Raw genomic sequence first — 55,706 nt, forward strand, 5'->3', positions numbered from 1 at the left:
AGTTCGGCACGAACAGGTCGACCGGCTTCTGGAAGCGGACGGAGAAGAAGACGCCCGGCTCGCACGGCGGCACGACAAAGGTCTTCAGCCGCGGACGGTGCGGCACCGGGAAGGCGGTCGGCGTCGGAGACGCCGAGCCGCTGGGCGTCGCGTCGACCGAGACGTTGATGCCGTTCGCGGTGCTGCTGGCGCTCGGTGACGCCGCCGACGAGGATGACGATGACGCCGTCGCGGTGGGCGACGGGTTGGCGGTGGGCGACGAGGTCACGGTCGTGGTCGGGCTCGGCGTCGGACGCCGTGACTTGTCGGCGATGACGGCCCGGGCGGCTTTGTGGTGGTGGAGCGCCTTCCGCACCTTGGGCCAGGCACTCGCGCCGGGCTCGTGGGTGTCGGGCCACGGATCCTGGCCGGCCGTGGCCTGCATGGGCGGCCCGGCCCCCGGAGACGCGGTCGCGGGGCCGATGGACGAGACGGCCGCGGCAACAATGACGCCCAGGGACCCGGTCGCGACCGAAACCACCACCCTCTTCGCCTTCACGGGTGGTACTGCGGCGTCCATCCGAAGATTGCGCATGGTGCATCATTCCTTTGAAACGCGGCTTCCCCGCCGCGAATACCCGCTCACCGAAACCGCCATTGAGAAGCGAAGATCAATTCACTCTCCGCAGCAGACGGTAGCACGATGCCACAGGGAATCACGGAAGGCGCGACACGTGTTTTCGTCGGCCCCTAATGACAATTCAGTTGCGCTATGGGGGCCCCATCCTGAAATGTACCTAGCTAGCGGCCGCTTGACACGATGCGGCGTCGCCGATCCCGGGAGGTCGAGTGCCGGCAGGGAAGACCGCTGCGATCATCGGCGGGTACCCGCAGTGGTGCTCGGGTACTTCTTGGTGCTCGGCAGCGCCCCGGGGCCCTGATACGAGACAGCGGGCTTGCGCCCCTTGCGCCCCTCACGCCCCTGACGCCCCTTGCGCCCCCCGGGCCCCTCGCGCCCCTTGAGGCCGCCGGCCCCTTTCGCGGCTTCGGCGGTCTTCGGCCAGGCCCTGGTCTCCCAGAACCTCCAGCCCTCACGGATCGTCGGGAACGTCGCGACACCGGAGTTGATCCGCAGCCTGCCGCAGTTGTGGAAGATGCGCCACTGGTCGAATCCGACCCTGAGGCCGAACACCCGGTAACGCATATGCCCGATCATTCCCTTGCTGATGTGGGTGGTGTACTGATGACCGGTTTCCACCGCGTGCTCTTCCTCGACCAATGGCCGCAGATTCTTTCTGATGCGTGCGACGAAGTTCTGAATGTTGAAGTCGGCGATGACCTCTTTCTCAAGCTCGACGTGAAGCCGGACCAGGTGCACTCGCCTGACCCAGACCTGCATGTCGCCGCCCGGACCATCCACGTAGTAGGAGTTCGGCACGAACAGGTCGACCGGCTTCTGGAAGCGGACGGAGAAGAAGACGCCCGGCTCGCACGGCGGCACGACAAAGGTCTTCAGCCGCGGACGGTGCGGCACCGGGAAGGCGGTCGGCGTCGGGGACGCCGACCCGCTGGGCGTCGCGTCGACCGAGACGTTGATCCCGTTCGCGGTATTCGAGGCGGACGGCGACGCCGACGCGCTGGGTGACGCTGTCGCGGTCGGCGACGGACTGGCGGTGGCCGTCGAGGTCGCGGTCACCGACGGACTGGGCGTGGGCGTCGCACGCCTCGACCTGCCGGCGATGACGGCCCGAGGCCCATGGTGACCGCGCAGCGCCCTCCGCGCCTTCGGCCAGGCGCTCGCACCCGGTTCATGGGTGCCGGGCCACGGATCCTGGCCGGCCGCGGCCGCCATGGGCGACTCGCCCTCCGGAGACGCGGCCGCGGGGCCTAGCGACGAGACGGCCGCGGCAACAATGACGCCCAGGGAGCCGGTCGCGACCGTAAACGTTACCCTCTTCGCCATCGAGGATGGGACCGCGGCGTTTATGCGAATATTACGCATGGTGCATCATTCCTTTGAAACGCGGCTTCCCACCGCGAGTACCCGCTGACCGAAACGCCGTTAAGAAGCCTCCGCCCAGCCTTGCAGCGAAGATCAAGTCACTCTTCGTGGCAGACAGTAGCACGGCGTCACGAGAAAACACGGAAGGCGCGTCGCGCCTTTTTTCGGCGCCCATTGATGGCAATTCAGCCGCCTTTCGCCCATCCATCCCGGAAGGCAATTACCTAGCGCTCGCTTGGTATGATGTGGCGTCGCTCGTCTCGGGAGGTCGCGTGCTGGCCGGAAAGATCGCAGTCATCACCGGGGCCGGTCCGGGGCTGGGCCGCACTCTCGCCGCATTGATGAGCGAGGAAGGCGCGCACGTCGTGGTCTCCGCCCGGTCCCGGGCCGCTCTGGAGAAGACGGCGGCGGAGACCGGAGCCCTCGCCGTTCCCGCGGACGTACGCGACGCCGAGCAGGTCAAGGCCCTGGCCCGTACGACGATGGAGCGGTTCGGGCGGATCGACGTGCTGGTCAACGCGGCGTTCCCCGGCACTCACCGAAAGGACGTCCTCGACATGGACCCCGACTACCTCGAGCTCTGGCGCTCGGCGGTGGAGACGGCGACGTACGGGACCCTGCTCGCCTGCCGCTACGTGGCCCCGTACATGATCGAGGGCGGCGGCGGCTCGATCGTCAACGTGACGTCCATGTCGAGCCGGACCGGCTATGCCGGCCGGAGCGACTATGCCGCTGGCAAGGCGGGCGTGCACCTGCTGTCCCACTGCCTCGCCGACGAACTCGGCCCGCTGGGCGTCCGGGTCAACTGCGTCGCGCCGGGCTGGATCGCCAGCGACACGCTCACGGCGTGGATGGAGACGCGCGCGCGGGCCGAGGGCACGACGTTCCAGGCGATATACGACCACGACGTGAGCCGGATGGCGCTCCGGCGGATCGCCACCGAGGAGGACGTCGCCCGTGCCGTGATGTTCCTGGCGAGCGATCACTCCAGGGCCATCACGGGGGCGACCATCGACGTGAACGGCGGCCAGCAGTTCACCTGACGCCCCGACGAAACCCACATCGTCGGGGCCGCGTCTTACGATGGTGATCGTGCCGGGGTCGTACACGTGGTCGCGCCCGTCCGAGGGCGACATGGTGGAGTTGCACGATCTCGTCTCCGGGCGGACCACGGTGCTGCGCCGCCCGCCCCCCGACCTGCTGGTGATGGACGACATCATCCGCATCGAGGCCCTCGCCTTCCGGGAGGGCACGGGCCCCCAGGCGGAGCTGTTCGGCGCCCTGGACGCCGACCCCCTTCGAGTCCTGGCCGGAATGAACTGGCTGATCGCCTTCTGGTCGGTGCTGTGGGACCTGCGCGAGGGAGAGCCTGCCGGCGACCTGGTCCGTACGCTCGACTACGACGGTCCGTGGCGCAAGGGCGCCAGCCCCGAGCAGGAGCAGGTGTGGCGGTCGATGAGCCAGCGGGTGCGCACCGGGGTGTTCGCCGCGCTGACCGGCAACCCGGAGTCGCATCGGGTGTACACCGCGGAGGTCCGCAGGCTCGCCCCGGACGTCTTCCTGCACGTCACGTTGACGATCATGGATGCGCTGAGCCGTGACCTGACCAGGCAGGGGCTCGAGCTCACCGGAATGGCGGCCGGGCTGGAGGCGAACACCGATCCCGGTCGTTCTGGGAACGGCCCCTCCTTCAGCCCGCCGCGCTGAGTGCCCGGCGCGCTCAGCGCGTCGGCATGATGAAGACGGCGGTGGCCTCCGCCGTGCTCCGCCCGTCCGGCCCGATGATGCGGCTCTCGACGAACGTCTTGCGGCCGTCCACCCGGACGGCCTTCGCCTCGGCGGACAGGGGCACGCCGAGCGGCGTGGGCCGCCGGTAGCGCAGGTCCAGCCCCGCCGTCATGCCGGGAGTGCCGTTGGCCGACGCGGCGCAACCCGACAGGTGGTCGAGGACCATCGCCGACACGCCACCGTGCACGAATCCCGGAGGGCCCTCGTACAGCACGCCGAGGGTGAACTCGCTGCGCGCGGTGCCGTCAGCGGAGACTCTGATCTCGATCGGCGGGGCGAGCGTGTTGAGCGCGCCGGTGACCGGGCTGCCCAGCTGGCGGACGACGCCACCGTCACCCACCTCCGCGGCCGGCGGGATGCCTCGGCCGGCCTCGGCGAGCCGCCGGTTCAGCACCTCCAGCTCACGCGTGACGACGGCGACCTCGGCCTCGTCGGCGCGGGTCAGGAGGAGCAACTCCGACAGCTCCCGTACCCGGGCCGCCAGCGCGGCGAGCCCGGCGACCCGCCCCTCGTCGATCTCCTGTTGCCCGCGTTCCTCGAACACCCGCTGCATGGCCGCCCAAGCCCCGGTCATCCGGCCTCCCCACCTCGATACCGAACTGGATTCTAGACGGCCGAGATCGAATCCGTCCCGGCCACCACTCGACCAAGCAACTGCTTGGTGTTAGCTTCCCGTCCATGGCTGGAGATCTGATGGCGCGTGCGGCGGTGGTCCGGGAGTTCGGCACACCGATGGAGATCACCGAGATCCGGGTTCAACCTCCCCAGAGCGGTGAGGTCATGGTCAAGATCACCGCATCGGGGGTGTGCGGCTCGGACATCAAGGCCCTCGACGGCCACAGCCCGGTGGCGCGGAAGCCGCCGCTGGTCCTCGGTCACGAGAGCGCCGGCGTGGTCGCCGAGGTGGGCCCCGGCGTCACGAGCGTACGGCCGGGCGACCATGTGATCATCGCGATGAACGGCCCGTGCGGGCGCTGCCGCAACTGTTCACGCAGCCAGGCGCACCTGTGCTCCGGTCCCGCCCGGCTCAACGCGATCATGGGCCTGATGGGCGACGGCACCACCCGCCTCACGGTCGACGGCGTGCCCGCCCGCCCGATGATCGGCATCGGGTCGTTCGCGGAGTACGCCGTGGTCGGAGAGGCCGCCTGCGTCAAGGTGAGCGCCAAGGCGCCGCTCGACCTGCTCGCGCTGACCGCGTGCGCCGTCGTCACCGGCGTCGGCGCCGTAATCAACACCGCGCAGGTCGAGGCCGGGGCGAGCGTCCTGGTCGTGGGCTGCGGCGGCGTCGGCCTCAACGTCGTCCAGGGCGCGGTCCTGGCGGGCGCCACGACGATCATCGCGGCCGACATCGTCCCCGCCAAGCTCAAGCTGGCCGAGGAGTTCGGCGCGACGCACGCGATCCTCGCCGCCGACCTGCCCGCCCAGGTCGGCGAGATCATCCGGGGCGGCACCGACTACGCCTTCGACGTCACCGGCAACGTGGACGTGCTGGCCAGGACGTTCGCCGCGACGCAGCCGGGCGGCACGACCGTGATGGTCGGCAGCCCACCCGCCGACAGGCCGCTGTCCGTCGCCCCGCAGACGCTGTTCGCCTCGCGGCGCCTGATGGGCACCCAGGGCGGCGACGCCGTGCCCCGCCGCGACCTGCCGATGCTGGTCGACCTGCACCGCCGGGGCCGCCTCAACCTGGAGGGCCTCGTCAGCGAGAGAGTGCCCCTGGACAAGATCAACGACGCGGTCGACCACGTACGCGGCGGCTCCGTCGCCCGCTCCGTCATCGTCTTCGACTGATCAGCCGGCCTGAAGGCGGCGCCCGAGCATCTCCCCGTTGCGCACGTCCTGGCCCCGCTCGATGTAGACGGTGACATGCCGGAGACCGGCGAGCGGCGCCAGATCGATGCCGGGCGCGAGGCCCTTGATGTAGAGCTGCCGAAGCTTGCGCGACCCCTGGAGCGGAGTCAGGTCGGTGACACGGGTGCAGTTGCGCAGCCAGATGGTCTGCAACTCGTGCAACCGGCCGAGCGGGCTCAGATCGTCGATGCCGGTGTCCTCGAGATCCAGGTAGTCCAGGCCCGGAAGCTCGGCCAGCGGAGTGAAGTCGGTGACGCCGGTACAGCCCCAGAGACCGAGGGACGTGAGGCTCAGTCCGGTCAGAGGGCGCAGGTCCTTCACCCAGGATGAGTCGTTGAGATGAAGCTCCCGGAGCTGCGGTGCCCGCCCCACCAGGTCGTCCAGCCCGCATCGGAGGGAGGACTCGGTCAGCCGGAGATAGCGGAGGCCGTGCAGCGGGGGCAGGGAGTCGACCTCGGTCAACGCCGTACAGTCGACGAGACCGAGCTTCTCCAGCGACGTCTGCGCCCCGAGAGGTGAGAAGTCCGCGACATCCTCCAGATGACCCACATGCAGGGTGTGCAACTGGGGGAGATCTTCGACGAAGGCCAGGTTCGGCACGGCGGGTGCCCAGAGATGGAGAGTCGTCAGTTTCGGCAGCCGGGACAGCGGCGTGAAATCGTGGACGACGTCCGGCGTCGAGAGGTGCAGATACTCCAGGCCCTCGGCGTGTGCGGCAAGAGGGCGCAGGTCACCGGACTGCAGTCGGGTGATCTTGAGCTGGTTCAGCGGCCGCTCGACCCGGTACAGAAACGACAGGTCGGCCAGGTCGTCCTCGAACAAGGTGAGCGAGGTCAGGTGCCGGAGGTGCCGGACGTGATGCCCCAGCCGTGACGTCGGCAGGAACAGGCCGCCCTCGGCAAGGGGCGTATGAGCCAGTACGCGGCGTGCGTAGTCCTCCGGGTCGAAGTACTCCCACCCTCGGACGAGTTCCTCCTGCACCGGCTCCCGGGGATCGGTGCCGTAACCGGCGAGCAGCTCCAGCGCGGCCGGCCCGTTCACCAGCCACGCGGTGCGGACGACGGCGCGCGCGGCGGCGGGCGTCAGCCCGTCCAGGCTGCGGGGAAGGCGGTCGAGGATCGTCTCGCCGACGTTCGACAGCGATCGTGCCGACGCGAGGTCGCGGGGCGGGACGAGGTCGTCCAGGCACGCGTCGATGTCGCCGCGAAGCTCGACCGGGATCGCCGGGAGGGTCTCCAGGCAGCCGGCGACGAGCAGCTTGAGGCGGCGGGCGTTGCGCGGCTCGGCCTGGCTCCGGCGGAGCAGGGCGGTCAGGAGTTCCGAACGCTGCGGCGCGTTGGCGTGGCCGGCCGCCATGATGATCGTCTCTCGCCACTGGTCCTTGTGGGCCTGGACGATCAACGGCTCGAGGTCGCCGTCGTCGGCGAACTGCTTGGCCGTCAGGTACTCCTGCACGGTGCGGTGCACGAAGTCGATGCGCCCAGGGACCGGCTCGCGCAGGACGCCGCTGCGCTCCAGCAGGTGGTCCAGCACCGCGGCCGCGTCAGAAGGCGCGCTCGGCATCGCCGCCAGTCGGTCCCCGATCCAGCGGACCACCGCGTCCTTGGGCAGCTCCGTACGTCCGGTGATCGACAGCCGCCAGGCCAGGTCCTGCAGGATGAGCATCTTCTGGGCGCGTTCGAGGACGATGTCATCGTCGACCGGGATCTGCCGCTCGACGTCCCGGCGTTCGAGCAGCAGGTCGAGCGCTGCCGCGTACAGTCCCATCCGGTCGCGCGGCAGCTGCTTCTCCCGGTCGAGGTTGAGCGCGCACAGCATGGCGGCCAGCAGCGGGCTGCCCGCCAGCGCCCGCAGGTGCGGTGCCGACTCCATGCGCGCGAGCAGCGCCGCCTCGAAGCCCGGGAGCTGTTCAGGAGCGCAGGGCAGGTCACCCGCGTCGCGTACGGCCTCGTGCCAGTGCCGGATCAGCTCCTTGACGTCCGCGGGGGTCATGCGCTCCAGCAGGGCGGTGGCGAAGCCCTCCCCTGCCAGCCAGTCCGCACTCGCCGCCGCGGGCCGGGAGGTCACGACGACCCGGAGTCCCGGGTACGCGGCGAGCAGCCCGCCGAGCCACGACCGTACGGCCCGCCGGCGCGCACCGGGCAGTTCGTCCACGCCGTCGACCATGAGCAGCGCCCGGCCGCCGGCGAGCACCCGGTGCACCCAGCCGGCCGGCATCAGCCCGGCGATCGGGTCGGCGACGCCTTCGAGGAAGCGTTCGGGCGATGGCAGGTTCCCGTCGGTGTGGCTGCGCAGCTTGATCAGGAAGGGCACGCAGCCGTTCCAGTCGGCGAGGTCCCCGGTGAAGGTGCCCCGGGCGGCGGAGATCGCCAGCCAGCGCAGCAGCGTGCTCTTGCCCGAGCCCGCCTCCCCGCGGATCAGCGTCAGCGGCGCCCGCCCGAGCGCGGTCTCCACGCGCAGCGTCGCCTCCCCCGCCTGCGGCTCGTCCTTGCGCCACGCCTCGATGGCCGGCACGTCACGGGTCGCCGAGGACCACCGGCCGCGGTCGGCCGGGTCCTCGTCGGTGGACACGCTGAGGCTGATGTAGGCGACGCTCAGCGTCGTACGGGGCCGGTAGCGCTCGACCCGTACCCCGAACAGCTCAAGCACGTCCAGGGTCGTGCTGACGTGCTCGAGGTACCGCCGGCGGAAGGCCTCGTCGGTGGCCGTTCCGTCCGGCGCGTCGAGGGTGCGGACCGGGAGGCGCGCGAGCAGGAGCGACACCTGGTCGGCGACGGCGGACAGCCGCGCCAGCGTCTCGGTGGACGCTCTGGGCCCGAACTGCGGCAGCTGCTGGACGATCCGCACGAAACAGTCGCAGCACTCGTCCAGCACCACCTCGTACAGCCGCGCCCCGGCCTCCCCGAGCTGCCCCTGGATCGCGCGGCGCGGCAGCCCGGCCCGTACGTGCGCGGCGAGACGGGTGGCGTCCAGGTCGGTCGCGAGCAGCGCCCGGTCGGACAGGTCGGCGTCCGCGAGGGTCTGGACGACCTCGGCGAGCGCGGCGGCCCTGTCGTTCTCGCCCAGCCCGCCGTACTCGTGCCCGCACAGGGTCAGCAGCCGATCGGCGACCTGGTCGGCGATGTCGGCGATCTGGCGCTCGAACCGGCGGCGCGCGATCCGGTCCGGGAACCTCGCCTGGATCAGGTCGACCAGGTCCCGGCGTCGGTCGCGTTCGGCGGACCACCCGGTCAGCCACGCCTGCGCGAGGTGGCGGCCCAGCGCCTGTCCGACGGCGACGGCCGCAGCTTCCACTGCCATGCGCAGCCTCCCAAGACAGCCCGATGGGCATTATGACGGAGTACTCCGCGTTAGACGCCGTTGCGCCGTTCAAGGCTCCCGCCCGACGGGCCCGGCTCGCGGTGCTGAGTGGGCCGCCACGTACGTCTCGGCGTAGGTGTCGAGGACGGGGAGGACCTCGTCGCGCGGGGCCGAGGGCACGCGGAGGACGATCTCCTCGATGCCCAGGGAGGCGTAGTAGTCGAGCTTGGCGGGCGTGGGCTCGGTGCCGAAGGGGATGACCGGGACCGGGTCCCGGCCGGCGCGGGCGCATGCCTCCCGCAGAGCGGGCAGCGCCTGGCGGATGCCCGCGCCGCCGATGGGCAGCCAGCCGTCGCCGTACTCCGCGATGTGCCGGAACAGGGTAGGGCCCGCGGCGCCGCCGAGCAGGACGGGGATCCGCCGCGCCGGCTTGGGCCACGCCCAGGAAGGCGTGAAGCGGACGTGCTCCCCCTCGTACGACGCCTGTTCCCGTGTCCACAGGGCGCGCATGGCGAGGACATGCTCGCGTGCCCGGTCGCGGCGGCTCTCCCAGCGCACCCCGTGGTCGGCGGCCTCCTCGCGGTTCCAGCCGAAGCCGACGCCCAGGGCGACGCGTCCGCCGCTGACGAGATCGAGGGTCGCGACGGCCTTGGCGGTGACGATCGGCTCGCGCTCGGCGATCAGGCAGACGCCGGTGCCCAGGACGATCCGCGACGTGACCGAGGCGGCGGCGGCCAGGGCGATGAGCGGATCGAGCGTCCGGGAGTACTCCTCGGGCAGCACCGGGTCGCCGGTCGGCGGCGGGGTCGCGCGGCTCACCGGGATGTGCGTGTGCTCCGGCAGGTAGAGCGAGGCGAATCCGCGCCGCTCGGCCTCCACGGCGAGGTCGGGAACCGGCATCGTCCGGTCGGTGGCGAACATGGTGACACCCAGCCTCATCGACCCTCCGAAGATTATTCGACCAAGCGATTGCTCGGTCATTCTACGTTGTTGTAGCGTGCGCTTGTTCGGTCCTGGAACTGGCCCCCGCGGCGAGCGGAGCGAACGGCCGGGGTACGCGGTCGTTCGCGAGAGGGCGAGTGCCGATTGAGCACGACGGAGAGGGATGCCATGCCGTTCACGGACCTCGCGGACCCGGATCGGCCGGGTGGCGACGTTCGGCTGTTCTACACCGACGACGGAGCCGGCGACCTGCCGCTCCTCCTCGTGCACGGTTGGGGTTCGGACTCCCAGGAATGGACCTGGCACCTGCCGGACCTCGCGACCCGGCACCGTGTGATCGCGGCCGACATGCGCGGCCACGGGCACTCCTCGGTGCCCCCGAGCGGGTTCCACCCGCGCGACATGGCCGGTGACCTGGTGCGGCTGCTGGACCACCTCGAAATTCCCCAGGTGATCGCGGTCGGCCACTCGATGGGCGGCCAGATCGTCAGCATCCTGGCGGTCGAGCATCCCGACCGCGTGAAGGCGCTGGTCTGCGTGGATCCGGGCTACGGCCATTCCCGCGAGGTGGCCGAGGCCGCTCCCGGGCGGGTACGGGCGCTGCGGGCGGACGTCGGCGCCGCGCTGCGGATCGACGCGTGGTGTTACACGCCGGCCACACCGCCCATGATCAAGACCTGGCACGCCCGGCGACTGCTCGCCATGCCGCCGCACGTGCTGACCGAGGCGTTCGCGGGGCTGTTCACCGACGATGACCAGATCGGCACCCGGCCGGCCTCGGACGACTACCTCGCGCGCCGAGAATGCCCGGTTCTGTCGTTCTGGTTCGACCCCGCCCAGGCCGCATGGGAGGAGGCGCTGTTCAAGCATCCCGCGTCGATGACCGTGACCTGGCCCGGCTCGGGCCACCGCCTCCATGAGGAACGCCCCAGGGAATTCCTGCTCGTCATGAACCGATGGATTAAAGGGGTAACGCAGTGAAGTTCGCCATTTTCCTCAACCCGCAGATTCCGGGGTCGGGCTACAGCGCCGAGGAGAACGCCAGGGCGAAGCGGCCCATCGGGCGGGACACCGAGTCGTACCAGAAACTGCTGCACGAGGTCCGGGAGATCGCGGTCCACGCGGACCGGATCGGCTTCGACGCCCTGATGATGACCGAACACCACTTCCACTCGGAGGGGATGGAGTTCTCGGTCAACCCGCTGATGTTCCTGACCGACCTGGCGGCGCGCACCGAGCGCATCCTGCTGGCGCCCCTCGGCCTCGTCCTGCCGGCGTGGGACCCGATTCGCGCCGCCGAGGACGTCGCGCTGCTCGACCAGTTCTCCAAGGGACGGCTGCGCCTCGGCGTGGCCCGCGGCTACCAGAACCGCTGGATGAACGTGCTCGGCCAGCGCTGGCACGCCGCCGCCGCACGGTCCGACGGCTCGGCCTCCGACAACCGCAACTTCGACGTCTTCGGCGAGATCCTGAAGATCATGAAGATGGCCTGGACGCAGGACACGCTGAAGTACAGGAGCGACGTCCTCGACTACCAGGTGCCGTTCCCGTACGAGGGCATCGAGGGCTGGCCGGCCACCGAGTGGACGCGGACGTTCGGCGCGCCGGGCGAGATCGACGACGAGGACGTGATCCGCTCCGTGGCCGTGTGCCCGCGGCCGTACCAGAACCCCTACCCGGAGCTGTGGCAGCCGTTCACGATCAGTGACCGGTCCGTCATCCGCGCCGCGCAGGAAAGCATCCTGCCCTGGCTGTTCACGCCGAACCCCGACGACCACGCCGCCAAGGCACGGCTCTTCCAGGAGGAGTCGGCCAAGTGCGGCCGGGACTACAAGCTCGGCGAGCACACCGGCATCCTCAAGATCGTCGGTATGGCGGACACGCGCGAGGACGCCATCGAGACGTACGGAAGGAACATGCCCAAGGACTTCGCCGCCTTCTTCGGGCCGTTCGGCTACCTCGAGGTCATGCGCAAGAAGGAGGACGACAAGCATGTCCCCATCAGCCCGGAGAAGGGCGATTTCAAGCGCATGAACGACGTCGAGATGGCGCTGCTCGGCGGCCCGGACGACGTCAAGCGCGGCATCCAGCGGATGCTCGACCGGATGCCCGACCTGGAGTGGTTCGGCCTGTACATGCAGGGGCAACAGGGCGTGCTGCCGCTCGACACCGTCAAGCGGAACCTCGAACTGTTCGCCACCAAGGTCATCCCCGAGTTCGCGGACTGATCGGCGATGGAGTTCTGGCTGGCCGGGTTCTGCGACACCGGCGAGTACATCGGGCTGGCGCAGGCCGCCGAGCGCCTGGGATACGACACGCTGACCGTCTCCGACCATCTGTTCCACGCCGACTACGAGTCCCGATACCCCTACTCCGAGACGGGCGAGCCCCCGTACGACGCGACGACCCACTGGCCGGACGCCTGGGTGACCATCGGCGCGATGTCGGCGGTCACCTCCCGGCTGAACTTCGCCACCAACGTCTACGTCGCCCCGGCCCGTGACCTGTTCACCGTGGCGAAGGCCGTCTCGACGGCGGCCGTGCTGTCGGGGAACCGCGTGCGCTTCGGGGTGGGCGTCGGCTGGTGCGCCGATGAGTTCCGGCAGACCGGCCAGGACTTCCACACGCGCGGCCGCCGGCTCGACGAGATGCTTCGGGCCCTGCGGACGCTCTGGCGTGGCGGGCGCGTCGAGCACCACGGGGACTGGTACGACTTCGGCCCCCTCAGCATCACGCCGGTCCCGTCGGAGCCGATCCCGGTGTACGTCGGCGGCGACAGCGACGCCGCGCTGCGCCGGGCCGCCCGCTTCGCCGACGGGTGGATCGGCAACCGGATCTATTCCGAGGACCGGCTGTCCGAGCTGCTGGAACGCCTGTCCCGCCACCTCGCCGACCACGGCCGCAAACTCGACGACCTGCGGGTGATCGCGCCGATCGGCGCGATGCCGAGTCCGTCGCTGTACCGGAAGTGGCGTGAGCGGGGCGTCGACGGGACCTTGGCCGCGCCCTGGTGGCTCGCGACGGAGGAGGAGAAACGGCGCTGCTCCGGCCTGAGCCTGAAGATCGCCACCCTGGAGCGCTTCGCCGAAGAAGTGATCGCAAAGATGTGATCACTCATTCGCGTCCGGTAACGATCGGATTCGGTACGCCACGCCGCTTCATTCGGACTTGCGGAAATCAGGTGAATACTAGGGCGATTCACGGGTTACCCCGACGAATTAACTTTCAAACAAGAAATAAAAAGCTTCCAAAGGAGTCCACCTATTCGCTAATCTCAGACTCCGAACCTGCCTCGGCCACGGAAGGCGCCACCGGAGGAGGTATCTGCGATGGCGATCGATCGATGGGCCGGCACTGACGGGGTGCCCGAGACGATCGACGCACACCCTCCGAAGAAACCGCATCCGCCACCGGACACCCCGGGAGCGGAAGGTTCTCCGTCTCGCGCCGACAGTCGTAAGGCCGCCTCGGTAGCCAACGAATCCGCCGCCGGCGGTCCCGGCGGCGAAGACGCGGTGGAGGGAAGCGTCCTCGACGGGCTGAGAAAAGCCGTTACTCGACTCGACCGGCGTGCTGAACAGGCGGAGACGCCGCACATCGTCGAGCGGCCTGATGCGCCGACCACGGTGGTGCAGGACAAGAAGGAGACGGCGGTCCGATATGGCACTCCGCTGGACCGTCCCGACGGCACCCGCACTCCCCTCTTCAACGGCGAACCGACCCGAGAGCAGACGAAGCAGGGCCGCCTGAACGACTGCGGCATCATCTCCACCCTCGGCGCGGTCGCCGGATGCGACCCCAAGGCGATCAAGGAGTGCGTACGTGAGACGGACGACGGTAACTACGAGGTCCGCCTCCACGACACCGAATACTCGAAGACCAGGATGCGATATCAGCCGACCGGACGGCGCACCACCTTACTCGTGACCCCCGATCTCCCGGTCTTAGCCGCCGCTCCTCGGAAGCCGGCATTCGCCGACTCACAAGAGACCGGCACGGCGTGGGCTCCGGTCCTGGAGAAGGCCATCGCCGGACTCGACCAGACATGGGATCGGGAGCGCCGTGAAAAGTGGGCCGAGCGCTGCGCGGCACAGGGGAAGAGCGGCGACCCTCCAGGAGGCTACCTTCGGCTCGACCAGGGAAGTTTCCCCATCGATCGCGCCGAACTCCTCACCCAGCTAACCGGCCGCCCCGCCAAAAACCACGACTTCCCCTCCGGATATGACATCAACGCGCGGGGGCCGGATAAACAGCTCTTGGCCGACTTACGCCAACAACTCGCCGACGGAAAGCCAGTGCTCGTCGGCACCCGTACGGCGGGCGAGAATGAACCGCCTCTCGCCAAGGACCTCAAGGATGCACATGCGTACGAAATGGTGAGCATCGACGACCAGGACAGAGTGCATCTGCGCAACCCATGGAATGAATTCCACCCCGAGCCGCTGACCATCGGCGAATTCATGGCCAACATCCGCCCGCGATACACCACACTGGAGTAGTCATGCCAGCCGGCAGGATCTTTCTCTCGAACGGCATCCAGGCGAATGAGGACATCGGCAGCTTCGCCGTGATCCATGTGGACGCGCGCGCGGATCACCCGCTTACGGTCCGGCTCGGTGTCGTCACCGATGAGGAACATCGATACACGCTGTCTCCCGGGGACAGCTTCCCAGTACGGGATCAGACCTGGCGACTCGAGCCCGTGGAGAACGCCGGTAGCCGCGATTGGATCGTCACCTTGACGCGAGTCGCGTGACCGATGCCCCGCCGCATAACCGTCCGTTGCCGCCTCCGGTCGCGCACCGGTTGAGAGGACGACCGACCGGATCAGCGTCGGTGCCGGTGAGCATGACGGCCTGTCCGGCGGGACGGTGGCGGCGTAGCCGGTCGCGAGCTTCCGGGTCGGTGGCCGTCCAGGGGGTGATGCGAATCGATCACCGACTTGCCCCGGCACGCTACCCTCCTCCTAAGCGGCTTAGTTTTTATGACGGAGGTACACGGTGGCGACGGCGAAGAAGGACGCGCGCGGCGGGGCGGCGGAGCGGCGGAGCGCACGGGAACGGCTGGCGGCCGAGCGTGCGGCTGCGGAGCGCAGACAGAGACGCCGTCGCATCCTGACATGGACGGCGTCCGGAGTCGTCGCCGCCCTGGTCGCCGGAGGCGTATGGGCCGCGACGTCCGGTGGAGGATCCGGCAAGGCGAAGACGACGGCGTCCGGCGCGACCGGGGCCCGCGATGCCTCAGCCGCCGCCACGGGCCTCCCGCCGTGGCCGCGTCCGGACGACACGGCCGACCGCGCCCGTACCGAGGGGCTCGCCGTGGCCCCCATGGAGGGCACCGCGCAGCACTTCCACACCCACCTGGACATTCTGGTCGATGGCAAGGCCGTGCCCGTCCCGGCGAACCTGGGCATTGCGGCGTCCGGCAACGCGATGTCCGAGCTGCACACCCACGACACCACCGGCGTGCTACACATCGAGGCGCCCACCACCGGCAAGCACTACACGCTGAGGGAACTGTTCACCGAGTGGAACGTCCGGCTGGGCGCCACCGGGCTCGGGGGCCTCAAGCCGGACGGCTCCCGTACGTTGACCGCCTACGTCGACGGCAAGAAGCAGGCCGGAGACCCGGCCACCATCGAGCTGACACCCCACCGGGAGATCGCGCTGGTGTACGGACCGGCGAACGCCGCCGTCCAGGCGCCCTCCCGCTACGACTTCCCGGACGGCGAGTAGCGACCACATGTACTATCCGGCTTAGGTGATCGAGCGAGGAGTGAGGGGGCGGATGCCGCGGTTCGGGGAGCTCGAAGCGTCGATCATGGAGGTGGTGTGGTCGGCGGACAAGGCCATCACGGTCCGGGACATCCGTGACCGCCTCGGCCGCGAGCCGGCCCCGGCCTACAACACCGTGCTCACGGTGACGGAGATCCTCCACCGGAAGGGCTGGCTGGCCCGGGAGAAGCACGGCCGGGCGTTCCGCTACTGGCCGGCGGGCAGCCGGGACGACTACACCGCCCAGCTGGTGACCGAGGCCCTCGACTCCGCGCAGGACCGCGCCGCCGCCCTCGTACGCTTCATGGAGAAGATGGAGCCCGGAGAGATGGCCGAGATCCGCCGCGCGCTCGAGACGGCCAGGGACGCCGAACGGCGGCCCCGATGATCGTCACGCTGTTCCTCCTCGGACACGCCCTGCTGCTGGCGACCGCCGGGACGGCCGCGCTGCGGCGGGCCGGGTGGCCGACGCGCGCGCCCCGCCTGGCCATCGCCGCGTGGCTCGCGCTGTCCGCCTCGATCGTCGGCTCGGTGATCCTCGCCGGGCTGACGGCGACCACGGCGGCCACCCGGGCCGGCTCCGTCCCGGGACGGTGCTACGGGCCGATGCGATGGCCGTGCGCCCCCGACACCTTCTCCGGCGCGGCGGCCCTGGCCGCGACCGGCGCCGTCGCCGCACTCGCCGTGGCGGCGCGCGTCGTAGGGTGCCTGTGCGCCGCGTACCGCACCGCCGCCCGCGAACGACGTCTGCTCCTGGACGCGCTGGCGCTGGTCGGCCGGACCGACGCCCGGCTGGGCGTGACCGTCGTCGACCACGCCGCACCGGCCGCCTACTGCGTGCCCGGCCGTCACGGCCGGATCGTCGTGACCAGCGGAGCGCTCGCGGCACTCGACGACGCACGGTTGGCGGCGGTGCTCGCGCACGAGCGCGCCCACATGCGCCAGCTCCATCACCTCGCTCTGACCTCCGCCCGGGGCCTCGCCCGGGCGTTCGGCCCTCTGCCCGCCTTCACCACCGCCCAGGACCAGATCGCCTTCCTGGCCGAGCTGGCCGCCGACGACGCCGCGGCGAAGCGGTCGGGCCGGCTCACCGTCGCCGAGGCCCTGCTCGCCCTGGCCGAGGCCGCCCCGGCCGATGCCATGGCCGCCGGCGGGACGGCGACGGGCGCCCGCGCGCGCCGTCTCATCACCGGCAGCCGGCCGCTCGGTCGCACCCGGATCCTGCTGGGCCTCACCGCCGCGGCCGCCGTCCTCACCGCGCCACCGGCGGCCGCCGAACCGGCGCTGTCGGCCACCGTCGTGGCATGTTGCGGCTCATCTCATACCACCGCGACGCAGCCCGGTCACGTCCTCCGGGGTGCGCGCACCCGGCGGCCTGATTACTCCGCCGCCGACGAGCCGGCGACGCCGCTGCCTCGGAAGCCGGACCTGCGATCGACCACGTCGCGGTATCGGCCCGCCACAAATGGGTTGATTATCCCAACCTCACCAAAACGCCAATTTCGACTTTCAAAATAAAGGTCTTCAAAAGACCGCTCTAATTGGCTAATCTCGATTCCGAACCTGGCTCGGTGTCGGCACCCGCGAGGTTCGCGAGAATGAGTCGCAGCTCAGCAAGGACCTTGAGGGCGCCCACTCCTACGAGGTGGTGGAAATCGACGATCAGGACAGGCCCCATCTGCGAAATCCCTGGAACGCCGCCCCTCCTGAGCCTCTGACCATCGGAGAATTCATGGCCAATATCCACCCCCGATACACAACACCGAGGTCTTCTCGGCAACATGATGATTGCGGGGTGTGACGGGGTGCGGGCGCCCGCTCGCGGCCTAGTTCTGCGGTGCCAGGGTGCGTAGGACGCAGAACTCGTTGCCCTCGGGGTCGGCCATGACCACCCAGTTTCGGTCTGCGCCTTGGCCCACATCCGTCTTGGTGGCGCCGAGGCCGAGCAATCTGGTCACCTCGTCCTCGGTGCTGCCGTCGATCGGGCTGACGTCGAGGTGGAGCCGGTTCTTCACGGTCTTGCCCTCGGGCACCCGGATGAACACCAGGGTGGGCGGCATCTGGCGGGCCCGGACCTCCTCGACGGTCGGCTCCCAGGAGCCGATCTCGACCTTGCCCTCGCTCCGGTCGATCACCTTGAAGTCCAGGACCGCGCACCAGAAGGCCGCGAGCCTCTCCGGATCGTGGCAGTCAACGGCCAACTCGGTGAACCTACTTGTCATGACTCTCCCAGATAGTGCGGACGGGGCTCAGAGTATTGGCTCAGGCCGCCCGTCCGACAGGTCCGGGATCTTCCTGACTACTGGCGAACGCACCGCAGGACAGAAGGATGCTGCGGCTGGCAGGTGACCGACCCGTAGAGGAGATCTATCCCCATAGCGGAGACATCAACCGGGCCTGACCCAACATCAGGTATGCGTGAAGCCCCTGGTAGGAACAGGTCTGCGAAGAACGGGTTCCAGGCACCGAGAGGCTTCACGCGTTGGCCAGGATCACCTACACCGGCGTGCTCGGTGTCGGCGGGGCAACCGCCGAGACCCTCGCGAAGCTGCTGGCCGAACATCGTGAACGGCTCGGCACCCGCAAGGCCACCCGTGCTCTCGGCCCCTTCAAGCAGGGTGGTGGCAGCCGCCGATCGGCGCGGCGGTTCCGCTGACCTTGATTCCGCTGTCCTCGCCCGGAGTCACGTCGACGAGCAGGCGGCTGGGACGGCCCATGTCCTCCCCCTGGTGGATCGTGACGCGGGCCGGAGGAGTGACGAGCCCCGACGACCGCAGGTACGCGCCGAAGGCCGCGGCGGCCGCGCCGGTGGCGGGGTCCTCGTAGACGCCGCCCGGCGGGAACGGGTCGCGCGCGTGGAAGACGCCGTCGCTCTCCCGCCACACGAGGTGCACGGTCGTCCAGCCCCGGCGGGCCATGAGATCGCCGAGCGCCTCCTGGTCGTAGTCGAGATCGGCAAGCCGCGCGCGTGAGGCGGCGGCGAGGACGAGATGGTCGTTGCCCGCGTTGGCGATGCGCGGCGGGAGAGCCGGGTCGAGTTCGGCGGCGTCCCAGCGGAGGGCCGTCAGCGCCGCGGTGAGGTCGGCGTCGTCCACCTCGCGTACGGCCGGAGCGACGCTCGTGAGGGTGGCGAAGACCCTGCCGTCCTCCAGGCGCGTCTCGACGGACACCTCTCCGGCGGACGTGACGAGCAGGAGGTCTCCGGTCCCCTCCCGCTCGGCGAGCGCGACGGCCGTGGCGATCGTCGCGTGGCCGCAGAACGCCACCTCGGCCAGCGGGCTGAAGTACCGGATCCGGTAGCGGCGCTCGCCGCCCCCCTCCTCCTGGATCAGGAACGCCGTCTCCGAGAAGCCCACCTCGGCGGCGATCTCCTGCATCCGCGTCTCGTCCATCCCCCGCGCGTCGAGCACGACACCGGCGGGGTTGCCGCCCGCGCCGTTCACGTCGAAGGCGGTGTAACGAAGGACGGCCGCCCGGGCCTCCTGCGTCTGGGTCTGCGATGCGCTGTTCGTCATGCCCATGATTCTGGGGGCCGGGATACCATCGCGTCCAACGATGAATATCGATGATGGAGATCGAGATATCCGATGGACACGCGCCTGCTCCGCAGCTTCCTCGCGGTCGTACGCGCGGGCGGGATCACGGCGGCCGCCGCGGAGCTGGGATTCGTCCAGTCGACGATCACCACGCACGTTCAGGCGCTGGAACGCCTGACCGGCACCCCGCTACTCGACCGCCACCCCGGTGGCGTCTCCCCCACGCACGCGGGCGCGCTGCTCACCGAGCGCGCCCAGCAGATCCTCGACCTCGAGGACCGTATGCTCGCCGAGCTGGCCACCGACGCCGCCCGGCCCGCCGGTCCCGTACGGCTCTGCGCGCCGGAGTCCGTGTGCGCCTACCAGCTGGCCCCGCTCCTGCCCGCACTCCGGGAGCGGTTTCCCGAGGTCCGCCTCTCGCTGTTCCCCGCCGACACCCGCACCGCCCTGACCGCGATCGCCGACCGCCGCGCCGACCTCGCCCTGTGCCTGGAGCCGTCGGTGCACACGCCCCAGGCCGACCTGATCGAGCTGGGGGTTCAGGAGCTGTCCCTGATCGCGCCGCCCACGACCGGCCTCCCCCGGGACCGCCCCATTACGCCGGAGGAGCTCGCGGCCACGGGCGTCCTGCTGCTGGAGGAGGGCTGCGCGTACAGCGACGAGCTCGCCGCCCTGATCGCCGCCGGCGGATCCCCCGTGGCCCAGCCCCGGTTCGGCGGGGTGGAGACGGTGAAGCGATGCGTGGCGGCCGGTCTCGGCCTGGCCCTGCTGCCGACCGCCACCGTCGCCGATGAGCTCGCCGACGGCAGGCTCGTACGTCTCCGGCCCCCGGGCCTCGCCCGGCAGCGGCTCTGGCTGCTCCGCCCCAGGTCGCGGTGGGCGTCCCCCGCCGTCCAGGCCGTCCACACCCTCCTGACCGAGACCGTGCCGATCAGGTCCGCACCCTGATCACCGCTCCGGTCAGCTCCTCCGGATCGGCCGCCTCGACGAGACGCCACTGGCCGCGTTCGGGGAGCATCGCCCACCAGCGCCGCGTGTAGGGGCCGAACCACAGCACGGTGTCGGGGAACCGGCGCCGCAGGATCACGGTCAGCTGCATCTCCGAGAGCGCCCCGGGCGGCCACGGGTCGATCAGCGTGGGCGGTGCGCTCATTTCGTCGCCTCCGGGGCGACTCCGTCGAGGCGCAGAACGGCGGCGATCCGATCGGCGGCCGTGTCGACGTCGGTGACGGGGCCGAGCGGTTCGTACTCCGACGGCGCGTCGCGGGTGGGTCCGGACCAGACCCACCACCACAGCAGCCGCCCGTCCTCGTCCGGCCGGCACATGACGGCCTGCCGGAGCCCCGGGCTCATCGCCGCTCCGACCGGGTCGTCCCCGTCGGCCGCGCGGTTGACCGCCCACACCATGTGCGAGCCGACGGTCTCGGCGGCGAGGCCACGCCCGGCCAGAGCGGCGGCGAGTCCTCTGACGAGCGGCCCGATCATTTCGCCTTGTGGCGGAATTTCCATTTTTGCGCGACCTCATTTCTCGGATTTCTTTGGGATTCCGATTACAGAGTCGCGCGCACCGATTACGCTCAGCCACCAACGACAACCAACCGCAAATCACCTCCGCTCCAGCGATTTCCACCGGAGCACGAGGTTGAGAACCGAGGAGGGATTCCCATGGCCCGGCCACAGCGCGACCTCAGCCCAGACTCGCTTATCGGTCATTTCGGCCTGGAAATCCGTACGTTCCGCAACGACGCCGGACTCTCCCAAACCCAGCTGGCCGACGCCCTCGGCTGCACCGGCCAATGGGTCGGCGCGGTGGAACTCGCCGACAAGGGCCCCTCCGAGGCGTTCGCCCTCGACCTGGACACCTACTTCCAGACCAACGGCTCCTTCCACCGCCTCTGGAAAACGATCAAACGCGCCAGCCAAAGGTCGGCCACACCTGCATGGTTCAAACCATGGATCCCAATCGAGCAAAAAGCGAAGATTCTCAAGACGTGGCAGCCCCTAGTGGTCCCCGGCCTTCTCCAGACGCCCGCTTACGCACGGGCGATCCTTCAAAGCAAGCCCGGAATCACCCAGAGCGAGTTGGAGAAGCAGGTCACGGCCCGTATAGAGCGGCAACAGCTCCTAGTCGCCGAAAACCCGCCGCTGCTGTGGGCGATCTTGGACGAGAGCGTGCTCTGGCGGTCGGTGGGAAGCGAGGAGATCATGCGTCATCAACTCGCTGCTCTCATCGAGGCCACGGCCGTCAACCACGTCACGGTCCAGGTCGTACCCAAGGAGAGGACGGGAACGGCTGGCTTGTCCGGCCCATTCGTGATCGCAACGATGGACGGCGGACCCGACATCGTGTACCTAGACGATGCCGCCGAAGGGCGCGTCGCAAGTAATTCATCCGAGGCCACGGAAGTCCTCAACTGGTACGATTCGGTCCGTGCGGATGCACTTCCCGCCCAAGCGAGCGTCGATCTCGTATCGAAGGTGAGGCAAGACCGATGGATGCGGCTGTGACCATCACCGAGTGGCGTAAATCCCGCTACAGCTCTCCGAACGGCGGCGACTGCGTCGAGATCGCTGTCGCCAGCAGCTCTGAGGTAGGCCGTTGGAACGCTGGACAGGCATGACTTTCCCAGAGTGGCGGAAGGCCAGCCGCAGTTCTTCCAACGGCGGCAACTGCGTCGAGGTCGCCGTCGCCGGCAACTCTGAGGTGGACAGCTGGAAGGCCGGACAGGCATGACTCTCTCGGAGTGGCGCAAGGCCAGCCACAGTTCCTCCAACGGCGGCGCATGTGTCGAGGTCGCGGTCGTAACCGCCCGTGTGGCTTGAGGACGAAGAAGATGGCAACAGCCCCAAGCGTTGGCAGGTGGCGCAAGTCCAGCCTCAGCTCACCCAACGGCGGCAACTGCGTTGAGGTCGCCGTCTCTACCAGCCACAAGACCGACCGGTAGGCAGGTATGACTCTCCCGGAGTGGCGAAAGGCAAGCCGTAGCTCTTCCAACGGTGGTGACTGCGTCGAGGTCGCCGTCGTGACGGTTCGTACGGTTTGAGGCTCTTTGCTGGACGTGTGGCGGGCCGGACGCGTCGGCTCGACCGAGCACCCGGCACGCCTTCGCTGGAACCTGTCGCTTTCTGCGGCTCGGCGGGACCGGGGGCGGACAGAAGTCTCGGCAAACGTCGTCCCAGGCACCCGCCTTGCCCCGCGCTGTCCCCTTCGCGGGCCGGGGCGCGCGGCGTTCGCCGAGCGTTCTGCACACCACCCCGCGACGTCGGCCGTCAGCGCGCGGCGAAGAAATCGCGCAACGCCTCGGCAACGACGAGGGGGGCGCCGTCGTCCTCCGGGCCCGAGTGCCCGAGTCCCGGCAAGGTGATGCTCTGCGCATCCGGGAGCACGGTGGCGAGCTTCTTCAGCGCGACGCCGAGGTAGGCCGGGCTCTTCACCCCTCCGAGCAGGAGGACCCGCGCCCGCAGGGCCGCGTACTCCTCGGCGGTGTCGGCCATCTCCGCGATGATCCGCATGTCGAAGCGCAAGGTGGGGATGAGCGCCGCGGCCGGTACGGCATCCTCGGGAACCTCACGCCGCACGCGCGAGCCGACCGTCAGCAGCGGCGCCAGCACGAATCGCGGGAACCGGCCGAACAGTGGTTCGGTCTGAAGGCCCTTCAACGCCGTGACCAGCGCGGAGGCGGTCCGGCCGGTGGCGATCTCGTGGTCGAAGCGCGGCAGCCAGTCCACCGGTGCCGAGCCGTCGACGGACAGCGGAGGCTCGTACAGGGCGACCCTGTCGAGCGCGGGGGTGGCGAGGGCCGCGCGCAGGGCCACGAGCGCGCCCGAGCTCAGGCCGAAGATCCGGGACGCTCCGCTCGCCGTGACGAGCGCCTGGACGTCCTCGACCTCCCGCATCACACGGAAATCTTCGCCATGGCCCCCGCTGAGCCCGCGTCCACGCCGGTCGGGCGTGTAGACCGTGAACTTCCGCCGGTGGGGGCACCTCTATGGCGCGCGCCGGGTCTGCGCAGACGATCGCGCACTCCTCGGTCCCGCTTCGGACGGCGCTGAAAACGTTGACCAGACCGAGCCGGGTGGGCAGTTGGTCGCCGAGCCACGGGGCCAGTTCGTCGGCATCGAGCACGGCCAACAGGCTGAGCGGGGTTCCTGCCGTGGCCTGCGGCCATGGCGTTCCCGGTTCTAGAAGCGCTGGTCCCCCTGCCCGACATCGGCCGGTCGGCGGCCTATCGGAGTCGGCGGGCTTCAATGCGAAACCCGGCTGGGCCAAAGCAGACATCTGTGGACCGAGGCGCTCACCCAAGAACTCGATGCACAGTTGGCGAATTTCAGCCATGGCGCTTCTTCGGTCCATGGACCGATCTCAGCAGACGATCCCGACGATTTCTCGATTCTTCACTGAGTGCGCGGGATGATGCCCGCTGTGACCACGTGGTCACGGGCCCCGCCCGCGATTCACCGGGCGATCCGGATCGATACGCTGCGCCAGATGAGCGGTGTCGCGTCCGTGGTGACCCTCGTCGAACTGCTGCGGGACAACCCGGAGTCCTGCCGGTGGACGGGCGGGCTGAGCCCGGAGGACCTCGACCGGGCAGAGCGGGAGCTCGGGACGGCGTTCCCTCCCGCCTACCGCCGCTTCCTCGCCGAACTCGGCTCCTGCGACGTGGACGGTACGGAGTTCCTCGGCGTCTACCGGACGCCCGCCATCGGCGACACCCTCCTGGGCACGGTCAGCGAGACACTCCAGGCGCGGACGGACCCGCGCTTCCCGCCGGACCTGCTGGTGATCCAGCACGACGGGATGGGCGGGCTCGTCTCCCTCGACGTCTCGCGCAGGGACGACGCGGGTGAATCGCCGGTCGTCGTCTGGGATCCGGGGTCCGCCGACCGCGGCGGTCCCGAACGGCTCGCCGACGACTTCGGCGCCTACGCCCTGCGACAGTGCCGCCGAGCACTCACCAGGGGCGGTTGACATCACGAACGCCACGCCCCCGTTCGCGCTGCATGCCAAGACGCTGCCGGACGGCCGCAGGGCGACGGCGAGTACCTGGCGATCGACACGACCAGGCTGCCCGCGGCCACCAGCAGCGCCACGGTCACCATCAGGGTGACCGCACCGAACGGCGGCTGACGCGGCGGCGCGGTCAGCCTTCCAGGAACGCCTTCAGCGCGCGAGCGAGGAGGTACGGGTCGTCGGCGCCGCAAAGCTCGCGGGCGGAGTGCATCGACAGCATGGGCACGCCGATGTCGACGGTCATGATGCCGTGGCGGGCGGCGGTGATCGGGCCGATCGTCGTGCCGCACGCCACCGCGTTGTTGGAGACGTACTCCTGGCAGGGGACGCCCGCCCGCTCGCAAGCGACGGTGAAGACGCCGCGCCCGACCGCGTCGGTGGCGTACCGCTGGTTGGCGTTGACCTTGAGAATCGGCCCCCGGTTCGGCATCGGGTGGTGCGTGGGGTCGTGCTTCTCGGGGTAGTTCGGGTGGACGGCGTGGCCGGTGTCGGCGGAGACGCAGATCGTGCCGGCGAAGGCCCGAGCTCGCTGGTCGTACGAGCCGCCGCGCGCGAAGACGGACCGTTCGAGGACGGTGCCGAGGATCGGGCTCTCCGCCCCCGTCTCGGCCTGGCTGCCGTTCTCCTCGTGGTCGAAGGCGGCGAGGACGGGGATGTAGGGCAGGTCGGGTGAGCCGGCGGCCACGGCGGCCAGCGCGGCGGTGCCCGCGTGCGTCGACAGCTGGTTGTCGAGCCGCGCGGCGGCCAGGAACTCCCGGTCCCGGCCGAGGTACGCGGGCGGCTGGACGTCGTGGACCATGAGGTCCCAGCCGACGATCTCAGACGCCTCGACCCCCGCCTCCTCGGCGATGAACCGGATCAGCGCGCCCTCGTCGACTCCACCGAGGGACCAGATGGGCTGCAGGTGCCGCTGCCGGTTGAGGAGAAGGCCGTTGTCGTTGACGCCCCGGTCGAGGTGGGGGGCGAGCTGTGGCACCCTCAGCAGCGGCCGGTCGACGGCGACCAGGCGCGTGCCGCCGTCACGGAACGCGATGCGGCCGGAGAGCCCGAGGTCACGGTCGAGCCAGCTGTTCAGCAGCGGGCCGCCATAGACCTCCACGGAGATTTGCCGCCAGCCGTACGCGCCCGAGTCGGGCCGCGGCTTGATCCGGAGGTTGGGCGAGTCGGTGTGCGCGCCGACGATCCGGAACGGCGTCTCCGGGAGCGCGCTCTCCGGGACGTACCAGGCGACGATCGTCCCGCCGCGTACGACGTATCGCCCTCCCGCCTCACCGGTCCAGGGATCCGTCTCTGCGAGCCGCCGGAATCCGGCCTTCTCCAGGCGCTCGGCGGCACTCTGCACCGCGTGGTACGGGGACGGGCTGGCGGCGACGAAGTCGGCGAGGTCGTCGGTGTGGCCGCGGTCGAAGTGGGTCTGCGCGCTCATGGGTCAAGGATAAGGAGGGCACCCCCGGCCGTCGGGCGGTCCGGCCACGTCCGGCCGTCTACGGGCGAGGCCGCCGCTCCCCCGGCAGGGGTCCGGCGCGCGAGGTGGGGCCAGCACCACCATCGGTCGGGTGGTCACCTCCCCGGGGGACCGGGTGCTCACCGGCTGGGGCGCGGATCCCCGAATTCCTACCGTCATCAGCGAGGACACGAACCCGCCGGACGGTGAAGGGGAAACGCCGATGAAGGACAACATGGCCGCGCGATTGGGCGGCTGGAGCGCCCGCCATAGAAAGACCGCGATATTCGGGTGGCTGCTGTTCGTGGTCGCGGCGGTGCTCATCGGCGGCATGGTGGGCCAGAAGCAGCTGACCAACGGCGAGGAGGGCACCGGGGACTCCGGGCGCGCGGTCCGCATTCTCGAGGACGCGGGCATCAAGAGCCCGGCCACGGAGATGGTGCTCGTGCACAGCGCGGCTCCGGACGGTTTCCGCGCGGCGATCCCGGACGTGACCCGCGCGATCCGGGACAGCGGGCGGGCGGCCACGGTACGCGCGCCGCTGGTCTCCCGTGATCACCGGGACGCGCTGGTGCAGTTCGACATGGCCGGTGATCCGAAGACGGCGGCAGACCGGGTGGAACCGGTGCAGGCCGCGGTGGCGCGGGCGGGGACCCGCCATCCCGAGGTCCGGGTGGAGGAGTTCGGGGACGCCTCCGGCGAGCGCTGGTTCAACAACACGATGGGCAAGGACTTCTCCCGCGCGGAGCTGACCGCCCTGCCACTGGCGCTCGGCATCCTGCTGGTCGCCTTCGGGGCGCTGCTCGCGGCCGTTCTGCCGGTGGGCGTCGCGCTGACCGCGTTCCTGGCGGCGAACGGGCTGCTCGCGGTCGTCAGCCACGCCATCCACATGGACGGTTCGGCGAGCTCGGTGATGCTGCTGATGGGTCTCGCCGTGGGCGTCGACTACTGCCTGTTCTACCTGCGCAGGGAGCGCGAGGAACGCGCCGCCGGGCGCGACCGGGAGACCGCGCTGCGCATCGCCGCCGCGACGTCCGGCCGGTCGGTGCTGGTGTCCGGGCTGACGGTCATGGTGGCGATGGCCGGAATGTTCCTGTCCGGGATGCTGCTGTTCGAGGGCTTCGCGGTCGCGACGATCCTCGTGGTGCTGATCGCGGTGATCGGATCGGTCACGGTCCTGCCCGCCCTGCTGTCGCTGCTCGGCGACAAGGTGGAGTTCGGCCGCATCCCGTTCCTGCGCCGGAGGCGGTCGACCGGCCGGTTCTGGAACGCCGTGCTGCGCCCCGTGCTGGCCCGTCCGGGCATCTCCGCGGTGCTGGCCACCGGGTTCCTGCTGGCGCTGGCCGCCCCGGCGCTCGGCATGCACACCGAGAAGCTCCGGATGGAGCAGCAGCTGCCGAAGAACGTCGCCCTGATCAAGACGTACCACCACATCAACGCGGCGTTCCCCGGCGGCCCCGACCCCGCTCTCGTCGTCGTCAAGGCGTCCGACGTCCAGGCACCCCGCGTACGGCAGGCGATCCGGTCGCTGCAGGACGCCGCCAAGCGGGACGGGGAGTTCGGGCAGCCGATCCGCGCGCAGGTCCACGCGGCGGCCGGCGTCGCCACCATCAGCGTGCCCCTGACCGGCAACGGCTCCGACGCGACGTCACGGCACGCGCTGGCGACCCTGCGGCAGCGCCTGGTGCCCTCGGCGTTCGGCGGGGTCGCCGAGGCGCACGTCGCCGGCACCCTGGCCCTCTCCAACGACTGGAACGCCCAGCTGCGGCGCAGCATCGTGCCGGTCTTCGTCTTCGTGCTGAGCATCACCTTCGTGCTGATGCTGATCTCGTTCCGCTCCGTGCCCATCGCCGCCACCGCGATCGTGCTGAACCTGCTGTCGGTCGGCGCGGCGTACGGGGTGATGGTGGCGGTGTTCCAGCATGGCTGGGGCGCCGGCCTCGTCGGCACCCAGGGCGTCGGGGCCATCGAGGCCTGGCTGCCGCTGTTCGTCTTCGTGGTGCTGTTCGGGCTGTCGATGGACTACCACGTCTTCGTCGTCTCCCGCATCCGCGAGGCCCATGACCAGGGCACGCCGACGACGGCGGCGGTGGCGCAGGGCATCCGCGCCACCGCGGGCGCCGTGACCAGCGCGGCCGTCATCATGGTCGCGGTGTTCGCCGTCTTCGGGACGCTGTCGATGCAGGACTTCAAGCAGATGGGCGTGGGCCTGTCCATCGCCGTGCTGCTGGACGCCACGATCGTACGGGCGGTGCTGCTCCCGGCGGTGATGACGCTGCTCGGCGAGAGGAACTGGTACCTCCCGCGTCTGCTGTCCTGGCTGCCCGGACCGTCCCACGGCGAGGCACCGGCCCCCGCCGCGCCCGCCGCGTCACAGCCGCCGTACGTCTCCACCAGGGCCTGAGCCCGGCCGGCCCCGGCGGAGCCTCGACGAGGGACCGGATCACATCGATCCGGTCCCTCGTCGACGGGCTGTGCCGGCTCCCCTGGCGCCTACGTGGAGCGGCTCAGTCAAGGAGGAGGTGCCGTGTCGCGGCTCAGGGATCCTGGCTACGAGTGGTGGCCGCCTCGGGGCTTGCGCAGGACGAACCGGTCGAGCTCCTGGTAGTCGGCGGAGCCCAGGTCGGCGCCGTAGTGCGTCACGGTGATCTGGGTGTTCCCGCCCGGGGCGTGCGGCTCGAAGTCGAACGCGGCGAACCCGTACGGGCGTTGCAGGTCGCGGTACGCCGACCATGGCGCCGGCTCGGTGGCGGTCTTGGAAACGCGCTGGGTGGTCGGGTCGCCGGAACCCACGTCGTAGATGACCACTCCGTCGTGCGGGGAGTCGAACGCCGACCACGGCGTCGCGGACGAGTGTCCTCCGCCACCGATGATCATGTGGACGGCACCCTTGGTCGTGTCGATGACGGACGCGTCGGTCGCCTGTGGCGCCGGGGTGAGCAGGGAGCTGCCGGGCAGCACGCCCTTGACCGGGAACGTCCGCTCGAAATGGTGCTCGTGGCCGGCGACGACGAGGTCGACGCCGTACTTGTCGAACAGCGGCAGGAACTCGCGGCGAATGCCGAGGTCCGCGCCGTTGAAATGCGCCGACGACATCGCGACCTGGTGCATGCAGACGATGATCCAGTCGATGGCGGGGTCCTCGCTCGCCGCGCGGAGCGTCCGCTCCAGCCATGCCTTCTGCGCACCGTGGCTGTACCCCCGGATGTAGGGGTCGTAGCCCTTGTCCTTGTAGCCGGGGACGTTGTCCCGGCGGTACGCGCTGAACGCGCCGTCCTGCAGGCACACGTCGTCATTGTTGATGGAGACGACCCGGATCGGCCCGACCGTGAAGGCGTACCAGTTCCCGGCGTACTCCCGCGACCCGTTGCCCGGCAGCGCAAAGCGGGTTCGGTAGGACAGGTAGCCGTCCGGGCCGTTGCCGACCTCGTTCTCGTGATTGCCCGCGCACGGCATCCAGGGCCGGTTCCGCGCCGACCGCTGGTTGTTGTTGAAGAACGACTGCCACGTCTGCACGGGGGCGTCGCTGACGTTGGCGTAGCACAGGTCGCCGTTGAGCAGGTGGAACAGGGGGTCCAGCCGCTCGACCGCGTCGACGATGTACCCGGCGTTCGGCGTCGCCGGCCCAAGCCCCTTCCCGACCTTGGCGGGGATGGCCTGGTCGCCGAAGCTGGTGAACCGGAAGCCCTTGGAACGGCCGTGGGGCGCGGTCCGGAACGACCCGCCGAGCGGCGCGGCGCCTCGGTGCGCGACGTGGTACTCGTAGCGGGTGTCGGCGGCGAGCCGGGGCAGCGCGGCGTGGTAGGTGAAGACGGTCTCGCCGGTGAGCGCCTCGGTGTAGACGCGTTCCTCCGCGTGGATCTCCGACCCGAGCCCGTGGCCCGGCCGGCCGAGCCGTACGGCCGGCCGGCGGACGCGCTGCGGCGCCGCCCACGACACCGCCACCTCGTGGGCCGCGTCGGCTCCGAACTGCAGGTGCAGCTGCTCCGGCGCCGGGGACCCGGCCTCATCGGGGGTCGTCACCAGCGCCGCCGCGCTCCCCGGCCGGGCCAGCATGGGCGCTGCGACGGCCAGCCCACCCAGGCCGCGCAGGACGTTACGCCTGGCGATCTCGTTGCGCGGCTCGTTCTGGGACTCGGCCATCAGGGCTCCTCATCGCTCGATACCGGAGAGCACGATGATCGGCCCTGATGATCGGCGAGTAAACCGATCGCCTCCGGAGGATGAATTCCTACCCGAGCGCGAGGGCGGCCAAGGCGGCGTTGACGATGGAGCCCGGGAGCAGGTCGTGCATTTCGTACAGCTCGCCGATCGAGCCGGATTGGCCGAACTGGTCGACGCCGAGTGGCACGCACGGCACGCCGAACGCCGACCCGAGCCACGCGAGCGCGTGCGACGCGGCGTCGTGCACGGTGACGATCGGTGCCCGAACCGGGAACGCCGCGCGGAGCACGCCCGCCTCGGACGGGGTCGCCGCCGTCCGGACGCCCTGCCGGAGGGTCCGCTGCCACGCGGAGTACAGCCGGTCCGGGGAGGTCAGGTCCACGACGTGCGCGGCGATGCCCTCCTCTTCCAGCTCGCGGGCCGCGGCCAGCGCCTCGGGCAGGACGGCGCCGGAGGCCGCGAGCTGCACGGCCGGCCCGTCGACCTCCGACCGGTGCAGCAGGTACGCCCCGGCGAGCACCTGGCGGCGCAGGACCGCGTCGCCGAGCCGGTCCCGCGCCTCCTCGAACGGCGTCTGGTCCAGGGGCCGGGTGGTCAGGCGGAAGTAGTAGGCGCCGTCCTCGGCCGGGACCGCGGTGGTGGTCTCCGCCGGGCCGGCGGCGATCCGGCCGAGCGCGTCGCACAGCAGCCAGTCGAGGGCGGTGGCGTAGGCGGGTTCGAGGTAGGTGACGTTCGGGAGTTCCAGGCCGATCGAGGCGGTGATCGTCGACTGGTGCGCCCCGCCCTCGGGCGCGAGCGTCACCCCGGACGGCGTGCCCGCGACGACGAACCGCGCCCCGGAGTAGACGCTGTAGATGAAGGCGTCCAGCCCCCGGCAGACGAACGGGTCATAGACCGTGCCGACCGGCAGCAACGGCTGCCCGTGCAGGTCGCCGGCGAGCCCGAGCTGGCCGAGGAGCAGGAAGAGGTTCATCTCCGAGATGCCCAGCTCGATGTGCTGGCCCGTCGGCCCCTCGGTCCACTTGAGCAACGGGTCGACGCTCCACGCCCGCTGCTCGGCCGGCGCGAACACGCCCTTGCGGTTGATGAAACCGGCGAGGTTGGTCGAGGTGGCCACGTCCGGCGCGGTCGTGACGAGGTACGGCGCGACGTCCTCGGCACGGGACAGGTCGACCAGGATCTTGCCGAACGCGTCTTGCGTCGAGACGGGACGGGACGTGCGCACCCCGGTCGCCGCCGGAACCGTGACGCCCAGCGCGCCGGGGGCGGGCGTCCGGCGCAGCGCCTCGCGCCGCTGGTTGCACAGGATGCCCTCGGGGGTCGCCGGGTCGAACCGCGCCCAGTCGTCGGTCAGCCCCAGAGACGCGCGGAACGCCTCGATCTGCTCGCCGGTGAGCAGCGCGGAGTGGTTGCGCGGGTTCCCGGCGATCGGCAGGCCGTAGCCCTTCACCGTGTACGCGAACACCACGCTGGGCCGGTCGGTCACCGCGTCGCACTGGGCGTACGCCTCGAGCATGGCGACCAGGTCGTGGCCGCCCAGGTCCTGCACCAGCGTGGCGAGCTCGTCGTCGGGCAGGCCGGCGACGGCGTCGGCGACCTCGGCGGGCGCCCCGTCCAGGAACGTCTCGCGCAGTTTCGCGCCGGTCAGTCCGAACAGCGCCTGGTAGTGCTCGTTCGGCATCGCGTCGATCCAGCGGCGGACGGCGGCGGGCGCGGCGCGCAGCCGCCGGCCGTACTTGACCTCGACGACGTGCCAGCCCGCCGCCTCGAACTGGCCGCGCCACTGCGCGATCCGCATTCCCGGCACGACGCGGTCCAGGGACTGACGGTTGAAATCGACGACCCACATGACGTTGCCGAGGCCTTGGGTGGCCGGGTCGGCGATGGCCTCCCAGACGTTGCCCTCGTCGAGTTCGGCGTCGCCGAGCAGCGCGACGAACCGCGCCTTCGGGGCCGAGGCGCCGCGCCAGTGGGCGTCGACGTAGCGGCGGACGGCGGCGGCGAACAGCGGCGCGGCCGCGCCCAGGCCCACGGAGCCGGTGGAGAAGTCGACGTCGTCGGGGTCCTTCGTACGGCTCGGGTACGACTGCAGGCCGCCGCGGGCGCGCAGGGTCGTGAGGTAGGACCGGTCGAGGTCCCCCAGGAGGTACTTGACGGCGTGGAAGACCGGGGAGGCGTGCGGCTTGACGCTCACCCGGTCCTCGGCGTTCAGGTGCGCGAACCACAGCGCGGTCATCGCGGTGACGAGCGAGGCGCTCGACGCCTGGTGCCCGCCGACCTTCACTCCGTCGCCGGTGTCGCGCTCCCGGTTGGCCGCGTCGACGATGCGCACGGCCAGCCAGAGCACCCGGCGCTGGATCTCCTCCAGCACGGTCAGGTCGACGCCGGCCAGCTCCGCACCCGCGACCTCATTGTCACGAACATCCTGCATGTCAGCCCCTTAGCGGAACAGTGCGCTGTATCCGTTCAGCGCGGGTTGCCCTCCCAGATGAGCGTAGAGGACGTTGGATCCGGCCTCGATCTCGCGGTTCGCCACCAGATCGACCAGCCCGGCCATGGACTTGCCCTCGTACACGGGGTCGGTGATCATCCCCTCGAGGCGTGCGGCCAGCCGCATCGCCTCCAGGGTCTGCTCATCCGGGATGCCGTACGTGCCGGCGTGGTAGCGGTCGTCGAGGACGATCTCGTCGTCGGCGACCTCCGTCCCGATCAGCGCGGCCGTGCCCCGGGCGATCCGCGCGATCTGGTCCCACGTCTCCTTCGGCTTGGCCGAGCCGTCGATGCCGATGATCCGGCGTCCCTTCCCCGCGAAACCGGCGACCATCCCGGCCTGCGTGCTGCCGGTGACCGAGCAGACGACGATGGTGTCGAAGCGGACGCCGAGCTCGCGCTCCTGCTCCTCGACCTCACGTGCCCAGCGGGCGAAGCCGAGCCCGCCGAGACGGTGGTCCGACGCGCCCGCCGGGATGGCGTACGGCCTGCCGCCCCGGGCGCGGACGTCCTCCAGGGCCTTCTCCCAGCTCTCCTTGAACTCGATGCCGAACCCGGCCTCGACCAGGCGGACGTCGGCCCCCAGCAGCCGGGACAGCAGGATGTTGCCGACCCGGTCGTAGACGGCGTCGGGCCACTCGACCCAGCTCTCCTGCACCAGCACGCACTTCAGGCCGAGCCGGGCGGCGACGGCGGCGACCTGCCGGGTGTGGTTGGACTGCACGCCCCCGATCGACACCAGCGTGTCGCAGCCCTGCGCGAGCGCGTCGGCGGCGAGGTACTCCAGCTTGCGCGTCTTGTTGCCGCCGTAGGCGAGGCCGGAGTTGCAGTCCTCGCGCTTGGCCCACAGGTTCACGGCGCCGCCGAGGTGCTCGGTGAGCCGGGGCATGAGGTGCACGGGCGAGGGCCCGAACAGCAGTGACTCGCGGGGGAAGTCGTCCAGTGTCGTCACGGGGTCTCCTTGTCGAGTAGGTCGCCGAGCGTGGCCCAGATCTCGGTGGTGGCGGCCACGGCGGCCTCGGTGTCGCCCGCGGCGCAGGCGTTGATCAGGCGGTCGTGCAGGGCGATGGAGCGCCGGCCCGGAAGGGAGCCGAACCGCAGCCGCTCCAGCCGCCGGATCAGCGGCAGGTGGCGTTCGATCGTCGTGGCCACGGCGCGGTTGCCCGCCGCGGCCACGGGAACGTCGTGCAGCTCGTCGTCGGCGGCCAGCGCCGCCGGAACGTCGCCGGCGTCGAGGGCGGCGGCGAACCGCGCGTTGGCCGCGCGCATCGTCTCGATGTGCCGCTCCGTCAGCACCGGCACCGCCGCGCGCACCGCGAGCTCGTGCATGGCCCGGACGACCACGTAGGCGTCCCGGACGTCGCGGACGACGAGCGGGGTGACGCGGGTGTAGGCGTGCGGCTTGGTCTCGACGAGCCCCTCGTCGGCGAGGCGGGCGAGCGCCTCACGGACCGGCGTGCGCGACAGACCGACCCGCTCGGCCAGCTCTCCGTCACGGATGATCTCTCCGGGCGCGAGGTCGCCATCGATGATGGCGTCGCGCAGTATCCGGTACGCCTGGTCGCGCAGCAGTGACCGGTCGAGACGAGGAAGCCGTTCAGAGGGCATGCAATATATTAGATATTGCACTGTTCATCATGTCAACACCCTGTGTGACATCTGCATCATCGCCGCCCATCGCCCGTTCATAGGATTTCCTCGATCACCGGAGCGTGTGCGCGTCTCAGCGGCGGGGGCCGGCATGCGCGTACGTCGTGCTCGCATGCCGCCACACGCCCGGTACGGTTGGCCCGTGCTGCCGAACGTCACCGCCACGCGCTACGTGACACCCCTCCGGGAGGGCGGGTCCCTGCCCGCCATCGTCGAGGCCGACGACCTGGGCACGTACGTCGTGAAGTTCCACGGCGCCGGGCAGGGGCGCAAGGCGCTGATCGCCGAGATCATCGCCGGTGAGCTCGGCCGAAGGCTCGGCCTCCGGGTGCCCGACCTGGTGACCGTGGACGTCGACCCGGCGATCGCCCGCCACGAGCCCGACCCCGACATCCAGGACCTGCTCAAGGCCAGCCCCGGCCGCAACCTCGGCGTCGACTACCTACCCGGCTCCCTCGGCTTCGATCCGCTGGCCTGGACGCCCCAGGCCGACTTCGCCGCGTCCGTCCTGTGGTTCGACGCGCTGATCGGCAACGTCGACCGCAGCTGGCGCAACCCGAACCTCCTGGTCTGGCACGGCGACGTCTGGCTGATCGACCACGGCGCGAGCCTGTACTTCCACCACGCCTGGGCCTCGGCGGACAAGCTGATCTCCCGGCCGTACGACGCGAGCGACCACGTGCTGGCGACGTTCGTCGACGACGCCGGGCTGGCCTGCGCCGGCCGCGACCTCGGCCCGAAGATCACCGAGGATCTGCTGCGCGAGGTCGTGGCGCTCATCCCCGAGGAGTGGCTGGCCGACGAGCCCGGCTTCGACTCCCCCGCCGGCGTCGCGGCCGCGTACGTCACGCACCTGAGCACCCGGGTGGCCACTCCCGACGTCTGGCTGCCCGAGGTCGGAGAGGCCCGGCCGGCGGTCCCCCGGACCGAGCGCCCATCGACTCGACCGAAATGGGCCCGATGAACATCTTCGAGTACGCCGTCCTGCGGGTCATCCCTCGAGTCGAACGCGGCGAGACCATCAACGTCGGGGTGATCCTCTACTGCCAGACCGAGGACTTCCTCGGCTGCCGGACCCACCTCGACGACGTGCGGCTCCGCGCGCTGGCTCCGGATCTCGACGTCGACGGCGTACGAGCGGCGCTCAAGGCGGTCGACGACGTCTGCTGCGGCGGACCGCGGGCGGGTCAGGCAGCGGGCGAGTCCCTGGGCGCGCGGTTCCGCTGGCTGACCGCGCCGCGCAGCACCGTCGTCCAGCCCGGCCCGGTCCACTCGGGCCTCACCGCCGACGCCGCCGCCGACCTCGACCGCCTGCTCGACGTCCTCGTCCGCTGACTCCCACCCGGCCATTCGTCCGCAACTGGGCGATCCGATGGAAGACAACCCTCGCGCGCGGGCCTGCGGCGGTCAGCGGGACGCGGGGAAGCCCAGGTCCGGACCGGCCACCGTCTCAGCCGGGTCCGGCCAGAGGGTCGTGATGACCTTGCCGCGCGTGTAGAAGTGCACGGCTTCGCTGCCGTACATGCGGTGGTCGCCGAAGGCCGAGTCCTTCCAGCCGCCGAAGGAGTGGTAGCCCGCCGGCACCGGCATCGGCACGTTCACTCCGACCATGCCGGTCTCGACCTCCAGCTGGAACCGGCGGACCGCGCCGCCATCGCGGGTGAAGATCGCGCTGGCGTTGCCGTACGGGGAGCCGTTGATGATTTCCATGGCCTCCTCGTAGGTCTCCGCGCGGAGCACGCACAGGACGGGACCGAAGATCTCGTTCCGGTAGGCGTCCGAGTCCGTGCTGACCTTGTCGAGGAGCGACATACCCATCCAGAACCCGTTCTCCAGGCCCTCGACGGTGAAGCCCCTGCCGTCGAGCACCACGTCGGCTCCCTGGGCGGCCGCGCCCGCGACGTAGTCCGCGACCTCGTCGCGGTGCGCCTTGGTGACGAGCGGCCCCATCTCGGACGTCGGGTCGTTGCCCGGGCCGATCTTGATCTTCGCGGCGCGCTCGGCGATCCGGGACACCAGCGCGTCGCCCGCCGAGCCGACCGCGACCACCACGGAGACTGCCATGCAGCGCTGGCCCGCGGAGCCGTAGGCGGCGGACACGGCGGCGTCGGCCGTCGCGTCGAGGTCGGCGTCGGGCAGGACCAGCATGTGGTTCTTCGCGCCACCGAGGGCCTGGACGCGCTTGCCGCCGGCGGACGCCCTGCTGTAGACGTGGCGGGCGACCGGCGTGGAGCCCACGAACGACACGGCCGCCACGTCCGGGTGGTCGAGCAGCGCGTCCACCGCGACCTCGTCGCCGTGCAGGATGTTGAGCACACCGGCGGGCACGCCGGCCTCGGCCGCGAGCTCCGCGAGGAGCATGGATGCGGACGGGGCCTTGCTGCTCGGCTTGTGGACGAAGGTGTTCCCGCAGGCGATCGCCATGGGGAACATCCACATGCTGATCATCGCGGGGAAGTTGAACGGTGAGATGCCGACGATCACACCGAGCGGCTGGCGGATCGACGCCACGTCGATGCGGCTCGACACCTCCGTGGACGTGTCGCCCTTGAGCGCCGTGCCGAGCCCGCAGGCCAGTTCGACGATCTCCAGGCCCCGGGCCACCTCGGCCAGCGCGTCTGAGTGGATCTTGCCCTGCTCAGCCGTGATCAGCGCGGCGATGTCGTCGCGGCGCGCGTCCAGCAGGGCGCGGTAGCGGAAGAGGATCGCGATCCGCTGAGTGAGCGGGGACGTGCGCCAGGTGGCGTAAGCCTCCTTCGCCGCGGCGACCGCGGCGTCGACCTCGTCGGCACCGGCCATCGCCACTTGCGTGGTGACCTCTCCGGTCGCGGGGTCGGTCACGGGACTCCAGGTGCCGGACGCGCCTGAAGCGTCTCCGAAGGGCTTGCCACCGATCCAGTGGGTGACGGTCTTCATCGGCGGAACTCCTTCAAAGATGACGGCGGCGGCTGCGAGGTTCCTGTGTCGTACACCTCGTCCGCGCGGGTTGGACTGTTGGCACCGAAGCTACCCATCTGGTCTCCACATACAGGCGCTTGGGAGCCTCGCGACCCGAAGTGCCTCCCTCAGGTCCCATACCGTCGTGGCGTGGGTCACATACATGCCGAGCGCCGCCGCGGTCGACTGGGTGGATTCGCCTCCCAGCAGGGAGTAAGCCGGTCGTGGTCTCGGTTCTGGTCGAAGGCGCACAATGGGCGTACGGAAATCCGACGAACGGGGGTCCGGCGCTGGCCGACCGGCTCCCTGATCCGTCGCGGAACACTCGACGACCAGCGCTCAACGGGTCGCCAGTGTCTGCACCGCGCCCGGCCGGGAGGCATCCGATGAACCACAGGCGCCCTGGAAGGGGCCCGCTCACCGTGACAGTGTTCGTCTTCCCGGGGGTGCGGCTGCTCGATGTGACCGGTCCCATCGAGGTGTTCGCTTCGGCGAACGAGTTCGGCGGACGCTATCGGGTGCAGACCGTGTCCGAGGACGGGGCGGAGGTGATCACCTCCGCCGGGACCCGCCTCAGCGCTGACCTGCGTGTCGATGATGTACGTGAGCCGTGCGACGTTTTGGTGGTCCCGGGCGGTCCGGAATGGGAAACGCTGATCAAGGACGACGCGTTCTTGGATGTCGTCCGGCGACTCCATGAGAAGGCCCGCTGCACGGCATCGGTGTGCACGGGAGCGTTTCTGCTGGCAGCGGCCGGACTATTGGATGGGCGTCGCGCCGCGACGCACTGGCGGCACTCACAGCAACTGGCCCTGCGTTTCCCGTCCGTACGGGTCGAACCGGACGCCATCTTCGTGCGGGACGGGCAAATGATGACCTCGGCAGGTGTCAGCGCCGGCATCGACCTGTCCTTGGCGCTCGTCGAAGATCACTACGGTGCAGAGGTTGCTCGAGCGGTTGCCAAAGACATGGTCGTCTTCATGCAACGACCGGGGGGCCAGTCCCAATTCAGCGTCCGCTCCCAGGTCCCGCACTCCCCCCGGGAGACGCTCCGCCGGGTGCTGGACGAGGTCGCTGAGAACCCCGGGGCCAACCACACAGTGTCGGCCATGGCACGCAGGGCAGGCATCAGCGTCCGTCACGTGACCCGGCTCTTCTACGAAGAGGTGAGAACCACTCCGGCCCGGTATGTGGAGCAGGTCCGGTTGGAAGCCGCCCGGGTGCTGCTGGAGACGGGTGATGACTCCATGGCGGTGGTAGCGCGGCGTACAGGGTTCGGCTCACCTGAGTCGATGCGCAGAGCATTTGTGCGGCACCTGGCTGTGACGCCGGGTGCGTACCGGGCCAGTTTCCGCACGACCGGCGTGGGCACGAAGGATTCGGTGTCCGAAGCCGTCTCGCCGTAGTCGAGGCGCAACGGGCTGCCCGCTTCACCGGCGAATGCACCTCGGGCGACGCGCAGAGCAGACCCGTCAGCGACAGGGAGCTGTCCAGCCCTCCTCGTGCGCCAGCGTCAGATCGAAGGCGTCGTGGTCGCTGTCGTCGAGGGTGAAGGGGGCGGTTTGGGCAAGGTACCCCGCAGCGACGACGGTGTAGTGGTCGCGTTCGAGATCGGTGAAGGCGTAGGAGCCGTCCTCGGCGGTGAGTGTCTTGCCGACGACGTTGCCCGCCGGGTCGAGGAGGGTGACACGGGCCTGGGAGATCGGGCGGCCGTCAGTGGTGGTGCGGACGGTGCCCTTGAGCACGGTCGGCCCGTCGAGCCGCGCCTCCGGCTCGCCGGTCTGCCGGTCCGCGTGCCCGCCGGTGGGCCGGCGCCGCATGTGCCTGGCGGCATGGTGCAGGGAGTGGCTGGACACCACCACCCAGGCGATGACGAGCAGCTCGTAGAACACCACGGCCAACCAGGCGAACGCGTCCGAGCCGGTCCGCGCCGCAAGGGCGCCGGTGGCCGTCACGCAGGCGCCGATCGGGAAGATGAAAGACCACCAGGTGGGCGCGAAAGGCAGCCCGGCCCGGATCGTCCGTACGGTCAGCCCCGTGGCCAGCACCACCCACAGCATGGCGAAGCCCCACACCACGATCCCGCCCAGCAGCGCGAACACCGCGGCGCCCCGCGCGTAGGGCGCAGCCAGCGCGCTCGGCGCCGCCGTGGCCAGCGCGCCGAGCGCCGTCACCGACTGGCCCAACGCCCCCGCCCCGATCCACACCGTAGGCACCACCGTTCCAGTGGGGGCCTCATGGTGCACCAGGCGGCCGTAAATCATGGCCAGCACCAGCAGCGTCGCGACCAGGCCGAGCCCGAGCATCGCGTAGCAGCCCAGCATCAGGGCGAGCCGCACCTGCCCCGCCCGCGCATGAGGGACAAGCAGCGCGCCCGTCGCGGCCGAGACCATCGGCGGCACCACCGGCAGCAGCCAGCCCCCGAACGCCGCGTCCGGCGCGAAGCGGTGCCGGGTGACCATCAGATAAGGCACCGTGCAGGCCGCGACAAGACCGAGCACGGTACCGAGCGACCACAGCACCCAGTCCACGTCCAGCGCCGCCTGGGGCCCGATCAGCCGGCGGCCGAGCAGCAGCGCCCCGGAGCCCACCGTGAGCAGCGCTATCGGCGGCGCGCCGAAGAACTGGACCATCACCGGATCACCGGCGTGCAACCGCAGCGCCCGCTGCCGGAGGTAACCGACAGCCAGCACGAGTAGCAGGAGCGCGGCGGCCAGCCAGACCACCAGGGCGGCAGTCCGCAGCCCGTGGAGCCGTGGCAGGGTGACCGCCGCATTGGCGACGATGGCAGTGCCCATCACGGCCGCGAACCAACTGGGGCCGAGGACCGTACGCCTCTTTCTGTTTGCCGTAGGTGCGAAAGGGCCGGCGCACGGGGGACGATTCATTCCCCGAACCCTATGTTCGGGTTGAGGAGCACTGTCGATCATGTCCTGATGTAAGCGCTGCATGGCGCACATCGAGCGACCGCCATAGCGGGGCAACCCCAAAGAGCCGAACCAGCCGGGTCGCTAGGACGGTGCGGCAGGTCTTCGTTGTCAGAAGGGCACCTCTTCCTCTTCCCCGGGGACTGTCGGCTGCGGATCGCGGGTGAGAAAGGTCGTGATCCCCCGTTGGAAGTCGTCGAAGGCGACGGGAGGCCCCCCGGCCTGTGCCTTCGCCGCGGCCCACGCCGGCGTGAGCACGGCTCCGACCGCGTGCTTGGCGGCCCGGACGGCCGCGCTGGGATGGCGGGTGATGTGCAACACCAGCCTGCGGGTGGCCGTGGCCAGCTCCTCGTCCGGCACACAGCGGGTGGCGAGCCCGAGACTCACCGCCTCGGCGGCGGAGACGAGACGGCCCGTGTACAGCAGTTCCCGCGCGACGCCGGGCCCGGCGAGCACGGCCAGCCGCGCGGCGAAGGCGGGGCTGACGAGGATGCCGAGCCGTGCGATCGGCATCCCGATCCGCGCGCTCTCCGCCATGACCTGCAGGTCACAGGCCAGGGCCAGCTGGCAGCCCGCTCCGGCGGCGACGCCCTCGACCTGCGCGATGACCGGCACCGGCAGGTCCTCGATCGCGGTGAAGGCGGCCTCCATCGCGGCGAAGCTGTCCGCGACCCCGGTGACGTCCGCCTCGACCCATTCCCGCATGTCCGAACCGGAGCTGAACATGCCGCCCTGGCCACGGACGACCACGGCGCGCAGCTCGTCGTCGCGGGCGAGGTCGCGGAACGTCCGTTCGAGTTCGCGCCAGTCCGCGCTGGACAGCGCGTTGCCGCGGCGCCCGTCGCCGACGGCGACTTCGGCCACCTCCACGTCACGGTGCAATCTGACCTTCATCGGATGTCGCCCTCCTCCCGCATCGCGGCGATCTCCTCGGCGGTGAGACCGAGTTCGGCGAGCACCTCGTCGGTGTGCTCGCCGAGGCCGGGCGGCGCGGACCGTACGGCCGGCGGCTGCGCCGACAGCTTGATCGGCGAGCCGAGCATGCGCAGCCGTCCCGCCTGCGGGTGCTCGGTCTCGACCACCATCTCCCGGGCGAGCACCTGCGGATGCGCGAGCGCCTCCGGCACGGTGTTGATCGGTCCGGCCGGCACGCCCGCCTCGGTGAGGACGTCCGCCCACTCGGCGCTGGTCCGGGCGGCCAGTGTCTCCTCGAGGAGGGCCAGCAGTTCCTCCCGGTTGCCCACCCGGTCCTTGTTGGTGGCGAAGCGCGGGTCCTCGGCGAGATGGCCGAGGCCGACGGCCGCCGTGAAGCGCCGCCACAGGCCGTCGTTGCCCACGGCGACCATGAGGTGGCCGTCGGCGGTGGGCAACGCCTGGTACGGCACGATCGACGGGTGGGCGGAGCCGTACCGGCGCGGTGTCTCTCCGGTGGCGAAGTAGCCCCCCGCCACGTAGGTCAGCCAGGCGATCTGGCCGTCGAGCAGCGAGATGTCGACGTGCTGCCCGCGGCCGGTCTGCCGGCGCGCGTTGAGCGCGGCGAGGACTCCGATGACCGCCCACATCCCGGCCCCGAGGTCGGCCCCGGAGGTGCCCATCCGCACCGGCGGGCCGTCGGCCTCTCCGGTCACGCTCATGATCCCGCTCATCGCCTGGGCGACGGCGTCGTACCCGGCCCGTTCGGCGTACGGGCCGGTGTGGCCGTATCCACTGATCGACCCGTACACCAGACCGGGATTGCGGGCCGACAGCTCCTCGTAGCCGAGGCCGAGGCGGGCGGCGGTGCCCGGCCGGAAGTTCTCCAGGACCACGTCGGCGCGGTCGGCGAGCCGCTGAACGACGTCACGGCCCTTCTCGGACTTCAGGTCGACGCTGATGGAGCGCTTGTTGCGGTTGACGGACAGGAAGTACGCCGCGTCATCCCCCTGGAACGGCGGCCCCCACTGCCGGGTGTCGTCGCCCTTCCGGGTGTCCTCGACCTTGATCACGTCCGCGCCGAGGTCCGCCATGATCATGCTGGCGAACGGCCCGGACAGGATCCGGGACAGGTCGAGTACCCGCACACCGGCGAGCGCGCCGTCGGACATCGCTCCTCCAATTGGTTGGACCACTGGACCTTAAGGCCAATGGTAGAGTGTCGTAAACCACCTCCAAGGGCGTCAAGAGGGCGAAGTGTCCGAATCTCTCCGTCCCCTGGCCCGGCCCCGCCTGTACGAACAGGTCGCCGCCAGGCTCCGCGAGCACGTCGTCGATCAGGGCCTGCGGGCCGGCGACCGTCTTCCCCCCGAACGGGAACTCGCCGACCGGCTGGAGGTCAGCCGCACCTCCGTACGGCAGGCGATCGTCGCCCTCGAGGTCCAGGGGCTCATCGAGGTCCGGCACGGCGGCGGCAACTACCTCCTCCGCGACCGCCTCGAAGCCGAGCCGCTGGAGAGCCTCCTCTCCCGCAAGCGGCGGCTGCCGGAGATCCTGGAGGCGCGCGACGCGGCCGAGACCAAGCTGGCCTCCCTCGCCGCCGAGCGCCGGACCGCCGCGGACCTCGCCGCCATCGACACGGCCCTGGACGCCATGCGGTCCGCGATCGAACGCGGCGAACTCTGCGTCGACGAGGACGAGCGGTTCCACGGCGCGGTGATCGCGGCCGCGCGCAGCCCACTGCTCGCCGACTTCATGGGCCACCTGTCCCGGGAGATCACCGAGAGCCGCCGCGAGTCCCTGCGCCAGCCCGGCAGACCGGCCAACTCACTGCTCCAGCACGAGAAGGTCGCCGAGGCCATCCGCGCCGGCGACCCCGCCGCCGCGGCCGAAGCCATGCACTCCCACGTCCAGAGCGTCGGCGACGTCAAGCTCCTGAACTGGGCCCCCGACGCCTGATCGGAACCACCGGGCGGAAGCGATACTGAGGCCAACCCCCGGGGAGATCACCCGTGAAGTTCGATGACGTCGTCGGGCTGCTGACCATCACGACGGTGTCAGTGTGCGCCGTCGCCGCCATCGGGACGCGGTGGAAGAAGCGTGTGCCGCTCGGCCTGGGAGTGCGCCACGGTGCGGTCTCCGAGCTGACGACCGGTCTGGTGATCGGCACGTCGGTGATGACGCTTCTGTCATCGGCGCTGCTGGCCGCCGGACGGGGCCGAGTCGAGCACATCGGGATCGACGTGGAACGGCTCGGGCTCGGGTTCCTCGTGCTGGCCGTCGCGGCGCTCGGCGAGGAGGTGGTCTACCGCTCGCTGCTGCTGACCGGCCTGATCGTGCTCGTCCGCCGTCCCGTCGTCGCCCTGGCGTTGTCGGCAGCGCTGTTCGGGCTCGTCCATCTCACCGGCAGCCCCGACGCCACCGCGATCTCCCTCCTCAGCAACGCGATGGGCGGCGTGATGTACGGCGTGGCCTTCCTGCGCACCGGCCGGATCTGGATGCCCGTCGGTGTCCATTTCGCATGGAACTTCGTTCAGGGAACCTTGTTCGGCTTTCCCATCAGCGACGAGACCGCCTACAGCGGCGCGATCCTGCACCTCCGAATCGACCAGCACGACCGCTGGCTCGGAGGAGGCGCCTACGGACCAGAGGGCAGCATCCTTAGCTTGCTCGCACGCGGCGCCATCATCGTCCTCATCCTCCTGGCGACCCGAGACCGCAACCCCGGAATCGGCCGTGTGGAAGACCGCGAGGTGAAAACGGAGAGATGACTGGAGCCGGTGCTTACGCATCATCCGGCGAGGTTGTGTCCCGAGCGACGATCGCAAGGGAGAAGTCGGCGACCTCGACGCAGTCTCCGCCCTCATGCGTACTGGCGGTACTCTTGCGCCACTGGATGGCCAGCAGGTCAGACGCGTTCATAGCTCTCCATCACTTCTTTGATCAGGGCTCGCGACCGGACCACGTCAAGGGTGTGGCCTTGAATGAGATCCCAGGTTACGACCTTGAGCGCGACCCTGTCGTGTCCCTCCACGAGCTTGCCCTCCCCGGATGACTCGGTGTACACGACATCGGGCTTGTCGTCGAATCCGAGAATGGTGAAGCCGCCCGCAAGTCCGGCGTAATACCCCACGCCATCGGGGACGACCTGGATCTTGACCTTGCTGTCCGCGTCACTGAGCTCGAGAAGGTGCGCGAGTTGTTCCCGCATGATCTCGCAGCTACCGACGGTCCGGCGGATCACTCCTTCATCAAGGATGAAGAAGACGTGCGGAGGATTTGCCTGGAAGAGGAGCTCCTTTCGCTTCATGCGTGCCGCGATCGCACTGTCGGCTAGGTCCGGGCTCAAGGTATAGCCCATGACCGCACGCGAGTATGCCTCGGTCTGGAACAGGCCCGTGATCAGCAGAGGCTCGAACTTCTGGATCTTCGAAGCCTGCTTTTCGAGCTCCACGTACTTCTCGAAGCCCGGCATAATCGTGGTGAGATGGCGCGTGTCGTTAACCAGCTTCCAGAGCTTGTAGAACTGCTCACCGGCCACGAAAAAGGTATCGAGGTCTTGAGCGAACGCCTTCGATGGCATGTTCTTCGCCACCTCGATCTGGCCGACGTATTGGGGCGAGCATCCGAGCTTCTCGGCCAGTTCGTTCTTGCTCAGCTCGGCGGTGGAACGCCGCGTCTCTAGCGCGATGCCGAACGCGCGGATTGCTGGGGCTTCGTGTGGGTCACGCTGTGCTGCCATCGGGGGATCTCCGGAGGTAGGTGGCGAAATCAGTCGGTGTGCCTGCCGATCAAGCTTGCATGGTTCGCGTCAGGTTCCGCTGCGGTAGCCGGTGGTTCATGGCGCAACGTAACGCGCCTTGTGAGTGTTGTCACCGAAATCGCAACGACAAATCAACGGGGGTCAGTCGTGAAACCGCACACATCGGCACATATTCGCGGGTACGCGAAGTGGTTGGCCCAGGAATGTCAGGCGGCAGGGCTCGCCGCTGAGCAGTACGGCGCCGACATACTCGTTCGGGGAACGAGCGACCACCTCAACGAGAGCATCACCTGCAAACCGGACGCGCAGGGGCATGTCCGCTGGCACTGGTCCTGGGGCGTGCCGATCGGTCACTTGGACGACTCCTCTCGGCTGCTCGACGTCGACGACGTCGAGGAGCTGGTTCGGTCGATCAAGAGCGTCGTCGCGATTCCGCCTCGGTGAATGGAGTGACGATGACGACACCCGAAGATCGGCTCATGCGCTCGCTTTCCACGCTTCGCGCACTAATCGACTCATTGACGACGGCGCGCTCCCCTTCGGCGGCCAACGAGCTGCTTCAGCTTGATTTCCTCGTCCGGAAGTATCCGGCCGCGGCGTGGAAGAGCCTGCAGCTCCAGCAGCGGGCTCGTACCGACCTGCCGGCGCCTCCGGGGTGGTCACCGACGCCGGACGTCGACGGGCTTCCGCTCTGGCAGTGGGCCGGCGGCCAGGTCTGCGTGGCGACCGGTGACGTCGACCAGCTCCGGTTCCTCGGCGTGGCCCTGGCACGCTTCGATCAGATGACCGCCGAAGAACTCCACGCCTACCTGCGAGGCTGACCTGGGCGCTCCCGGCGCGATAGGACGCGCCGCGCCGCATACCGACGACGTTCCTCGTCAGGGGGTCGGCGGAGGAAGCGGTGCGATCTCCCGTGCGAAGTAGTCGAGCAACGGCTCGGCAGCGGCGTACAGGTCGGCGACTTCCCTGCCGGCCTCCGCGATTACCTCCGGATCGTCGAGTCGACGAGCGCCGTAGGCCGTTCCGTCCGCGTCGTACAGGACTTCGAACAGTACGCGGTCACCGAGGATCACGATCTCCGGCAACAAACGATCGGCCTCCAGGTGCCGCACTCTGGGCGCATCGATAACCCGCAAATCCTCACCCGCCCCAGCGAGGAGCCGGAAGTACTGCATCTCCCACTGAAGGTACGGTGTGACCGGGCGCTCAACCACCCGCAACCGGCGCGATTCCACCCCGAGACTGTCGTCTTCCGCTACCTTCGCCCTCACAGCGTCGCGTTCACGCTCATTAAGTTCAAGGGTGCGGTCCCAGTCGCCAGCCGCGAAAGCTTCCCAGCTCGGAACCCCGGGCTCCCGGAAAGTTTGGCGCCGCTCCAGCTTCCAGAAGGTGATCTGTTTATACGCCTCGTCATAGGCATCTGAATAGGCGGCTAGATCCAGTTCGAGGCCAGGAAGGTCGACTATACGATCAAGCATCAGGCATTTCCGGTTTAGCCGAAACGGCCATATTCCGCGGAATCACGACTAGGCGTTCGTTGACTCCGACGGATACGTCGCTTGGCAAGCGATCGGCGAATGCCTCAGTCATGTCCGTTCCGACGATAGCGATATCGCCGCTGCTCAGCTCCCATATGTCCGGACAGGTCTTGCCCTGGCTGGTGTTGCCCAACTCTGCCGCAGATTTCCCTAGTCGCCGCACGAACGTGGCGCGAGAGTCCGCCGTCCACCGTTGAGTCATCGCCGCCCCTCACCTCCGCTGCCCGCAGGATCCCACCGGATGCCCAGTCTGCAAGGCAAGCGGTTCGCCGAAATCCAAGTTGTATGCGCCGAAATTGATCTAGATGCGGGTGCTGCCACGGCCAAGGAGACGTTTAGCCAGCGTAGGGCCACGTGAGTGCTGTCCGTACGCAAGTCCGGCAATTAGCTAAACCGGAATCGATTCAGAAGGAGAGTCGTCGCCCCCGTCTACCGCAACGACACGGTCAAGGTCATCATCGCCTTGGTGAAGCCGCCCGCAAGGCCGGCGTAATAGCCCACAGCACCCGGGGTGTCCATTCTCGGGGTTGACCCGTCATCAGGCTGCTGGGGGTATCACAGTCCGGCGATGTCGATGTCGTGGCCCCGTACGGTGCCTCGATGGCGGCCTTCCAGTGCGAACTGTCCGGCATGAAGTCCGAGTGGATCGCGCAGGTCTATGCCCATCGCATGACCACCGCCTGACGTACCCGTACGGCCAGCGGACACCCGGTGCGGACAGCACGCGCATGGCCCGCACCGGACCGCCGCCCTTACTCCATTCGAACGGAGCGCCATCCTGTGGACACCGCTCTCAACGCCGACCTGCTCTCCGACCTCTGCCAGGCCGCCGGACTGCCCCTCCCGCAGAGGGAGCAGATACGGGTCTGGTCGATGTCCGGCGTGGAACGCCTTACCTTCCCCAACGGCACCACCACCGTCTTCAAATACGCCACCGAGCCGTTCACCCGCGAGGATCAGGCCCTCAGGCTCGCCACCAGGCATGGTCTTCCTGTGCCTGAAGTGATCGCGTCCACGGTCACGGGTGGCTGGCTCGGCATGCTGCTGGAAGACCTCGGCCCCACGTTTCGCGACGCGGACGACCGAGATGGCGTCGCCGCCGCCGTCGTCCTGCACCGCGCCGACAGCGCCGCCGAGCTGCCGATACTGGACGAGGAGGCCTTGCGCGCCCTGCCCAACCGAGCTCTGAGGCATCTCCACGGACTCCAGGAAGCCGGACGCTGGCAGAACACGACCGCCATCGGAGAGGCATTGACCCGGATCGCCGACGCCGCCGAGCAACGCGCCGGGGGCACCCGCATCGCCCCGTACGGCTGGGTGCACTCCGAGTTCCATCCCACCAGCATCCACATCGGCGAGCGAGGCCGGCACCTGCTGGACTTCGCCCGCGCGTTCACCGGGCCGGGACTGCTGGACCTGGCCAGCTGGTACGGCACCGTGGACGAGCCCGAACCGGCCCGCGTGCGAACGCTCATCGAGTCGTACGTCGACGCGGGCGGCCACCCCGACGCGCTGGCCGAGCGTGGCGGCCTGCAAGCCGAAGCATGGGCACTCGGCTGGCATCGGATCTGGGCGGTCGAATGGTTCATGGAACAGGCCATCTGCTGGATCAACGACCCCGACACCGACCCCGCTTACGTGAAGGTCGTGCACCGGCACCTGGACGACGCGGAGCGCCTGCTGGAGGCATAGATGCGTCGACGCACGCCATCGCAGCTGTTTGTACTCGGCTCTTTCGAAGTTACTCTGTGCGTCTTGATCAGCGGCACTGGGATTCGGGTGGGCTGGTGGACAGGGTTCTCATCGCGGGCATTTCGGGAGCCGGCAAGACGACGCTCGCGCGGTGGCTGTCCGAACAGCACGGCCTGCCCCGCTACGAGCTGGACGCGCTGCACCATGGACCGGGCTGGGTCAAACGCCCGGCGTTCGAGTCGGACGTGAAGGAGTTCAGCGCGCGGGATCGCTGGGTGACGGAGGACCAGTACCACCGGGCGCTCGGCGACCTGCTGTGGGAACGCGCCGATACGGTCGTCTGGCTCGACCTGCCCCGGCGCACGGTGATGTGGCGGGTCGTGCGGCGTTCCATCGTCCGCTCCGTCACGCGACGGCCGTTGTGGAACGGCAACCGGGAGAGCTTCCGCGACTGGCTCGACGCCGACCACCCCATCCGGTGGGCGTGGTCGCAGTACGACCGCAGAAGGAGAGAGACCGCGGAACGCGCCGCCCGCCACCCCGCCGTCACCGTTGTCCACCTGCGCACGGCCCGCCAGGCCCGCCGCTGGCTCAGCGAGGCAGGCCAACGCGGCTGATCAATCGCTGAAAGGGCCGCGTGAGATGAATCAGCCGAAGACATCCTCGAGGGACGTCGCTCGCACGGCTCGGTCCACCCAGAATTCGAGATAGCCCAGCTCCGCGCACGTCTCAATGCGCTCACGAACGTCTTTCGGGACGTCGATCTCGTGGGCGGCCAGAACCGCCAGAAGAGCACGAGTCCATCCCTTCCGCAGGCCCTCCATTGCACCCTCCGTCCATCCCTCTGCCCACCCTGTCGCCTTACCGTGCCCGAAATGTGCACGCGCAAAAGGGCTGTAGACGGGCCACTTGCCAGGCACGATTTCCTCCATGATGCGTCGGACCGCCGAGGCGGTCATATGTAAAGCAGCCTCATGACTGCAGCGCGAATGCCGAGAGCACCGGTTGTCCGTCAACGGCGGTGATCGGCAGCGACGAGCACCGCTCGTCGCTGAAAGTGCGGCTCAGCCGAACAGCTCGTCGACGCTCTGGACGACCCCGGCCTTCTTGAGCCACACGTCGAGCTCTTGAAGGTCCGTGCACGCATTGATGCGAGCACGAGCGCTCGCCGGAACCTCGATGCCCCGCGCTTCCAGAACCGTCAGAACGGCGTGAACTTCTCCTTCTGCCTTGCCGCGGCCAAAGTGTTGCTTTGCGAAGGGGCTGTAGACGGGCCAGGACGTAGAAGACACGAGCTCCTCCAGGATGCGTCGGACCGCCGCTGCGGCCATGTTGTAAGCGTACTCAAGGTACTGCGGAGCGTTATCGGGCTCTATCACTTCGAGCGCGTTGACGAACGCCTTCAGCACTGACTCCTGCCGACCGTGCATCATCACGCCCATCGCGGCAAGCTCGGGGTGGGCCGCGGCCTCGGCAGGGTCGGTGATGATCGGCACGTCGTTCGGGCCGAGCACCACGGCCCGGAAGACGTAACCGGGCAGTTCGGTCGCGATCGGCTCTGCGTAGTACGCCGCCGCGTCCGGGTCGGGGCACACGCAGAGCACGGTCACCGGCCGACGCAGCATCAGCCACAGCTGCGCGGCGTACCGGGGGAGCTGGCGTCGCTTTGACTCGGTCTTTTCCTGCTGGACTTCCATGATGATCCCGTGCAGCGTCGCCTGCGGAGGACCCACCGTGATCACTGTGTCCGGCTGGAAGTCCTTCGACGGCCGGTCGTTGAAGTCGTTCGACTCCACTTGCACCGACGCGGCCTCGGGGACATCGACGCCCTTCAGCTCGCGAAGAACCTCGACGGCGAACTCGGGGTGCCTGCGGAACATCTCGTTGATCGTGTCATGTCGGGGGGACGGCATGTCACGTAAAGCTACAGCACCATCGCTCTAAGTAAAGGTGATTTTCGAACTTCGGTTCGAGCGAGTTCCAAAGACGACGCCGCGCAGGGGTCAGAACATGACGGACATGAAGGTGTCGACGTCGCGGAAGCCGACGCGGCGGTAGGCGGCGCGGGCCGGGGTGTTGAAGTCGTTGACGTACAGCGTCACCGCTGGTGCGATGCTCCGCAGCGCCTCGGCGACGACGGCGGCCATGCCGTGCACGGCGTACCGCCGCCCGCGCAGGTCGGGGTGGACCCACACGCCCTGCACCTGGCAGGCGTACGGGGTGACGGCGCCGATCTCGGCCTTGAAGACCACGCGGTCGTTCTCGATGCGGGCGAAGGCTCGCCGGGTGCGGATGAGCTCGGCCACGCGGGCGCGGTACAGCACTCCCCCGTCGCCCGCCTGCGGCGAGACTCCGACCTCCTCGGTGAACATCGCGACGCAGGCCGGATAGAGGATGTCGAAGTCGTTCATGGTGACGCGGCGGACGGCCGGGTCGGGTTCGATGGTGGGCGGCGACACCGTCGACATCACCGGCTGCGCGGCGCGGATGGCCCGCGGCGACCCCCAGAAGGGGCGCAGGGCGTTCCACATCTCGGTGACCGCGGGCACCGGGCCGACGATCGAGGAGCAGCGGCGCCCCTGGGAGCGGGCCCGGTCGGCGAAGTGCCGCGCCGCCTCGCGGTCGGCCGCGACCGGGACGAGGTTCGCGCCGGAGTAGCAGAGGGAGGTCAGGCGGCCGCCTCGGTGGAATCCCCACACCTCGGCGCCGAGGCGGCTCGGGTCGACGCCGGCACCGTACACGCGTGAGCCGACGAAGACGTTGGAGACCGGGTCGGTGTCGAGGATCTCCATGACCGCGTCACGGTGGCGGTCGTCCAGGAGGCGCACCGGAGACGTGCGCAGCATTGGACTCACGTTGTCTCCCCGCCTGGCGTTCCGGCGTGTGAGCCGGATCGCCGGGCCGACACGTTCGCTCCGCTCACCCTTGTAAGGGTAAGGGAGGATCGCGCCAAGATCGGTAACCAGGTGCGGCACGCCGCGTCCGGGGGCACGCTACCGGACACGGAGGACCCCCGGCCGGAGCCGGGGGTCCTCACGGGCGAGTCCCGATCAGCGGGCTCGCGGGTCACCGTGCCGTGGGGTCACGGACGGCCGATGAGCGGACGGGCGAGCGCCTTGGGAGCGACCGACCGGGCCGCGCCGTCGGTCGGGACCGGGTCCGGAAGTGCCTTGCAGGTCACGTCCGGTCCGTTGCCCGGCTTGTTCTTGGGCAGCGCGCCGGTGCTCAAGTAGGCCGCGACCTTGTCGTCGAGGCACAGGTTGCCGTTGAGCGTGTTGGCGTGGGTCTTGCCGCCCTTCTCGGCGATCAGGCGCGACGGCAGGAGCTTGTGCATCTCCACTCCGCCCGGGTACGGCGTCGCCGCGTCGAGGGTGGACTGCACCAGGAGCGCCGTGGCCATGCCCTTGGCCTTGATGTTCAGGGCCGGGCCGCCCTGGAACGGCCAGTACGCGATCGGCGCGTTGAACCAGACGTTGCTCCAGGTGTTGAAGTGGTAGCCCTTCTTGTAGAGCTTGGCCGCGTCGGCATGCCACTTGCTCCAGTTCCGCGGCCACCGGGCGTCCGCGGCCTGGACCGCGTTGTAGACGGCGAAGCCGTTGTCGTCGGCGGACTGGACGTTGTTCGTGTAGAAGGCGACGAGCGCGGCCGCGTCTCCCTTGTTCACATAGGCCGCGAACACGTCGGCGGTCGGCTGGTAGGCGAAGGTACTGTAGCCCGGGTTGAGGAACGTGTCGTCAAGTTCGTCGCCGCCGACCTTGCCGCCGATCGGCTTCCTCACCGCGGCGGCGCGGACGCTGTAGTACTTCTTCTCCACGGCCGCCTCGGTCGTGCCGAGGTGGTAGCGGGCGTCGTACTTGGCGATCCAGCCGAAGAAGAACTTGATGTTCCGCTCGAACGCCTTGTCCTGCGAGAGCTGGGCGTCGTACCAGACCTCACGGACGTCGACGTTGCCGTCGAGGACCATCCGGCTCACGCGCTTGGGGAACAGCGTGCCGTACGTCGCGCCGAGGTAGGTGCCGTACGAGAAGCCGTAGTAGCTGATCTTCTTCTGGCCCAGGGCGGCGCGGATGGCGTCGAGGTCCCGGGCCGCGTCGGTGGTGCGCAGGTGCGGCAGCAGCCAGCCGTACTTCTTCGCGCACGCCTGGGCGTACGCCTTCGACTTGGCCTTCCAGGCCGCCTCCGCCTTCTTCGAGTGCGGGACGTAGTCCGGGCGGACCGGGTCGGAGTAGTGCGGGTCGCACGTCAACGCGGGCTTGCTGAGCCCGACGCCGCGCGGGTCGAACCCGATGAGGTCGTACTGGGCCGGGACCTCCGGGTGGCCCACGCCGGCGAACCAGCTCGCGAGCCCGCCGGAGAGGTAGAGGCCGCTGCCGCCGGGCCCGCCCGGGTTGGCGAGCAGTACGCCCTTGTAGTGCTTGGTGTCGGTGTGCTTGAGCCGCGACACCGCGATCGAGATCTTCTTGCCGTTCGGGTGACGGTAGTCCAGCGGTACCGAGAGCTGTCCGCATTCCGCGTTGGCGAGGTACGGCTGGTCGGCCGGGCACTTCGACCAGGCGATCTTGGCGGCGGCCTGCGTCGTCTCCGCCTGCGCCGAAACGGTCACCGCCGCGCCGGAGAGTCCGACGCCCGCCGCAGCGGTGATGACCACGAGTCTCTTCACATGACCCCCTTGCGCACGGACTCACGAACGAGCCCGCACTGGTAGGAATGCGAAGAATTGTGTCCTTAGTGAGAAAAGGGACGGAAGAGACCCGAGGAACCGTTGTTCGATCGTGACGGCCCGGCGATTCCGGCCGTCGGAAGAGTGGTGTCCCCGGCGACCGGAACCGTCGCCGGGGACTCCCTCTCACCGGCTCACGGGCGGCGGAGCACCGGTGGGAACTGGTCGGTGGTCAGGACGCGGGCCGCCGAGGTGGACGGCGGCACCGGCTCAGGCAGGCGTGCGCAGTGCGACCGGTCGGCCGGCAGGGTCCCCGCCGCGAGGAAGGCGTTGAACTTGTCGTCGACGCAGGCGTTGCCGCGCTGGACGATGCCGTGCGTCCGGCCGCCGTCCTCGATCACCAGATGCGACCCCTTGAGGCGCCGGTTCATCTCGACCCCGCCGGCGTACGGTGTCGCGGCGTCGTCGGTCGCCTGGAAGAGGAGCACGGGAGGCAGACCCTGCGTGCGGCCGACGTCGACCGGCCGCCCGGCTCTGGCCGGCCAGAACGCGCACGGGGCGTTGTACCAGGCGTTGCCCCACGTCTCGAACCGGAATCCCTCGGCGTACAGCCTCGCGTTGTCCTGGTGCCATCGGGTCCAGTTCCGCGGCCACTGAATGTCGGTGCACTGCACGGCGTTGTAGACCGCGTAGCCGTTGTCGTCCGTGGTCGCGCCGAACGTGTTGTAGGCGTTGATCAGCGGCGCCGCGTCTCCGGCCTTGTACCTGGCGAGCGCGCTCGCCAGGTGGGGCCAGTAGGAGCCGAGGTCGATGTAGCCGGCGATCAGGAACGAGTCGTCGAGCTCGTCGCCGCCCACGACGCCGCCCGCCGGAGCGGCCGTCAGCTTCTCGCGGGTCGCGAAGTAGAAGTCCCGGACGGCCCGCTGGGTCGCACCCAGGTGGTACACCGCGTCGTACTTGGCGATCCAGGCGAACAGGGCGTTGATGTTGCCCTCGAACGCCCGGTCCTGGTCGAGGTTGTCGTCGTACCAGACGCCGCTCGGCCGGACGCTGCTGTCCAGCACCATGCGCCGGACCCGGGACGGGAACAGCGTGGCGTAGACCGATCCGAGGTACGTGCCGTACGACGCACCGTAGAAGTTGATCTGTTTCTCGCCCAGCGCCGCGCGGATGGCGTCCATGTCCTGGACGGTGTCGACGGTCCTCATGTGCGGCAGCAGCGACCCGTACTTCTGCCCGCAGGCCGCGGCGTAGACCGCCGATCGTCTCAGCCAGGTCGACTCGAGCGTCGCCGTACGCGGCACGTAGTCGGGGCGTACAGGCTTGAAGTAGCCCGTGTCGCAGGTGAGCGCCGGATTGCTGTCGCCGACGCCACGGGGGTCGAACCCGACCACGTCGTAGGCGGCTCTGAGGCCGGCCGGCAGGTGGTCGGCGACGCGGAGCGCGAAGTCGCGGCCCGTGCCGCCGGGCCCGCCCGGATTGACCAGCAACGCGCCCTGGTAGCCGGTGGTGCCGGTGTGCCTGGCGCGGGAGAGCGCGAGCGTGATCTGCGGGCCGCGCAGATCCGCGTGGTCGAGTGGCGCCTTCAGGGTGGCGCATTCGAGTCCGCTGAGGCCCTCCTCGGTGCACGGCGACCAGGCCGGCCCCGCGACGGGCTGGACGGGACGGGCCCGCGCCGTGATCGGCGCGAGGCTCAGCGTGACCAGTCCGGCTCCGGCGACGGCCGTCGTGATGACGAGCTTGTTCACGTAACCCCTTTCGCACGGGGGTCCAATGCTGAACTCCCCGTCGTGCGTACGCACGATGGCGGTGATTCCGGAATGCGGCCGGGAGGGGCGCGGCCGGGACCGGCCAGGGGCGAGCGCCGCCGCGAACTGCGAGAGCCCCCGGTCGGCACGACCGGGGGCTCTGGAGACTCTACTCAGGGATCTCTATTTGGCGATCGCCGCCGCGTCGGCTTTCGCGGAAGTCGCCTTGTCGGGGGTCGCGCCCGGCACCGGCAGCGGCGGAGCCTCGCACCGCGCGTCCGCGCCGGGCCTGTTCGGCGGCAGCGCGCCCCAGCCCAGGTAGGCGGAGACCAGGTTGTTCGCACACGTGTCGCCGTTCGGGGTCAGCGCCACGCCGTGGTTGATCCCGCCGTTCTCGACCAGCAGGCGGGAGTTCGGGAAGCGCTTGTGCACCTCGACCCCGCCGGGGTACGGCGTGGCCGCGTCGTTCGTGGCCTGGACGATGAGGATCGGGGGCAGGCCCTTCTTGCCCTTGATCGTCACCGGCGTGCCGCCGCGCACCGGCCAGTACGCGCACGGCGCGTTGTACCAGGCGTTGCCCCAGGTCAGGAACTTGTTGCCCTGCCGGTAGAGCCGCCAGTTGTCGCGGTCCCACTTCTTCCAGTCGGTGGGCCACTGCCGGTCCACGCACTGCACGGCGTCGTAGACCGCGTAGTTGTTCTGGGTGAGGAAGTCGTCGGTCGGGAAGCCGCCCCACTGGTCGAGCAGCGGCTGCCCGTCGTGCTTGACGAAGTAGTCCGACAGCGCCTGGGCGTGGTCCATCCACGTGTAGTCGCGGTAGGCGTCGACCTGGGCGGTGTCGTCCAGTTCGTCCGGGCCGAGTTGCCCGTTGAGCGGGTTCTTGGCGAGCGCCGCGCGGATCCTGTAGTAGTTCGCCTTGACCGCGTCGTGCGTCGCGCCGAGGTGGTAGACCGCGTCGTACTTGGCGATCCAGGTCAGGAAGGTCTCGAAGCGCTGCTGGAACGCGACGTCCTGGTCGAGGTTGTCGTCGTACCAGACCCCGCTGGGCCGTACGACGCTGTCGAGGACCATGCGGCGCACGTGCGTCGGGAACAGCGACGCGTAGACGGACCCGAGGTACGTGCCGTAGGAGTAGCCGTAGTAGCTGATCTTGTGCTGGCCGAGCGCCCCACGGATCGAGTCCATGTCGCGCGCCCAGTTGGCGGAGGTCATGTACTTCAGCGCGGAGCCGTACCGCCGGCCGCAGTCCTTGGCGTACGCCTTCGCCTTCGCCCGCCAGGCCAGCTCCTCCGCCTTGGAGGCGGGCGTGTAGTCGGGCCGGGCCTTGCCGGGCGCCTGGAAGGACGGGTCGCAGATGATGCCCTTGCCGCTGCCGTCGATGGAGCTGGCGCCGACGGCGCGCGGGTCGAAGCCGATCCAGTCGTACGTCGCGCCGACCGACGTCGGCAGGCCGTACGTGCCCTTGGCGAAACGGGTGGGCAGGTCGCGCCCGTGCCCGCCGGGGCCACCCCGGTTGAGCAGGGCGATGCCCTGGTAGTGCTGAGTGTCGGTCGCCTTCGCGCGCGTCAGCGCCAGGGTGATCTGGCGGCCGT

At 69.7% G+C, this 55,706-nt stretch carries 57 protein-coding genes and 3 pseudogenes (1 of these 60 running past the window's edge); 31 read left to right on the plus strand and 29 right to left on the minus strand.

The window, feature by feature from the left end:
* Both NE236_RS39280 and NE236_RS39285 read right to left on the minus strand, forming a co-directional pair.
* A pseudogene (locus NE236_RS39280) lies at positions 1–574 on the minus strand (hypothetical protein); the annotation flags it as partial.
* Positions 575–853: 279 nt separating this feature from the next.
* A complete protein-coding gene (locus tag NE236_RS39285; protein WP_252847380.1) occupies positions 854–1,513 on the minus strand; it encodes a hypothetical protein in 660 nt (219 codons plus the stop codon).
* Positions 1,514–1,571: 58 nt separating this feature from the next.
* Between NE236_RS39285 and NE236_RS39290 the strand changes: the two genes are divergently transcribed.
* The 3 genes from NE236_RS39290 to NE236_RS39300 all read left to right on the plus strand — a co-directional run bounded on the left by NE236_RS39290 (position 1,572) and on the right by NE236_RS39300 (position 3,688).
* Positions 1,572–1,742: a hypothetical protein gene (locus tag NE236_RS39290; RefSeq protein ID WP_252847381.1), complete on the plus strand. Its 171-nt coding sequence runs from the start codon at positions 1,572–1,574 to the stop codon at positions 1,740–1,742.
* A 511-nt stretch (positions 1,743–2,253) separates the two neighbouring features.
* On the plus strand, positions 2,254–3,024 hold the full coding sequence (locus NE236_RS39295) for an SDR family oxidoreductase (protein WP_252847382.1): 771 nt from the start codon (positions 2,254–2,256) through the stop codon (positions 3,022–3,024).
* 49 nt (positions 3,025–3,073) lie between these two features.
* Entirely contained in the window at positions 3,074–3,688 is a 615-nt protein-coding gene (locus NE236_RS39300; RefSeq protein ID WP_252847383.1) for a hypothetical protein, read from the plus strand.
* Between the two features lie 13 nt (positions 3,689–3,701).
* On the opposite strand, the gene NE236_RS39305 is transcribed toward NE236_RS39300, so the two are convergent.
* Complete coding sequence (locus NE236_RS39305; RefSeq protein WP_252847384.1) at positions 3,702–4,343, minus strand: PaaI family thioesterase; 642 nt, start codon at positions 4,341–4,343, stop codon at positions 3,702–3,704.
* Positions 4,344–4,447: 104 nt separating this feature from the next.
* On the opposite strand from NE236_RS39305, the gene NE236_RS39310 reads away from it, so the two are divergent.
* A complete protein-coding gene (locus NE236_RS39310) occupies positions 4,448–5,563 on the plus strand; it encodes an alcohol dehydrogenase catalytic domain-containing protein (protein ID WP_252847385.1) in 1,116 nt (371 codons plus the stop codon).
* On the opposite strand, the gene NE236_RS39315 is transcribed toward NE236_RS39310, so the two are convergent.
* Together NE236_RS39315 and NE236_RS39320 are read right to left on the minus strand one after the other, a co-directional pair.
* On the minus strand, positions 5,564–8,923 hold the full coding sequence (locus NE236_RS39315; RefSeq protein ID WP_252847386.1) for an NACHT domain-containing protein: 3,360 nt from the start codon (positions 8,921–8,923) through the stop codon (positions 5,564–5,566).
* 69 nt (positions 8,924–8,992) lie between these two features.
* Positions 8,993–9,862: an LLM class F420-dependent oxidoreductase gene (locus tag NE236_RS39320; protein ID WP_252847387.1), complete on the minus strand. Its 870-nt coding sequence runs from the start codon at positions 9,860–9,862 to the stop codon at positions 8,993–8,995.
* 171 nt (positions 9,863–10,033) lie between these two features.
* Between NE236_RS39320 and NE236_RS39325 the strand changes: the two genes are divergently transcribed.
* The 8 genes from NE236_RS39325 to NE236_RS39355 all read left to right on the plus strand — a co-directional run bounded on the left by NE236_RS39325 (position 10,034) and on the right by NE236_RS39355 (position 17,157).
* A complete protein-coding gene (locus NE236_RS39325) occupies positions 10,034–10,846 on the plus strand; it encodes an alpha/beta fold hydrolase (protein ID WP_252847388.1) in 813 nt (270 codons plus the stop codon).
* On the plus strand, positions 10,843–12,093 hold the full coding sequence (locus tag NE236_RS39330) for an LLM class flavin-dependent oxidoreductase (RefSeq protein WP_252847389.1): 1,251 nt from the start codon (positions 10,843–10,845) through the stop codon (positions 12,091–12,093). Before NE236_RS39325 ends, NE236_RS39330 begins: the two co-directional genes overlap by 4 nt.
* A gap of 6 nt (positions 12,094–12,099) precedes the next feature.
* A complete protein-coding gene (locus tag NE236_RS39335; RefSeq protein WP_252847390.1) occupies positions 12,100–12,975 on the plus strand; it encodes a TIGR03619 family F420-dependent LLM class oxidoreductase in 876 nt (291 codons plus the stop codon).
* A 219-nt stretch (positions 12,976–13,194) separates the two neighbouring features.
* Positions 13,195–14,364: a C2 family cysteine protease gene (locus tag NE236_RS39340; RefSeq protein WP_252847391.1), complete on the plus strand. Its 1,170-nt coding sequence runs from the start codon at positions 13,195–13,197 to the stop codon at positions 14,362–14,364.
* 2 nt (positions 14,365–14,366) lie between these two features.
* Complete coding sequence (locus NE236_RS45395; protein WP_372494512.1) at positions 14,367–14,621, plus strand: DUF6406 domain-containing protein; 255 nt, start codon at positions 14,367–14,369, stop codon at positions 14,619–14,621.
* Between the two features lie 244 nt (positions 14,622–14,865).
* A complete protein-coding gene (locus NE236_RS39345; protein WP_252847392.1) occupies positions 14,866–15,600 on the plus strand; it encodes a hypothetical protein in 735 nt (244 codons plus the stop codon).
* A 52-nt stretch (positions 15,601–15,652) separates the two neighbouring features.
* Positions 15,653–16,027, plus strand: coding sequence for a BlaI/MecI/CopY family transcriptional regulator (locus NE236_RS39350; protein ID WP_252847393.1), 375 nt, complete (start codon positions 15,653–15,655; stop codon positions 16,025–16,027).
* The gene (locus NE236_RS39355) at positions 16,024–17,157 is read left to right on the plus strand and encodes a M48 family metalloprotease (protein ID WP_252847394.1); all 1,134 of its coding nucleotides are present in this window, start codon (positions 16,024–16,026) and stop codon (positions 17,155–17,157) included. The genes NE236_RS39350 and NE236_RS39355 overlap by 4 nt, the downstream gene beginning before the upstream one ends.
* 308 nt (positions 17,158–17,465) lie before the next feature.
* On the opposite strand, the gene NE236_RS39360 is transcribed toward NE236_RS39355, so the two are convergent.
* Positions 17,466–17,861 (minus strand): VOC family protein, encoded by a 396-nt coding sequence (locus NE236_RS39360; protein WP_252847395.1) that lies wholly within the window; start codon positions 17,859–17,861, stop codon positions 17,466–17,468.
* Positions 17,862–18,121: 260 nt separating this feature from the next.
* On the opposite strand from NE236_RS39360, the gene NE236_RS39365 reads away from it, so the two are divergent.
* Positions 18,122–18,295 (plus strand): hypothetical protein, encoded by a 174-nt coding sequence (locus NE236_RS39365; protein WP_252847396.1) that lies wholly within the window; start codon positions 18,122–18,124, stop codon positions 18,293–18,295.
* Here the strand turns inward: NE236_RS39365 and NE236_RS39370 are convergent.
* On the minus strand, positions 18,249–19,154 hold the full coding sequence (locus NE236_RS39370) for a PhzF family phenazine biosynthesis protein (protein ID WP_252847397.1): 906 nt from the start codon (positions 19,152–19,154) through the stop codon (positions 18,249–18,251). The genes NE236_RS39365 and NE236_RS39370 overlap by 47 nt on opposite strands.
* Positions 19,155–19,226: 72 nt before the next feature.
* On the opposite strand from NE236_RS39370, the gene NE236_RS39375 reads away from it, so the two are divergent.
* Positions 19,227–20,123 (plus strand): LysR family transcriptional regulator, encoded by an 897-nt coding sequence (locus NE236_RS39375; RefSeq protein WP_252847398.1) that lies wholly within the window; start codon positions 19,227–19,229, stop codon positions 20,121–20,123.
* On the opposite strand, the gene NE236_RS39380 is transcribed toward NE236_RS39375, so the two are convergent.
* Positions 20,107–20,328 (minus strand): hypothetical protein, encoded by a 222-nt coding sequence (locus tag NE236_RS39380; RefSeq protein ID WP_252847399.1) that lies wholly within the window; start codon positions 20,326–20,328, stop codon positions 20,107–20,109. The genes NE236_RS39375 and NE236_RS39380 overlap by 17 nt on opposite strands.
* Positions 20,325–20,660, minus strand: a complete 336-nt coding sequence (locus NE236_RS39385) for a hypothetical protein (RefSeq protein ID WP_252847400.1) — start codon at positions 20,658–20,660, stop codon at positions 20,325–20,327. The genes NE236_RS39380 and NE236_RS39385 overlap by 4 nt, the downstream gene beginning before the upstream one ends.
* A gap of 180 nt (positions 20,661–20,840) precedes the next feature.
* Between NE236_RS39385 and NE236_RS39390 the strand changes: the two genes are divergently transcribed.
* Genes NE236_RS39390 through NE236_RS45415 form a run of 6 tightly spaced genes read left to right on the plus strand, consistent with a single transcriptional unit; the run spans position 20,841 to position 22,219 of the window.
* Complete coding sequence (locus tag NE236_RS39390) at positions 20,841–21,683, plus strand: helix-turn-helix domain-containing protein (RefSeq protein ID WP_252847401.1); 843 nt, start codon at positions 20,841–20,843, stop codon at positions 21,681–21,683.
* Positions 21,668–21,796, plus strand: coding sequence for a DUF397 domain-containing protein (locus NE236_RS45400; protein ID WP_372494513.1), 129 nt, complete (start codon positions 21,668–21,670; stop codon positions 21,794–21,796). Before NE236_RS39390 ends, NE236_RS45400 begins: the two co-directional genes overlap by 16 nt.
* Positions 21,793–21,909 carry a DUF397 domain-containing protein gene (locus tag NE236_RS39395; protein WP_252847402.1) on the plus strand — a complete coding sequence of 39 codons (117 nt, stop codon included), beginning with the start codon at positions 21,793–21,795 and terminating at the stop codon, positions 21,907–21,909. The genes NE236_RS45400 and NE236_RS39395 overlap by 4 nt, the downstream gene beginning before the upstream one ends.
* Entirely contained in the window at positions 21,906–21,998 is a 93-nt protein-coding gene (locus NE236_RS45405) for a DUF397 domain-containing protein (RefSeq protein ID WP_372494514.1), read from the plus strand. The genes NE236_RS39395 and NE236_RS45405 overlap by 4 nt, the downstream gene beginning before the upstream one ends.
* Positions 21,999–22,009: 11 nt before the next feature.
* Positions 22,010–22,120, plus strand: coding sequence for a DUF397 domain-containing protein (locus NE236_RS45410; RefSeq protein WP_372494515.1), 111 nt, complete (start codon positions 22,010–22,012; stop codon positions 22,118–22,120).
* 6 nt (positions 22,121–22,126) lie between these two features.
* A complete protein-coding gene (locus NE236_RS45415; RefSeq protein ID WP_372494516.1) occupies positions 22,127–22,219 on the plus strand; it encodes a DUF397 domain-containing protein in 93 nt (30 codons plus the stop codon).
* A 226-nt stretch (positions 22,220–22,445) separates the two neighbouring features.
* Here NE236_RS45415 and NE236_RS39400 read toward each other — a convergent pair.
* Positions 22,446–23,135 (minus strand): annotated as a pseudogene (locus NE236_RS39400) (alpha/beta fold hydrolase); the annotation flags it as partial.
* 94 nt (positions 23,136–23,229) lie between these two features.
* A pseudogene (locus NE236_RS45420) lies at positions 23,230–23,529 on the minus strand (DUF1963 domain-containing protein); the annotation flags it as partial.
* A gap of 135 nt (positions 23,530–23,664) precedes the next feature.
* Here NE236_RS45420 and NE236_RS39405 point away from each other — a divergent pair.
* Positions 23,665–24,147 carry an SMI1/KNR4 family protein gene (locus NE236_RS39405; protein WP_252847403.1) on the plus strand — a complete coding sequence of 161 codons (483 nt, stop codon included), beginning with the start codon at positions 23,665–23,667 and terminating at the stop codon, positions 24,145–24,147.
* A gap of 172 nt (positions 24,148–24,319) precedes the next feature.
* On the opposite strand, the gene NE236_RS39410 is transcribed toward NE236_RS39405, so the two are convergent.
* Complete coding sequence (locus NE236_RS39410) at positions 24,320–25,615, minus strand: M18 family aminopeptidase (protein ID WP_252847404.1); 1,296 nt, start codon at positions 25,613–25,615, stop codon at positions 24,320–24,322.
* A gap of 130 nt (positions 25,616–25,745) precedes the next feature.
* On the opposite strand from NE236_RS39410, the gene NE236_RS39415 reads away from it, so the two are divergent.
* Positions 25,746–28,037: an MMPL family transporter gene (locus NE236_RS39415; protein WP_252847405.1), complete on the plus strand. Its 2,292-nt coding sequence runs from the start codon at positions 25,746–25,748 to the stop codon at positions 28,035–28,037.
* A 146-nt stretch (positions 28,038–28,183) separates the two neighbouring features.
* Here the strand turns inward: NE236_RS39415 and NE236_RS39420 are convergent, their stop codons facing one another.
* The 4 genes from NE236_RS39420 to NE236_RS39435 all read right to left on the minus strand — a co-directional run bounded on the left by NE236_RS39420 (position 28,184) and on the right by NE236_RS39435 (position 33,895).
* Positions 28,184–29,776: a purple acid phosphatase family protein gene (locus NE236_RS39420; protein WP_252847406.1), complete on the minus strand. Its 1,593-nt coding sequence runs from the start codon at positions 29,774–29,776 to the stop codon at positions 28,184–28,186.
* An 88-nt stretch (positions 29,777–29,864) separates the two neighbouring features.
* Entirely contained in the window at positions 29,865–32,228 is a 2,364-nt protein-coding gene (locus tag NE236_RS39425) for a thiamine pyrophosphate-binding protein (RefSeq protein WP_252847407.1), read from the minus strand.
* A 9-nt stretch (positions 32,229–32,237) separates the two neighbouring features.
* A complete protein-coding gene (locus NE236_RS39430) occupies positions 32,238–33,239 on the minus strand; it encodes a 1-aminocyclopropane-1-carboxylate deaminase (protein ID WP_252847408.1) in 1,002 nt (333 codons plus the stop codon).
* The gene (locus NE236_RS39435) at positions 33,236–33,895 is read right to left on the minus strand and encodes a GntR family transcriptional regulator (RefSeq protein WP_252847409.1); all 660 of its coding nucleotides are present in this window, start codon (positions 33,893–33,895) and stop codon (positions 33,236–33,238) included. Before NE236_RS39435 ends, NE236_RS39430 begins: the two co-directional genes overlap by 4 nt.
* Positions 33,896–34,079: 184 nt before the next feature.
* On the opposite strand from NE236_RS39435, the gene NE236_RS39440 reads away from it, so the two are divergent.
* Both NE236_RS39440 and NE236_RS39445 read left to right on the plus strand, forming a co-directional pair.
* Positions 34,080–34,901, plus strand: coding sequence for a HipA family kinase (locus NE236_RS39440; protein ID WP_252847410.1), 822 nt, complete (start codon positions 34,080–34,082; stop codon positions 34,899–34,901).
* Positions 34,898–35,272, plus strand: a complete 375-nt coding sequence (locus tag NE236_RS39445; protein ID WP_252847411.1) for a DUF3037 domain-containing protein — start codon at positions 34,898–34,900, stop codon at positions 35,270–35,272. Before NE236_RS39440 ends, NE236_RS39445 begins: the two co-directional genes overlap by 4 nt.
* A 72-nt stretch (positions 35,273–35,344) precedes the next feature.
* Here NE236_RS39445 and NE236_RS39450 read toward each other — a convergent pair whose 3' ends face one another.
* Entirely contained in the window at positions 35,345–36,853 is a 1,509-nt protein-coding gene (locus tag NE236_RS39450) for a CoA-acylating methylmalonate-semialdehyde dehydrogenase (RefSeq protein WP_252847412.1), read from the minus strand.
* Between the two features lie 443 nt (positions 36,854–37,296).
* On the opposite strand from NE236_RS39450, the gene NE236_RS39455 reads away from it, so the two are divergent.
* A complete protein-coding gene (locus NE236_RS39455; RefSeq protein WP_252847413.1) occupies positions 37,297–38,280 on the plus strand; it encodes a GlxA family transcriptional regulator in 984 nt (327 codons plus the stop codon).
* 66 nt (positions 38,281–38,346) lie between these two features.
* Here NE236_RS39455 and NE236_RS39460 read toward each other — a convergent pair whose 3' ends face one another.
* The 3 genes from NE236_RS39460 to NE236_RS39470 all read right to left on the minus strand — a co-directional run bounded on the left by NE236_RS39460 (position 38,347) and on the right by NE236_RS39470 (position 41,885).
* Positions 38,347–39,834 carry an SLAC1 family transporter gene (locus NE236_RS39460; protein WP_308209208.1) on the minus strand — a complete coding sequence of 496 codons (1,488 nt, stop codon included), beginning with the start codon at positions 39,832–39,834 and terminating at the stop codon, positions 38,347–38,349.
* A 78-nt stretch (positions 39,835–39,912) separates the two neighbouring features.
* Positions 39,913–40,695: an enoyl-CoA hydratase/isomerase family protein gene (locus tag NE236_RS39465; protein ID WP_252847415.1), complete on the minus strand. Its 783-nt coding sequence runs from the start codon at positions 40,693–40,695 to the stop codon at positions 39,913–39,915.
* The gene (locus NE236_RS39470; RefSeq protein ID WP_252847416.1) at positions 40,692–41,885 is read right to left on the minus strand and encodes a CaiB/BaiF CoA transferase family protein; all 1,194 of its coding nucleotides are present in this window, start codon (positions 41,883–41,885) and stop codon (positions 40,692–40,694) included. The genes NE236_RS39465 and NE236_RS39470 overlap by 4 nt, the downstream gene beginning before the upstream one ends.
* An 85-nt stretch (positions 41,886–41,970) precedes the next feature.
* Between NE236_RS39470 and NE236_RS39475 the strand changes: the two genes are divergently transcribed.
* On the plus strand, positions 41,971–42,672 hold the full coding sequence (locus NE236_RS39475; RefSeq protein WP_252847417.1) for a FadR/GntR family transcriptional regulator: 702 nt from the start codon (positions 41,971–41,973) through the stop codon (positions 42,670–42,672).
* A gap of 53 nt (positions 42,673–42,725) precedes the next feature.
* Positions 42,726–43,484 (plus strand): CPBP family intramembrane glutamic endopeptidase, encoded by a 759-nt coding sequence (locus NE236_RS39480; RefSeq protein ID WP_252847418.1) that lies wholly within the window; start codon positions 42,726–42,728, stop codon positions 43,482–43,484.
* 13 nt (positions 43,485–43,497) lie between these two features.
* On the opposite strand, the gene NE236_RS39485 is transcribed toward NE236_RS39480, so the two are convergent.
* Together NE236_RS39485 and NE236_RS39490 are read right to left on the minus strand one after the other, a co-directional pair.
* Positions 43,498–43,635: a DUF397 domain-containing protein gene (locus NE236_RS39485; protein WP_252847419.1), complete on the minus strand. Its 138-nt coding sequence runs from the start codon at positions 43,633–43,635 to the stop codon at positions 43,498–43,500.
* Positions 43,622–44,455, minus strand: coding sequence for a helix-turn-helix domain-containing protein (locus tag NE236_RS39490; protein WP_252847420.1), 834 nt, complete (start codon positions 44,453–44,455; stop codon positions 43,622–43,624). The genes NE236_RS39485 and NE236_RS39490 overlap by 14 nt, the downstream gene beginning before the upstream one ends.
* A 213-nt stretch (positions 44,456–44,668) precedes the next feature.
* Between NE236_RS39490 and NE236_RS39495 the strand changes: the two genes are divergently transcribed.
* Together NE236_RS39495 and NE236_RS39500 are read left to right on the plus strand one after the other, a co-directional pair.
* Entirely contained in the window at positions 44,669–44,920 is a 252-nt protein-coding gene (locus NE236_RS39495; protein ID WP_252847421.1) for a hypothetical protein, read from the plus strand.
* Positions 44,921–44,931: 11 nt separating this feature from the next.
* Positions 44,932–45,297, plus strand: a complete 366-nt coding sequence (locus tag NE236_RS39500; protein ID WP_252847422.1) for a hypothetical protein — start codon at positions 44,932–44,934, stop codon at positions 45,295–45,297.
* A 57-nt stretch (positions 45,298–45,354) separates the two neighbouring features.
* Here the strand turns inward: NE236_RS39500 and NE236_RS39505 are convergent, their stop codons facing one another.
* Positions 45,355–45,954 carry a DUF6879 family protein gene (locus NE236_RS39505; protein WP_252847423.1) on the minus strand — a complete coding sequence of 200 codons (600 nt, stop codon included), beginning with the start codon at positions 45,952–45,954 and terminating at the stop codon, positions 45,355–45,357.
* Between the two features lie 840 nt (positions 45,955–46,794).
* Between NE236_RS39505 and NE236_RS39515 the strand changes: the two genes are divergently transcribed.
* Both NE236_RS39515 and NE236_RS39520 read left to right on the plus strand, forming a co-directional pair.
* Complete coding sequence (locus NE236_RS39515) at positions 46,795–47,706, plus strand: phosphotransferase family protein (protein WP_252847425.1); 912 nt, start codon at positions 46,795–46,797, stop codon at positions 47,704–47,706.
* 95 nt (positions 47,707–47,801) lie between these two features.
* The gene (locus NE236_RS39520; protein WP_252847426.1) at positions 47,802–48,323 is read left to right on the plus strand and encodes a P-loop NTPase family protein; all 522 of its coding nucleotides are present in this window, start codon (positions 47,802–47,804) and stop codon (positions 48,321–48,323) included.
* A gap of 30 nt (positions 48,324–48,353) precedes the next feature.
* On the opposite strand, the gene NE236_RS39525 is transcribed toward NE236_RS39520, so the two are convergent.
* From NE236_RS39525 to NE236_RS39550, 6 genes are all read right to left on the minus strand, one after another.
* On the minus strand, positions 48,354–48,530 hold the full coding sequence (locus NE236_RS39525) for a hypothetical protein (protein WP_252847427.1): 177 nt from the start codon (positions 48,528–48,530) through the stop codon (positions 48,354–48,356).
* A gap of 240 nt (positions 48,531–48,770) precedes the next feature.
* A complete protein-coding gene (locus NE236_RS39530; protein WP_252847428.1) occupies positions 48,771–49,586 on the minus strand; it encodes a hypothetical protein in 816 nt (271 codons plus the stop codon).
* A gap of 123 nt (positions 49,587–49,709) precedes the next feature.
* A complete protein-coding gene (locus NE236_RS39535; protein WP_252847429.1) occupies positions 49,710–50,552 on the minus strand; it encodes a GNAT family N-acetyltransferase in 843 nt (280 codons plus the stop codon).
* A gap of 236 nt (positions 50,553–50,788) precedes the next feature.
* Positions 50,789–52,366 carry an alpha/beta hydrolase gene (locus tag NE236_RS39540; protein WP_252847430.1) on the minus strand — a complete coding sequence of 526 codons (1,578 nt, stop codon included), beginning with the start codon at positions 52,364–52,366 and terminating at the stop codon, positions 50,789–50,791.
* 194 nt (positions 52,367–52,560) lie between these two features.
* The gene (locus tag NE236_RS39545; protein WP_252847431.1) at positions 52,561–54,114 is read right to left on the minus strand and encodes an alpha/beta hydrolase; all 1,554 of its coding nucleotides are present in this window, start codon (positions 54,112–54,114) and stop codon (positions 52,561–52,563) included.
* A gap of 183 nt (positions 54,115–54,297) precedes the next feature.
* Positions 54,298–55,706: the 3' portion of an alpha/beta hydrolase gene (locus NE236_RS39550; RefSeq protein WP_252847432.1), read on the minus strand. It continues 238 nt past the right edge of the window; only the last 1,409 of its 1,647 coding nucleotides appear in the window; the start codon falls outside the window, past its right edge — the gene reads right to left on this strand; it ends in the stop codon at positions 54,298–54,300.

The organism is Actinoallomurus purpureus, from assembly GCF_024055795.1.
GTDB lineage: Bacteria > Actinomycetota > Actinomycetes > Streptosporangiales > Streptosporangiaceae > Actinoallomurus > Actinoallomurus purpureus.

Bases quoted from the DNA above. Each gene is read 5' to 3' on its own strand.
- NE236_RS39305 (WP_252847384.1), bottom strand. From the start codon at position 4,343: ATGACCGGGGCTTGGGCGGCCATGCAGCGGGTGTTCGAGGAACGCGGG.
- NE236_RS39310 (WP_252847385.1), top strand. From the start codon at position 4,448: ATGGCTGGAGATCTGATGGCGCGTGCGGCGGTGGTCCGGGAGTTCGGC.
- NE236_RS39315 (WP_252847386.1), bottom strand. From the start codon at position 8,923: ATGGCAGTGGAAGCTGCGGCCGTCGCCGTCGGACAGGCGCTGGGCCGC.
- NE236_RS39320 (WP_252847387.1), bottom strand. From the start codon at position 9,862: ATGAGGCTGGGTGTCACCATGTTCGCCACCGACCGGACGATGCCGGTT.
- NE236_RS39325 (WP_252847388.1), top strand. From the start codon at position 10,034: ATGCCGTTCACGGACCTCGCGGACCCGGATCGGCCGGGTGGCGACGTT.
- NE236_RS39335 (WP_252847390.1), top strand. From the start codon at position 12,100: ATGGAGTTCTGGCTGGCCGGGTTCTGCGACACCGGCGAGTACATCGGG.
- NE236_RS39340 (WP_252847391.1), top strand. From the start codon at position 13,195: ATGGCGATCGATCGATGGGCCGGCACTGACGGGGTGCCCGAGACGATC.
- NE236_RS45395 (WP_372494512.1), top strand. From the start codon at position 14,367: ATGCCAGCCGGCAGGATCTTTCTCTCGAACGGCATCCAGGCGAATGAG.
- NE236_RS39350 (WP_252847393.1), top strand. From the start codon at position 15,653: ATGCCGCGGTTCGGGGAGCTCGAAGCGTCGATCATGGAGGTGGTGTGG.
- NE236_RS39355 (WP_252847394.1), top strand. From the start codon at position 16,024: ATGATCGTCACGCTGTTCCTCCTCGGACACGCCCTGCTGCTGGCGACC.
- NE236_RS39360 (WP_252847395.1), bottom strand. From the start codon at position 17,861: ATGACAAGTAGGTTCACCGAGTTGGCCGTTGACTGCCACGATCCGGAG.
- NE236_RS39370 (WP_252847397.1), bottom strand. From the start codon at position 19,154: ATGACGAACAGCGCATCGCAGACCCAGACGCAGGAGGCCCGGGCGGCC.
- NE236_RS39375 (WP_252847398.1), top strand. From the start codon at position 19,227: ATGGACACGCGCCTGCTCCGCAGCTTCCTCGCGGTCGTACGCGCGGGC.
- NE236_RS39380 (WP_252847399.1), bottom strand. From the start codon at position 20,328: ATGAGCGCACCGCCCACGCTGATCGACCCGTGGCCGCCCGGGGCGCTC.
- NE236_RS39385 (WP_252847400.1), bottom strand. From the start codon at position 20,660: ATGATCGGGCCGCTCGTCAGAGGACTCGCCGCCGCTCTGGCCGGGCGT.
- NE236_RS39390 (WP_252847401.1), top strand. From the start codon at position 20,841: ATGGCCCGGCCACAGCGCGACCTCAGCCCAGACTCGCTTATCGGTCAT.
- NE236_RS45400 (WP_372494513.1), top strand. From the start codon at position 21,668: ATGGATGCGGCTGTGACCATCACCGAGTGGCGTAAATCCCGCTACAGC.
- NE236_RS39395 (WP_252847402.1), top strand. From the start codon at position 21,793: ATGACTTTCCCAGAGTGGCGGAAGGCCAGCCGCAGTTCTTCCAACGGC.
- NE236_RS45405 (WP_372494514.1), top strand. From the start codon at position 21,906: ATGACTCTCTCGGAGTGGCGCAAGGCCAGCCACAGTTCCTCCAACGGC.
- NE236_RS45410 (WP_372494515.1), top strand. From the start codon at position 22,010: ATGGCAACAGCCCCAAGCGTTGGCAGGTGGCGCAAGTCCAGCCTCAGC.
- NE236_RS45415 (WP_372494516.1), top strand. From the start codon at position 22,127: ATGACTCTCCCGGAGTGGCGAAAGGCAAGCCGTAGCTCTTCCAACGGT.
- NE236_RS39405 (WP_252847403.1), top strand. From the start codon at position 23,665: ATGAGCGGTGTCGCGTCCGTGGTGACCCTCGTCGAACTGCTGCGGGAC.
- NE236_RS39410 (WP_252847404.1), bottom strand. From the start codon at position 25,615: ATGAGCGCGCAGACCCACTTCGACCGCGGCCACACCGACGACCTCGCC.
- NE236_RS39420 (WP_252847406.1), bottom strand. From the start codon at position 29,776: ATGGCCGAGTCCCAGAACGAGCCGCGCAACGAGATCGCCAGGCGTAAC.
- NE236_RS39425 (WP_252847407.1), bottom strand. From the start codon at position 32,228: ATGCAGGATGTTCGTGACAATGAGGTCGCGGGTGCGGAGCTGGCCGGC.
- NE236_RS39435 (WP_252847409.1), bottom strand. From the start codon at position 33,895: ATGCCCTCTGAACGGCTTCCTCGTCTCGACCGGTCACTGCTGCGCGAC.
- NE236_RS39445 (WP_252847411.1), top strand. From the start codon at position 34,898: ATGAACATCTTCGAGTACGCCGTCCTGCGGGTCATCCCTCGAGTCGAA.
- NE236_RS39450 (WP_252847412.1), bottom strand. From the start codon at position 36,853: ATGAAGACCGTCACCCACTGGATCGGTGGCAAGCCCTTCGGAGACGCT.
- NE236_RS39460 (WP_308209208.1), bottom strand. From the start codon at position 39,834: ATGTGCGCCATGCAGCGCTTACATCAGGACATGATCGACAGTGCTCCT.
- NE236_RS39465 (WP_252847415.1), bottom strand. From the start codon at position 40,695: ATGAAGGTCAGATTGCACCGTGACGTGGAGGTGGCCGAAGTCGCCGTC.
- NE236_RS39470 (WP_252847416.1), bottom strand. From the start codon at position 41,885: ATGTCCGACGGCGCGCTCGCCGGTGTGCGGGTACTCGACCTGTCCCGG.
- NE236_RS39485 (WP_252847419.1), bottom strand. From the start codon at position 43,635: ATGAACGCGTCTGACCTGCTGGCCATCCAGTGGCGCAAGAGTACCGCC.
- NE236_RS39490 (WP_252847420.1), bottom strand. From the start codon at position 44,455: ATGGCAGCACAGCGTGACCCACACGAAGCCCCAGCAATCCGCGCGTTC.
- NE236_RS39500 (WP_252847422.1), top strand. From the start codon at position 44,932: ATGACGACACCCGAAGATCGGCTCATGCGCTCGCTTTCCACGCTTCGC.
- NE236_RS39505 (WP_252847423.1), bottom strand. From the start codon at position 45,954: ATGCTTGATCGTATAGTCGACCTTCCTGGCCTCGAACTGGATCTAGCC.
- NE236_RS39525 (WP_252847427.1), bottom strand. From the start codon at position 48,530: ATGGAGGGCCTGCGGAAGGGATGGACTCGTGCTCTTCTGGCGGTTCTG.
- NE236_RS39530 (WP_252847428.1), bottom strand. From the start codon at position 49,586: ATGTTCCGCAGGCACCCCGAGTTCGCCGTCGAGGTTCTTCGCGAGCTG.
- NE236_RS39535 (WP_252847429.1), bottom strand. From the start codon at position 50,552: ATGCTGCGCACGTCTCCGGTGCGCCTCCTGGACGACCGCCACCGTGAC.